Consider the following 57,671-nt stretch of genomic DNA (forward strand, 5'->3'; position numbering starts at 1 on the left):
AATATTATATCTTATTATTTAGGCGATACCGAAATACTCTACCAATATGATAAAAACCAATATTTGGTAAAAGAAAAGCATAAAAATGAAAAAGATGCTTGGGAAGTTCATTACAGCAGAGCTAAAAATGGAAATGTAACAGAAGAACAGATATTTCGTAAGGGAATACTGGATGAGAAAAAAACCTTCATCTATACCTTTGATGAAAAAGGGAATTGGGTAGAAAGAACACAATATAAGAATAGGACACCTGTGGAGGTAACTGAGCGTGTTATTGAGTATTATCAATAATATAGATAACTTATTAGGATTGTTTAGATGAAAGTAACAGAACATATAGCAAGAGCAAAGGGAGAAACGCTCTTTTCATTTGAAATAATTCCTCCTAAAAAAGGGAATAATATAGAGGAACTTTATAAAAATATAGAACCTTTATTGGAATTTAAGCCTCCTTTTATTGATGTAACTACCTCTCGTGAGGAATATTTCTACAAAGAATATCCCAGTGGACTGTTAGAAAAGAAGATAGTCCGAATGCGACCAGGGACAGTAGGGATTTGCTCAGCTATTCAGCACAAATATAATGTAGATACAGTTCCTCATGTACTTTGTGGCGGTTTTACCAAAGAGGAAACAGAAGATCTTTTGGTGGACTGTTTCTACTTAGGGATAGATAATGTGATGGCGCTAAGAGGAGATGCTATGAAAGAAGAAAAATACTTTCGTCCTACTAAAAGTGGACATACTTTTGCTCTTGATTTAGTAAAACAAATAGATAATTTGCGCAGAGGAATCTATTTACATGATACTTTAGAGAATAATGCAGGTATGGATTTCTGTATAGGAGTAGCAGGATATCCTGAAAAACATATAGAGTCCCCTTCTAAAACTTTTGACTTAGAGAAGCTTAAAGAAAAGATAGATAATGGGGCTAATTATATTGTTACCCAAATGTTCTTTGATAATAGAAAATATTTTGAGTTTGTAGAAAAGGCACGGCAGATAGGTATTCAAGTTCCCATTATTCCTGGCATTAAACCTATCACCATTAAAAAGCATCTTAATATAATTCCTCAAGCATTTTTCTTAGATCTTCCAGAGGAATTGGTTAAAGAAATTGAAAAGTGTAAGAATAATAATGAAGTAAAGCAAGTAGGAATAGAATGGGCTATTGAACAAAGTAAGGAATTGAAAAGGGCAGGAGTCCCTTCTCTGCATTACTATTCTATGGGAAAATCGGAGAATGTTATTCAAATTATCTCTAAAGTTTTTTAAAGATATATACTAAAAACCAAATTAAATATTTTGCAAAAATTTAGAATATCATTTGTGTATAAAGAATTAAATCTTTAACTTTGCCCGCGAAAAATAAGAAGAAATATGTCAAGAATTGTAGAAAAATATTTGGAGTATATTGTTGCTATAATTATAGGAATAATTACTAGAAATATATGGATTGCAATAGCAATTTTATGTTTAGGATTATTGCTTCGCTTAACTATTTTTAAAGGTAGGAGTAGTAATCAAGGAAATCTGAATCCTCAAAATATATTAGAAGGAGGATATAATCCTACTGACTTTGAATTAAACCTACTTTCCTTGTGTGCTCTCATTATTAAAGCTAATGGAACTAAACCTACTCAAAAGGAATTGGATTATGTACGTTATAAGTTTGTCTCTCTTTATGGAAAAGAAAAAGCCAATGAGATATTCCGTGCTTTTAATCAGATAAAGCATGCAGAAGTACCTATTACACGCATTTGTCTGTATATTCGCGCTCGTACTAATTATGAAGCTCGTTTATCTATTATTCACTTCTTATTTGATATAGCCAGTCTAGATGGACGTATTAAAGAGAATGAAATGGCATTATTGGAACGTATTAATAAAAATTTGAATATTAGTCAATCGGATTTTGAGAGTGTAAAGGCTATGTTTAGACAAGAAAAAGATGATGATTATACCATACTTGGAATTAATAAGGATGCTTCTGATGCTGAAGTGAAAAAAGCCTATCGCGATATGGTCAAGAGATATCACCCTGACCGTATAGAAACTGATGATGTAGCCATTAGGAAAGGCGCCGAAGAAAAGTTCAAGCGTATACAAGAGGCTTATGAAAGTATTCAACGACAAAGAGGGTTTCAATAACCCTTTTTTTATTTAACTTTAAAATGAAAATTTTATGAATATACATCCACCTAAAGCACCTAAAGAGGAAAAGATATTAGAAATTCATTCGGATAAGCGCATTGATAATTATTATTGGCTTAATAGGCGTGATACTCCTGAAGTATTGGCGTATTTAAATGCTGAGAATGAATATTTCTTTCAGGAGATGAAGCACACAGAAACTTTTCAAAAAAGGCTCTTTGAGGAGATGAAAAGTCGTATCAAAGAGGATGACGAATCTGTTCCTTACAAGTATAATGGCTATTGGTATTATACCCGTTATGAACAAGGAAAAGAATACCCCATCTTTCTGCGTAAAAGAGACTCAGAGAATATGCTAGAGGAAATACTCTTTGATGTTAATAAGATGGCTCAGGGATATGATTTCTATCAACTGGTGGATTATGCTGTAAGTCTTGATAACAAATGGGCATCTTTCTCTGTAGATACACAGGGCAGGCGAATGTATTCTCTTTTTGTTAAGAATTTGGAAACGGGAGAAATTCTTCCTATTGAAATTAAAAATACAGATGGAAATAGTTGTTGGGCAAATGATAATAAAACTATTTTCTATACTAAAATCAATACTCAAACACTTCGCCCATATAAAGTATATCGCCATCAAATAGGACAGGGTACAAAGCAGGATGTATTAGTTTTTCATGAAAAAGATGATACTTTTAATGTAGAAATATACAAATCAAAGTCAGATAAATATCTTATTATTCAGTCTGATAGTACTCTTTCCTCCGAATGTCAAATTTTAGATGCGGATACTCCTTTAGATTCGTTTAGGATATTTCAACCTCGTATACGTGGTTTGGAATATGAGATTGCTCATTATCAAGACTTTTTCTATATTCTCAATAATGCAGATGGAGCTACTAACTTTAAGTTGGATAAAACACCTATAACCAATACTGGAAAGGAGTATTGGGATAACGTTCTTCCACATCGAGAGGATACACTACTGGAAGGGATAGATATCTTTAAGAATTATTTAGTAGTTTCCGAGCGGTATAAAGGATTGAGCCAAATTCGTATTATGAGCTGGGATGGCACTAAGGATGAATATATTCCTTTTGATAATGAAACATACACAGCCGCTACAGGGATTAATATAGATTTTGATACTGAAATTCTTCGATATTCTTATAATTCTATGACGACTCCTTTTTCTATTATTGATTATAATATGCGTACTAAGGAAAGGGAAATCAAGAAAGAGCAGGAAGTTTTAGGAGGAAAATTCGTAAGGGAGAATTATCTTTCACAGCGAATCTGGGCAACTGCAGAGGATGGTACAAGAGTTCCTATTTCTATTGTTTATCATAAAGGAATCAAGCGAGATGGAAGCAATCCCTTACTCCTTTATGGGTATGGATCTTATGGTATTACTATAGAACCTTCTTTCTCTACCACACGGCTTAGCTTATTGGACAGAGGTTTTATCTTTGCTATTGCTCACATTCGTGGGGGAGAATATTTGGGGAGACCTTGGTATGATGACGGAAAGTTATTGCATAAGAAAAATACTTTCGATGATTTTATAGCTTGTGCTAAGTTCTTAATAGAGGAAAAATATACTTCTACAAATCATCTTTATGCTATGGGAGGTTCTGCAGGAGGGCTTCTAATGGGGGTTGTAATGAATAAAGCCTCTGAACTCTTTCATGGAGTAGTAGCCAATGTTCCTTTTGTAGATGTGATAACTACTATGTTAGATGATTCTATTCCGCTTACTACAGGAGAATATGATGAATGGGGGAATCCTAATGATAAACAATATTATGACTACATGAAGTCCTATTCCCCTTATGATAATATCGAGGCAAAGGAATATCCCAATACGTTGGTAACTACAGGATATTATGATTCCCAAGTACAATATTGGGAACCTGCTAAGTGGGTTGCTAAGCTTAGAGAACTCAAAACCGATGATAACCTATTACTCCTCTATACAGATATGACCTCAGGACATAGTGGAGCCTCCGGTCGTTATGAATCTTTGAAAGAAATAGCTCGGGAATATGCCTTCCTCTTGGATTTGGAACATATACACCAATAATTTGTTACATAGAACTTTAAATACTAAAGACCTTGAAAGTAGAACGAGAAAAACAATTGCAAGCTTTTTCACGATTGCTTGATATTATGGATGAACTTCGTGAAAAGTGTCCTTGGGATAGAAAGCAAACCATGCAGACACTTCGTCCTTTGACTATTGAAGAATTATACGAACTTACTGATGCTATTCTCCAAGAAAATCCTAGAGAAATTCAAAAAGAATTGGGGGATATTTTGCTACATATTGTTTTTTATGCTAAAATAGCTAGTGAAACACAGCTTTTTGATTTGGAGGATGTTATTAATTCAATTTGTGAAAAATTAATCGAGCGACATCCACATATCTATGGAAATATATCTGTAGCTAATGAGGAGGAGATTAAGCAGAATTGGGAGAAGATAAAACTCAAAACAGGAAGTAAGGGAGTATTATCGGGAGTTCCTAAGAGTCTTCCTTCTCTTGTAAAAGCCTATCGTATTCAAGAGAAAGTAGCAGGGGTTGGTTTTGACTGGAAGCACAAAGAACAGGTCTGGAAAAAAATTCATGAAGAACTTCAAGAACTTCAGGATGAAGTAACTAAAAAAAATAAAAAGGAAGCTGAAAGAGAAATGGGGGATGTATTCTTTTCTCTGATTAATTATGCTCGTTTTTTGAAGATAAATCCGGAAAATGCCCTTTCTTTGACTAATGAAAAATTCATACAACGATTTGGTTTCCTTGAGAATAGAGCCAAAGAGCAAGGTAGAGAGATAACAGAACTTTCCTCAGAAGAGATGAATGAACTATGGGAAGAATCAAAAACATATTTCCCTTAAACTATTGTTAATGAAAGATAGTATTCTTTATCTATAAATCAGATATACATCTCATTACTTTTTGGGTATAAAAATACATTGTTAAATCTTCTTTTGTGAGGATTGTGTTTAAAGTTTATTTTTATATCTTTGCGCACTCTAAAGGTAAAAACAATTTATTTTCTAACTTATAAAATCCTACCTAGTTATTATTATTAGGTAGCTTTTTTACTATTAGTGGAAATAAAAAGTACATAATAATGAACCAAGAAAATCAAATTTGGTGGCTCAACGAAGAGTCCGAACAAATTCTTAATCGTGGCTATCTCCTTAAAGGGGAAAGTGTAGAAGGAGCCATTGACCGTATTACTTATGCTGCCGCCAAGCGATTATTTAAGCCTGAATTGCAACCTGCTTTTAAGGAGATGATTACCAAGGGGTGGATTAGTTTTTCCTCTCCTATTTGGGCAAATATGGGTACTGAAAGAGGACTTCCTATTTCCTGCTTTAATGTACATATCCCCGATAGCATTGAAGGGATTACTCATAAGCTTGGAGAGGTAATTATGCAAACGAAGATAGGAGGAGGAACTTCTGGTTATTTTGGTGAATTACGACATCGTGGTTCTGCAGTTACTGATAATGGAAAATCCAGCGGGGCTGTAAGTTTTATGAAACTTTTTGACTCTGCTATGGATGTTGTATCTCAAGGAGGAGTTCGGCGAGGTGCCTTTGCTGCCTATTTGGATATTGATCATCCCGATATTGAAGAATTTTTGCAGATTAAGGATACAGGTTATCATATTCAGAATCTGTTCTTTGGAGTATGTGTTCCCGATTATTGGATACAGGAAATGATTGATGGTGATGTCGATAAGCGAAAGCTATGGGCAAGGGTATTGGAATCTCGCCAACAAAAGGGGCTTCCTTATATTTTCTTTACCGATAATGTCAATCGTAAACGTCCACAGGTATATAAGGATAATAATATGTTCATCCACTCCAGTAATTTATGTAGTGAAATCATGTTGCCTTCTAGTGCAGAGGAATCCTTTATCTGCTGTCTTTCTTCTATGAATTTAGAGCTTTTTGATGAATGGAAGGATACCAAAGCCGTGAAATTGGCTATTTTCTTTCTGGATGCCGTACTTTCTGAATTTATTGAAAAAACGAAGGATAACTATTATTTGCAGTCAGCTCGTAATTTTGCAATACGTCACAGGGCAGTAGGGTTAGGAGTATTGGGATATCACTCTTATTTGCAGAAGAATATGATTCCTTTTGAGAGTTTTGAGGCAACTCAATTTAATGCACGTGCATTCATGCATATCCAAAATGAAGCTGAAAAAGCAACACAAGAGTTGGCACACATCTATGGAGAACCTGAATTACTCAAAGGATATGGAAGAAGGAATGCAACTACTATGGCTGTTGCTCCTACTACTTCAAGTTCTGCTATTTTAGGACAGGTATCTCCTGGAATAGAACCTTTCTCAAGTAATTACTATAAGGTGGGACTTTCCAAAGGAAATTTCATGAGAAAGAACAGATATCTCACTCAGCTGTTGGAAGAAAAAGGAATTAATAATGAGGATGTATGGCGCAGTATTCGTCTTTCGGATGGCTCTGTACAACATTTATCGGAACTTACAACTCATGAAAAAAATGTATTTAAGACTTTTAAGGAAATTTCTCCTGTGGAGATAGTAACTCAGGCAGCACAACGACAGCAGTATATTGACCAATCTCAAAGTCTTAATCTCAATATTCCTCCTACTATGCCTGTGAGAGATGTAAATAAAGTAATTTTAGAGGCATGGAAGTTGGGAGTGAAGAGTCTTTATTACCAACGAAGTCAGTCAGTTGCCAAAGAAATGATTATGAATTTTGTTAATTGTAGTAGTTGTGAATCTTAGTAAATAAAGAAATTAAAAAAAAATATACGGATTATTAGTCTTTTTGATTAATAATTCGTATTTTTGCTTTATGGTATGTGGAAGAAACTTTTAAAAGATTTTGAACATTATTTGAAGATAGAGCGAGGGATGTCAGAGAATTCAGTACATTCCTATTTGTTTGATATGGAGAAACTCCGTGAGTTTGTTGCTATTCATCAGATAGAAGAAACACCTGTTAATATCTCAACAGAGACGCTTCGTATGTTCATTTATGAAGTAGGGAAGGAGTTACATGCACGTTCTCAATCCCGGCTTATTTCTGCTTTAAAAAGTTTTTTTAAGTTCTTATTATTGGAAAATTACCGAGAGGATTTTCCCATGGAGACTATTGATACTCCTAAATTTGGAATGAAACTTCCTGATACACTTTCTTTGGAAGAAATAGATGCTATCATTGCAGGGATTGACCTTTCTACAGAGGAAGGACATCGTAATAGAGCTATTATAGAAACACTCTATGGATGTGGATTGCGAGTATCGGAGCTGGTGAATTTGCATTTGTCTGATTTGTTTTTTTCAGAAGGGTTCATACGTGTGTTAGGGAAAGGAAATAAGCAGCGCCTAGTACCCATTAGTGAATATACACAAAAAGAAATTAATAACTATATATTACATCAGCGAAAAAATATTCCTATAGTTAAAGAGTTTTCGGATATTGTTTTCTTAAACCGAAGAGGTAAGCAACTTACACGAGCTATGATCTTTACTATTATAAAGCAAGCCGCCTCTGCCATAGGACTTACTAAAACGATCAGTCCTCACACTTTTCGGCATTCTTTTGCAACTCATCTGTTGGAGAATGGGGCAAACTTAAGGGCTATTCAGCTGATGTTAGGACATGAAAGTATTACCACTACGGAAATATATACACATATTGACCATTCTTATCTTTCACAGGTGATAAATACTTATCACCCAAGAAAATAGAATTTAAGATAGAGAAAATATTTTAATTTATTTTGATATATGATACGAAAATATTTATTATTAGCCATGTTTGCTTCTTCTTTGGTTGCAGTGGCACAAACAGAAACTTCGGGACGTTCCTTATATCATGCCGAAGCTACTAAGTACAACGCTCTTGACCATACCAAATTGCGTGTATCTCTTAATTTTGAAAAGAAAGAGCTCTATGGGGAAGAGTGGCTCACTGCCTCTCCTTATTTCTATCCAACGGATTCCTTAGTGCTGGATGCACAAGCTATGATTATTCATAGTGTTAACCTAAGTGATAAGAAAGGAACCAAAGGGGCTCCTCTTACTTATAAGTATGCTGATGATAAGCTTACTATCCATCTTAATAAGACTTACCAACGTGGAGAAAAATATACTGTTTACATTAAGTATACTGCTCAGCCAGAAAAAGTAGGTAAGCATGGTAGTCTGGCTATTACCGATGCTAAAGGATTATACTTTATTAATTCCAATAAGGAAGATAAGGAAAAACCTATTCAAGTATGGTCTCAAGGAGAAACTAAAGCTAACTCTTGCTGGTTCCCTACCATTGATGAGATTAACCAGAAGTCTACTCAAGAGATGTATATTACAGTTCCAAATCAGTTTATTACTCTTTCTAATGGAATCCTTGCTTCTTCCATCAAAGATGGTAAAGGTATGCGTACAGATTATTGGGTGATGAACAAAAAACATGCTCCTTACTTATTTTTCCTTGGAGCTGGAGAATATGTAGAAGTAAAGGATAAACCCTGGAGGGGAAAAGTACCTATCTCATATTATGTAGAAAAAGAATATGCCAATGTAGCCAAAAGAATCTTTGGAAAAACTTCAGAAATGATAGAATTCTATTCCAAACGATTAAACTATGACTTTCCTTGGCAAAAATATCATCAGATTACAGCTCAAGAGTATGTAAGTGGTGCTATGGAAAATACTACAGCTGTTCTTCATAGTTCTATGGCTCAGCAAGATGCTGAAGCACTCAATGACCAAAATATATGGGAAGCTACAGTAGCTCACGAACTTTTCCATCACTGGTTTGGCGACTTGGTAACTGCAGAGAGCTGGGCTAACCTTACTGTGAATGAATCTTTTGCTAATTATTCTGAATATCTTTGGTTTGAGTATAAGTATGGGAAGGATTATGCAGACTATCATCTATATCGTGATATTACAGGCTACAAAAATAGTGGCTCTTTCGAAAAGGATTTGGTACGCTTTGACTATAAAGGGCGTGAAGATATGTTCGATGCTGTTTCCTATAACAAAGGAGGAAGTATTCTTCACATGCTTCGTAATTACTTAGGTGACAAAGCTTTCTTTGAAGGTATTTCTAGATATCTTAAGGAACACCAATATGGAACAGGGGAAGCACACCAATTACGTCTTGCCTTAGAAGAAGTAAGTGGAAGAGACCTTAACTGGTTCTTTAACCAATGGTACTTTAATCATGGTAATGTAGTAATGACTCCTAAAGTTACTTATGATAATACTAAAAAAGAAGCAGTATTGGAAATTACTCAGGATGAAAAACTTATGTTCCAATTCCCTTTAGAGGTGGATATATATGACGGTGGTAAGTATGTACGCAAACAAGTATGGGTAGATGCTAAAGCCAAGAATGAATTCCGTTTCCCTGTATCTGCTTCTTATAGCCTCATTAATATAGATCCTCGTGGTCTTATCGTTGGAGATGAAGCAGATTACAAAACTCCTGCACAATATCTTTTCCAATACAAAAATGCTAAAGATTTCAAGAGCCGTAATCAAGCCGTTGAGTATGCTGTAAATGCAGGAAATACAGACATTCTCTTATTAGCACTTAAGGATCCTTTCTTCCGTTTGCGTATCTTAGCTATGCAAGGTTTAAGTCAAGATAGAATGAATGAATGGATTCCTATAGTAGAGAACTTAGCTAATAATGATCCTGAGAATTTGGTGAAAGCAGCGGCTATTACACAACTCTCTCGTACAAGAGATACCAAGTTTAGATCATTGTATGAAAAATCTGTAAAAATACCTTCTCGTGCTATAAAAGTAGCAGCTGCCTCTGGATTGGTATCCTTAGATCCCTCTTTGGCAGGACAATATGTGGATATTATTGATTTGAATAAGCTTGATAGGCAACAATTCATGTTCTTTTTACCTTATATCCTAAAGAGTAGAAATGACAAATATCTACCCGTACTTGCCAATAGAGTCATTTATTATCCTTTGTATCCAGAACAGTATCAAGCTCCTTTCAAGGAAGGATTCACTTGGCTTATGAGTACTGATAATATTGAACTTACCAAGAAAGTAACCAAAACTCTTGGAAATGTATTTGGCTGGGTAAGTGAAGATCAAAAGAAACAGCTTCGTAAAGTGGCTGAAGAAGGGTTGAGAATTAAGGAAGATTTACTTAAGAAGAATCCTAATTCAGCTTCTATCAAAGAACAAATAGAACTTTTGAAGAATATCAAATGGTAAGAAATGTAACTTATTAGAAATCTGTTTTTCAGTAATTAACAAAAGCTATCCATGAATTGGATGGCTTTTTTTCTAAAGAAAAATATAATTCTCTCTTATGATAATGGAGTGGGAAATTCAGGGGGTGGAAGTATTGTTTTTGTAAACAATATTGAGCAATCCTTTTATTATTCCTTACCTTTATTTTTCTTGACTTTCCTCTTCAAATGTTGTATCTTTGCGCCCTATAATTAAGGAATGGGAGAAGTGAAGAATAAAAAGTAAATTCTTCATTCTTCATTCATCACTCTAAAATGCAAGGATTTAAACTTACCGAAGAAATTATTGCTCATATTCGTCAGTTGATAGCTTCTGACCAAAAGCAACAACTCAAGGAATACCTTGAGTCCCTTCACTTTGCTGATATAGCAGAGATTACCAGTGAATTAGAGCTGGAAGAAGCTGCTTACTTGGTGAGCCTTCTGAACCGAGAAAAAGCTTCTGAGACATTGACTGAGGTAGATGAGGAAGTGCTGGAGCACATCTTGGATAATCTCTCTAATGAAGAGATTGCCCGTGACCTACAGGAACTGGATACCGATGATGCCGCTTACTTGATTGCGGAACTTCCTGAAGAGAGACAAACACAAATTCTCTCTCATTTGGAGGATAAGGAGCATGCTCAGGACATTGTGGATTTGCTTCGTTATGATGATAATTCTGCAGGTGGACTCATGGCTAAGGAATTAGTTAAGGTCAATGAGAACTGGGACGTGGATACTTGTATGAAGGAAATACGAGAACAAGGGCAACATGTAACACGTGTACACTCTATCTATGTGGTGGATAATGATGAAGTACTCAAGGGTCGTCTCTCTCTAAAGGACTTAATGACCTCCCCCCAAGGAGCACATATCAGGGATATTTACATTCCTAAGGTGGATTTTGTCTTTGTGCATGACACTCCAGAGGAAGTTGCCCATGTAATGCAAAAGTATAATTTGGAGGCTATTCCTGTGGTTGACAAGATGCATCGCCTTGTAGGACGTATTACTATTGATGATATTGTAGATGTCATTAAGGAAGAGGCTGAACATGATTATCAGATGGCTGCGGGGATTACCCAAGATGTAGAGGCAGATGATACTATTTGGAAGCTTACCCGTGCGCGCCTGCCGTGGCTGCTCATCGGAATGATTGGAGGGATAGGAGCGGCTAGTATTATCAATGGATTTCAGGATGGGCTTACTTCCTACCCTGTACTTTTGCTGTTCATTCCCTTAATACAGTCCACAGCAGGGAATGTAGGAGTACAATCTTCTGCTATAGTGGTACAAGGTTTGGCAAATAAAAGTATAGATGGAGCCCTTTTAGGTAGGCTCCTCAAGGAATTCCTCTTAGGGCTTATTAATGGATTGGCTTTAGCATCTTTAGTGCTGATTATGAGCCATTTTATTTTTGGGAGTTCCTATTGGGAATCCGCTACCGTATGTATAGCTTTAGTAACAGTGATTATTAATGCTGCGGTAATAGGTACTTTCATTCCTATATTTTTGGATAAGCAAGGAGTAGATCCAGCAGTGGCTACAGGTCCCTTTATCACCACTAGCAATGATATTTTAGGGATTTTGATCTATTTTATGATTGCTAAAATTATTTTAGGATTTTAAAAAACACTTATTATGCAAATGAAACGAAGTCGTGCGCAAGAGTCCACCGATGCTATTGAGAAACTCTATACTACTATGCGCCACCTGTTCAATCGAGGATTCTATAAGCCTATGGGAGTTTCTGGGGAAAGTCTCAGAGAGTCTCTTTTGCTTCTGCGTCCAGAGATATATGGTACCATTGCTCAAAACCAAACGGAGCTTAATGGATTACTTTATGTACTTGATCGTCTACCTATTGGAATAGAACAATGTAGATTTATTAATATGATTTCTGATGAGGGGTATCGTCAGTCTCATTTTGAACCTATTATTCCTCCTAAACGTCGCAGAAACTGCTATCGTATAGATAATGAGCAGATGAATATAGAGATTACTCGCGGTCGTTCCGATATTTATGATATACTTACCCATCTCACTTTTCTTTTTATAGAATCTCATAAGATAGCCCATAGTGTTTTGGAGGAAGAAAGCAATAAAATCAGTCGTGATTGGGAGAAAATAGAGTCCTTAGCCCAAAAGAAGAAGCTCAGCCAAACCGAGCGAGAATTGGCGCTGATTCATATAGGGAAGGTACTGGGGCGTACCTTTGAAGAAATACTTCCTGCTTATCATCAACTTTCCACAGAGAAAAATCCTGAACGTTTTATACAAGTTATTTATTGGTTGGGCAAAATTGCCTTAGAGGAGATACTCTCTGACAATAAGCGGGTAATTACTTTTTCTCCTATTCTAAGAGAGAGGTTGGGACACCATATTTACGGAGAAATATGGGCGAATACTTTGAAGAAAACACTCAAGGAACATCGCCTTTTAGAACGTCCCTTACATATTATCAGTGCTAATATGCATAGTGTAATGAATGCTCTTTTTGCTAAGAAAGCATTGGTTGTCAAGGAGAAAGAGAATTCTCAGTGGACAACCTATATTTCATTAAGTGAGGAAAAGAATCATGCTCTTAGGGATAAGGTGATGGACTATGCTCTACAACATGGCATGCTTTTTATCAAGGACAAATCGGGCACCAATATAGATGTGCAGATTGTAGATACGGCACTCATTCCTGAAAATGATTTTTTCAAGAAAACTACTACCGAAGAGGCTCCTGTACTTTTGGTGATGGATTATGCTTTTGGAGAACAGGCTTATGAAACTATAGATGAACTTCTCAAACCTTATAAAGTAGAAGGAAAAAGCTATTTCCTTAATGTTATTTCTGTCTCTATTATGGGAAAAGCAGGAATTTTGGAAGGGGAAAAGGGTGATATTATGATTCCTAATGCACATATCTTTGAAGGGACTGCTGATAACTATCCCTTTGAGAACGAGCTTTCTAAATCCGATTTTGAAGGTAATGGACTCAGAGTATTTGAGGGAACAATGGTTACTGTTTTAGGGACTTCTTTGCAAAATAGAGATGTACTTACTTACTTCCACAAATCCACTTGGAATGTGATAGGTCTTGAGATGGAAGGAGCACATTATCAAAAAGCCATACAATCTGCTTCCAAAATTCGTAAAAGCATCCGCAGAGATGTCAAAGTACGCTATGCTTATTATGCTTCTGATAACCCTTTGGAGACAGGTAGTACTTTAGCTTCTGGTAGTTTGGGCTTAATAGGAGTGAAACCCACTTATCTTATTACTCATCATATCTTAAAACAGATAGGTAGGGGATGATATGATGATACATCCCCTAATCTGTCTATAGATAATTATGCCTTTGAACAATGATGTTATCTTTTGGATAAAAAAGAGCCATCATTTATTTATTATGATTGTTTGGCATAGCAATTATAACACAAAGGTGTCGCTACCGTTACTTTCTTCTCCTCTCCACAGCAATGGCAGTAGTTTTCCTCATAAAAGCGATTGCCGGACTTTGCCCATTCTTGGTAACAACTGTTACACAAGGGCATCAATGGGTTAAAGGGTATTTCTGTATTACAACGAATACAGTGTCCTTTCTTTTCCTGTGATGTGGCTTGCGGTGCCTCTTGAGGCGGGGTTGTTTGTAGGTTTTCTGTCGGAGTATCCTCTTGTACTACTTTTTCAGGAGTGGATTCAGGTTCTACGGGTGGTCTGTTATCGGTATGGGTATAGTTTTCGGGTACAAAAGAGGAGTAGCGGATAGGCTTCACCTCTCTGTTAGACAATACATCGTCTACCAAATCCAAATGCACAGTAGAGCCTACATAGTCTTTCGCCAGACCTAAAAACTTCTTGTTGTAGTTAGGGCGTTTGGCAAAGATGGTGTAACCGCTGTCGAGTACACTCATAATGGTGTTTTTGGAAGTCTCGAAGAAGTTGTTTTTGTTCACAAGATCGGTGAGGGCTTTTTCTGCGAGTACGCCAAACTCTACCTTGTTTTCCAGCGAGTAATCCAAAAGGTTCATAGAGGTAATCACCGATTGTTTTTCGTTAGCATAATATTGTCCGTGTAACTGTGGAATATACACCATTGTGATATTCGGGAAGCTCAAGAAGTACTCAATATCTTCACGCTTACAATTTTCTTCACTATTAGAGGTACTTTTGCCAAACCCAATGAGTATATGCAGTTTGGTGTTGTTTAAAAGCTGTTTGAAAACATTGTCTTTGAGGTAATCTCCCAGCTGAATATAAGGCGAAATGATAATAAGCTCCTTTTCCGCCTTAAAAAGGGTATCGTAAATAGTGTCGGATAGTGTTTTTCCTGTTAAAAAGTCCATAGGGTATTGTTATTAAGAGATTTATTTTTTTGTATTAGGAAATGCAAAAGAACTTTTTAGTTCTTCAGATGTAGAATATTTTTCTACTTCTTCTATATATTCATTGTAAATATATATGTTTTTATCAGTTTTATAAATAAAATACTTACAGGAATCACCTTCTTTTAAAATTTGTGTTCCGTCTTTTAATATTATATTAAAAGTAGACTTATCTCTTTTTATTATTTTAGCATCTATTTCTCCTAATTGATAAGATGTATAAGTTAGTCCACTTAATATTAAAATCAAAGTTATATATCTTCTTTCACGAAACTTCCATATATATGATATAAAAATAAAAAAAGTTAATATTGAACTTAACTTCCAAAAAGATAATTCCTTTCTTTCATAAGGGAGATATAATATAAAAAACAAGAAACAAGTTAAAAATACAATCTCTAATAAACCAATCCATTTCTTCTTTTTGATATCTCTAAAGATTTTTATTTTCTTTTTGTCATAAAAGAGAATGAGTGGAATTATCACAATTGAAAACAAATAAATATATATATTTATAGTAAAAAAATGTACAAGAGCCTTTTCATAGAGAACGGTAATAATATCTTGTGTATTAAAATCTAATTCATAAGAAATTCCAAATTGTCCAAGCAAAGATGATATATATAAGATACCTATGAAATATAGTAATATGGTAGAAATAATACTTACAGCTTTCCAATCAACCTGTTGTTCATTTTTATATTCTTCATTTAACCAATGTTTAAGTTTCCTACAATATATTTTTCCATATATTTTGTAGCAATTTCTTTTAATTCGTCCCATACACATAGTATTAGAAATATTTATATACTTTTTCTTAAGGGTATATACCCGTGAGCCCATAGGTATATACCCGTAGGCTCACGCATATATATCGGTGTGATACGGGGTGCTACTTCTTGTATTTTTCGTACTTAACGGTTTTGAGCATCTCGCGGAGGTCGGCACCTGGGCGGAACTGAATTTTGTTGCCCTTGATGAGCGAAGCGGTGAACTTCTCGGCGGTGGGAGCGCCCTCGCTGGTAAGGGTAATTTGGAAGTTACCAAAGTCGCCCAACTTCACGATTTTGCCTTCCGATAGGTGCCTAATGAGCACTTTGGTAAGGTCGTTAAGCACAGCCAACACATCGGTATCCGATACGGTGGTGCTACCCTGTGCAATTTCTTTGGCAAGTGCCTTCAAAGAGACTTCGCCATCGGCTTTGGCACTGGCATAAAACTTGGGAGCTGCTGTTTTATCTAACAGATTCTTACGCTCTACTACATTAAATTTTACTGGCATAAAATATAAAATTAAATGGTTAATTATTTGTTTCCCTTTTGAGTATACTTTTCTTTAATATAATCAGCTACTTTATCTATTTCAGGGAATAAAGTGCTTTGGTTTATTCCTAATTTATCTAATTCTTTTAAGATTAATTCTTTTTTTGAGCTTTCTATTATTAATCTCTCTTTGATCTCTACCTGCTTATCAGACTTAGAAGAAGTATCTGTTCCTAAGTCTTCAAATTCGTTTTCCTCAATCTCTATTTTCCCTCTAATTACCCATTCAGAAGGAATTTTTGCCATTTTTTTTGTGTTTTCATTACAATAAGGAACTTCTTGTTTTTCTATTCCAAATATTAGAAAAGCTCCTTGTTGTCTTACAATACGAGGATTGTCCAGTTTAGGTTTAATTGCAAAAACATTACTTACATCTCTTGGGTCTATTACAGAGATAAAATAAGGTTTGTCTTCTTTTACAAAATTTAGTAATTTTTCAAAATAACGCATATTAATCCAAGAAATCTCTTTATTAATAAAAGAAAGTATTTTATCTTCAAGTTTAGTAATAAATCTCATATTTTTTTGATAAACGGAAAATGATTTTATGTCCTCTTTTTCACTTGAAGAACTCTCTTTCTCTTTAAGAGAATCTTTAATCTCTTTAATAAAATTTGTTATTTTATCATTTATTTCAGTGGAGATTAAAAAATCTATTTCTTTTATTTGACTAACAAACTTATCTATTTTTTCTTCAATAGAGTTTACTCGATTTCCTTCCTCTAAACCAAGTAACTTTTTCAAACTTTTACTATCAAGTAAATCAACCTTTCTTTTTAAAATATTTAAATCATTTTTATATTGCTCGTATTTTTCTAAGTCTCCATTTGTATAAAAAATATTATCACACTTTGCAAGATTAGCTAAAATAGCAATTCTATCACTATCGAAAAAGCGAACGCTTTCATTAGGAATATCAAATACTATAACCTCTCCATCTTTATCTTCATCTCCAACACAAGCAAAATAAAGAGCTACTAAAGGATTGGTTGTTAAATCTAATATTCGTGTAGGAACACCATAATGTTGCATTAGTACTAATGATTCTATGGTATTTTTCCCATTAAAATCATAAGGTACTTTAGCTATAGTCTCTCTATAGATTTTGTCTTCATTTTCTATATAAAGAAGTTTGTTTGTTTTTTTATCTTTTCGATAGATAGAGGGCTCTAAATCATAAGTTTTGTCAGAATGTCCTCTATAAAAGATATTCCTTACAACTTTTTCTTCCTTATTAAAATTAAATATGAAATAGAGGAATCCTCTTACTGTTGAAATTTTGTGTTCTTTTCCTTTATAAGCTTTTATATTCTTTTCTTCTTTCATAGTAGTTTACACTAATAATTTCCAACTTTACCAAAGCAACCGCCCGACCGTGCTACGGTCAATCATTCAGCTTCAACACCGCCATAAACGCACTTTGTGGTATCTCTACGTTACCTACTTGGCGCATACGTTTTTTACCGGCTTTCTGTTTTTCCAATAGCTTACGCTTACGCGAGATATCCCCCCCGTAACATTTAGCAGTAACGTCTTTGCGCAAGGCTTTAATAGTCTCACGAGAGATGATTTTAGCCCCAATAGCCGCCTGTATCGGAATGTCGAACTGCTGTCGTGGTATGAGTTCGCGGAGCTTCTCACACATCTTCTTACCTATATTATAAGCATTATCGGCGTGGATAAGGGCAGAGAGCGCATCTACCGATTGTGAGTTGATAAGGATATCCACTTTCACAAGGTTAGAAGCACGCATCCCAATAGGCGAATAGTCAAACGAAGCATAGCCCTTGCTCACTGTTTTAAGTCGGTCGTAGAAGTCGAATACAATTTCGGCAAGTGGCATATCAAAGTTCAGCTCTACACGCTCAGGGGTGAGGTAGTGCTGGTTAGTTATCTGCCCGCGTTTCTCAATACAGAGCGACATTACCTGACCAATAAAATCCGATTTGGTGATGATGCTCGCCTTGATATACGGCTCTTCCACACGGTCTAATTTCGACGGGTCGGGTAGGTCGGAAGGGTTATTTACGATAATTGCTTTTTCAGGTTCTTTTTTGGTATAGGCGTGGTAACTTACGTTGGGCACGGTGGTAATCACGGTCATACCAAACTCGCGTTCCAAGCGTTCTTGTACAATTTCTAAGTGCAGCATCCCTAAGAATCCACAGCGGAAGCCAAAGCCCAAAGCGGCAGAACTTTCGGGGGTAAACACCAGCGAGGCATCGTTCAGTTGGAGTTTTTCCATTGAGGCGCGTAGCTCTTCGTAATCTTCGGTGTCTACCGGATAAATTCCTGCAAATACCATTGGTTTTACATTCTCAAAACCATCAATAGCTTCTTTACAACCGTCTACTGCCGAGGTAATCGTATCACCCACCTTCACCTCACGCGCATCCTTAATACCGGTGATAAGGTAACCCACATCGCCGGTGCCAATCACTTGTTTAGGCACTTGGTTGAGTTTGAGGGTTCCCACCTCGTCGGCATCATAGATTTTGCCGTTGGACATAAACTTGATTTTCTGCCCTTTGCGTATTTCACCGTTCATCACCCGGAAGTAAGTCTCCACCCCGCGGAAGGAGTTGTATACCGAGTCGAATATCAACGCTTGTAGTGGTGCTTTAGGGTCGCCAGTAGGGGCAGGAATACGCTCGATAATAGCCTCCAAAATCGCCTCAACTCCCAAACCTGTCTTTCCACTCGCTGGGATAATCTCATTGGGTGAGCAGCCTAATAGGTCTACTATATCGTCTTTCACCTCTTCGGGGTTAGCACTCGGCAGGTCTATTTTGTTGAGTACGGGAATGATTTCAAGGTCGTTTTCGAGAGCCAAGTAGAGGTTAGAAATCGTCTGTGCTTGTATGCTTTGGGCAGCATCTACGATGAGGAGCGCCCCCTCGCAAGCAGCGATGGAACGCGATACCTCATAAGAGAAATCTACGTGACCGGGGGTATCGATAAGATTGAGGATATACGTTTCGCCTTTGTACACATATTCCATTTGTATCGCGTGGCTCTTGATAGTGATACCGCGCTCGCGCTCCAAGTCCATATTGTCGAGCAATTGGTCTTGTTTTTCGCGTTCGGTTACGGTTTGGGTAAAGTCGAGCAAACGGTCGGCTAAGGTACTCTTCCCGTGGTCGATATGTGCAATAATGCAGAAATTACGGATATTTTTCATTCGTTAGGGTATATATCGGTGTAAAAACACGTTTAAGGGGCAAAGATACATTATTTTTTTGGATTATGCATATTAGATAATGCCCATTTTTTCCATAAGAAAAGTAGCATTTTTATTCTGGCAAATACCTTCCTTCAGGGTATAATCAAAATGTAATTCTCCTGCTATAATCTGGGATTCAAAACACTTGTTTTGCAGTATATCAGGGTACTTATTGCTAAGAGAACATACCTCTAAGTCATGGGTAGCAATGACACCTATTGCTTTAAGAGCTACCATTTTCTCTATAATCCTAAAGGTTCCCAACTGTTTATCTTCGGAATTAGTACCTCTGAGTAGTTCATCTAAGAGGACAAAACAAGGCGCTTCTTCGAGTTGTTCTATGATGGATCGCAGGCGATTGATTTCAGCAAAAAAGTATGATTTTCCGTCATTTAAGGAATCAGAAAGGCGCATGGATACCAATAATTTCATAGGGTATACAGTAGCTTTCTTAGCGCATACAGGGAGCCCCATCATTGCCAGTAACATATTCACTCCAAGGGCTCTGAGGAAGGTACTTTTCCCGGACATATTGGAACCAGTGAGAATAACAAAACGATGTGAAGTGAAGGAAATGGTATTGCTTACACGCTCTTTGGCAGGTATCAAAGGATGTCCAAGGGATTCAAAAGAGAGTATTTGCTTATCATTGAGTGAGGGAAAAGCAAAGGAGGGATTATTATAGCTGAAGTTGGCAAAGCTATTAAGTACCTCTACCTCAGCAATCACAGAAAACCATGAGGCAATATGTTCAGCATATATTCTTTTCCAAGCAAGGAGCTTTCTGTAGGTGTGCAAATGATAGAAAGTAAAGCAATTCAAGGGGATAGAGACCAATATATTCCCCACATTGTCCAGATCATCCAAAAGGCGAGAAAGTTGGGAAATACTTTGGCTGGCACTTTGCGAGCGAGTAAGTAATTGTGCTCGTAAGCGCTGAAATTGTACAGACCTTAAATGAGTTGCTTTCTCTATCTGAGTGATACTTCTTTTGAAAGCATATAGCAGATGATAGGTGTTTTCAAATCCAAGTTTGCTTTTTTGCATTTTCCCGATGAAGGAAAAAAATATGAATAGGTTTGTTACTGCTAATATTTTAAATATAGTTTTAAAAAACTCATATTCAAACATATATCCTACAATAAGGCTAATGATGAGCAGTAGAGGAGCCCCCCATACGAAGATTTGCAAGAGATGGGAAAAAGGTTTTTCTTTCTTCATAGCCCATTGCTTTATTTGCTGGTAGAAATCCTTAGTATCCTCTATTAGAGTGGTGGTTGCCATAAACTCCTGTCGCCATCTAAGATGTTCTTCTTGAGAGAGTTCTTCAGTTGCGGCTTGCAAGGGAGCGATCTCTGATACTTCAGGATGCAAGAAGTGTTCAGCTAAGGCTTTACGTCCTAAAGAAGTATGAGTTCGATTGATATATTGATACAAAGAATGTGTTCCAAAAATGTCCAAATCATAAGAATAAGGATGTGAATCATCCTGAAATTCCTTTCCATTTGCTGAGAAAAACTGATTTTTCTGTAAAAAATTTATCTCATTTTGGTTAATAGTTATTTTTTGTTGAGCAATTTTACGCAGAAGGTTTGTATTTTTATGGATAGTTACTAAATAGAGAAATAATATGATTAAAAGTAAGGTTATTGTACCGAAAACCCATGAATTTTCTTTGAATATAAAATAAATGGCAGCTAAAGTACTCAGTGCTATTATCAACCGTATTGTTCCTATAATATGGGCTTTCTTAGCGAGTTGTTGCTCTGAGAGAGTGGCTTGTTCTAAAAGCTGTTGGTAAGTAGTAATCATTTTTAATAAATTGAATATCAATTGGTTATTTTATAAAAAGAAAAGCTATCCTTATGAGGGGATAGCTTTTTATTTTTGCAAAGGGAGTACTAAGCAGTTTTCCTTCCTGCACAGCAAGAGCCTTTTTTATCATCCTTTTTGCATTCTGTTTTCTTGTTCTTGTCATAACAAGTATTTTCAGATTTCTTATCTTTGCAGCAGGCTTCTTTTCCTTTACTGTCTTTGTGGCAAGCAACCCCATCCTTTTTGTTTTTGTTACAACAAGCTTGGGTAGTAGCCTTTTCAGGTTGTACTTGTGTGGTACGGTCTTGTGCATTCATAGCTATAGGAGCCATAGCCATAACTAATAGTAAAAACATCTGTTTCATACGTAATTGCATTAATTTGTTATTGGGTGCAAAGATATAAAAAATAACGATATAAAAGTATTTTTTTATTATTTTAACATTTTTATATAGATAAGGTTATATTATATGTAAAAAATAAGTGTCTTTTGAATTAGGTATATATAATTCAAAAAAATAATGTAATTTTGCCTCGTGATTTATCTAAAGTAAAGAATATGAAAAAAATAGTATTTGCAGGGTTATTATTAGTACTTTCAGCTTGTAAGACAAATCCTTTTACAGGAAAGCAAACTTTGAATTTTATGCCTAACAGTTCAATTTTTCCTACTTCATTTAGTCAATATAATCAGTTTCTTTCTTCTAATAAGGTGATTAAAGGAACTCCAGAGGCTCAAATGATAAAACGAGTGGGGGAGCGTATTGCAAAGGCATCCCAGTTATGGTTGGATAGGAATGGTTATAAGAATTATTTAAAGGATTATCGTTGGGAATATAACTTAGTAGATAGTAAGGAACTCAATGCTTGGTGTATGCCAGGTGGAAAAATAGTTTTCTATACAGGGATCCTTCCTATAGCTAAGAATGAACGTGGTGTTGCGGTGATTATGGGGCATGAAGTAGCGCATGCTTTAGCTGACCATGGAGCACAACGTATGAGTGCATCTACACTCCAACAAATAGGAGCACTTGCAGGAAATGTCCTATTGAGTAATAGTAAGTATCTCAATGAGTTCAATACTGCTTATGGTATAGGCACGCAGGTGGGTGTAATGCTCCCCTTTAGTAGGAGTCAGGAAAGTGAAGCTGATGCTATAGGCTTACAAATTATGGCTTTAGCAGGTTATGACCCTGATGAAGGTTACAGGTTATGGGAACGTATGAGTGCAGCCTCTGGGGGAGGAAACTCTAATTCCTTGCTCAGTACCCACCCTTCCAATGCTTCTCGAATTGCACATTTGAAAGAGCTTGCCCCTAAGGTGAAAGCAGAAGCTAAAAAGTATGGAATTACCCGATTTGAATAGAGGATAAAGAAGAGTCTCTGGTTGATGCCAAAGACTCTTTCTTTTTTTATTCTTTAAGCAATTGGCTTTGAATACCTCTTCTTGCGAGCTCTTTCTGTAGCTCCTTTATTTTCTTAGTAATTGCTTCTTCTGTATCGGACAAAACAAAAAGGGTGGAGAGAAATCGGTATTCTGAGGAGGTTTTTCCATTTCGGCTAATGATTTTCATCTTCCCTATTAGCCCATTTTGTCCTCTTTCTCCTATAGAGAACAGTACATTGTGAATATCATAAATGGGATAACGTTTCCCAATGAAGTTGTTGATACGTAAGGTGTTTTCCTCCAGAATAAAAGGATCTGTATTGAAATTAAATTTCTTTAGTAAAAAATAAGTACTCAGCCCAATGACTACAACGATAAGGAGTATCCATAATAGGTCTGAAGAGAACTTGTCAGCAAGTTGGGTTTTTGCCTTAAAAAGTACTTGGTAGTTGGCAGGGACAAATATTCCCTCATTAATCATTTTTTCCACTTTAGAAGAGTAAAAAAAGCCTTCTTTTTCTGTACGGGCGTTAAAAGTCTCTTTATTAGTTATTCTATAAACGCCTTCTTTTATTCCTTGTCTGATGCCATTATAATCCAAAAAATACCATTCGTTTCCTTTCTGCCATATAGGCAAATTGCCTGCTTCCTCCCACTTATGCCAGGTGCCTTTTGCTTGTGTCTGCAACATACAGACTTTGGTAGTGTAGGATTTGAGTCCTGGATTTCTTCTACGTCCCCATTTTTCATCCGATAAAAAGAAGAGTAAGTCCTCTCCATTGGAAAAGTAACCTTCCTCAATTTCTTTGTAATTTTTGAAGACATTTTCTGAGGAAGCCTTTCTGGCTTTCTTATTTTCATTATCATAGAAATACACACCATTCTTATTGGTGAAAAATACGTGTTCACTATAAGTATCACTCAAAGTTAGTAGGTGGTAAGGAGAGGTATCAGGATTGAGATCTTTCCCATCTATGAATATCTTTCCTCCATTGAGAGAGTAGAGAATCTCAAAACTTCCCCATGAGGAGAAGCTACCTGTAACAAGGTCATTCCTATAAGGAATATCGAGTAATTTGGTTTTGTAGAATACTTGTTTCCCGTTCGAAAAGTAATGAGAATCACTGGTGGATGTAATAGAATGTTTGAGTTTATCTTGATAATCTTTTAGAGATACGATAGGGAAAAGAGAATCCTTAGCGCCCTCTATCCTCTCACCTTGGTAATAGAAAGAGGAACCATCGGTAGATATGAAAGGAGAATTCTTTATGGAAAAGAACTTACGTCCATCATCTGCCATTAACTTTATTGGATGATAGTAATAGGTTGGTTTTTTGTTTAAATGAAGTATATATAAGATCTGCCCTATGATACTTGAAATGGCGAAGGATTCTTTACTTTCTGTATTCCAAGCACAATAATAAGTCATTTTTCCATCTGTGAAAAGATCATTTCCAAGAGAGGTAATAGGTGTTCTTAGGTGAGGAATTATTTCGTCTCCACAGAAAACATGTGATTTGTCCCAGCCTATCTGTCTGGCATTATTATTCTGAGAGAACACTTCAAAAGTAAGGGGATCCGCCTCTGGAATCTCAACATGACCACTTCCTGGTATGGCGACATATATTTTCCCTTTATAATTATAAAAATTGGAGACTCCAATGCGATGGTTATCTATATTTCTTTCTAAAGAATAATCCTTATCAGAAATGCTACTGAATAAAAGTAATAAAGAAAGGACAATGATCCCTACTAAGGAAATCATCACTATGCGAGAGAGGAGTATCATGTTCGGTCTTACATCCTTTACCATATTTGAAATATTTTTTGCAAAGATACTATTTTTCTCCTTGTTTTACTATCTTTGTGCCTTATTTTTTCAAGTATGACAAATATTCAATTTATTAAGAGTCAAACACAACTTACTGAGAAGTCCATTGGAAACACTTTGGCATTACTCTCTGAGGGTTGTACAATTCCTTTTATAGCACGTTATCGTAAGGATAGAACAGGAAACTTAGATGAAGTAGCTATTGAGAATATAGCTAAGGCACAAGCCGAGTATGAGAATATAGGTAAGCGTAAGGAGACTATCCTGACAAGTATTGAGGAGCAAGGAAAACTCTCTAAGGAACTTCGCAAGCGTATAGAAGATTCCTTTGTGTTGAGTGAATTGGAGGATCTGTACTTGCCTTATAAGAAAAAACGTAAAACAAAGGCTGATGTAGCCAAGGAGAATGGATTGGAACCTTTAGCTAAACAGCTGATGAGTCAGCGAGTAGTTGATTTAGAACAACTGGCTTCTCATTATCTCTCAGATAAGATAACTACTGAAGAAGAGGCACTACAAGGAGCCTCAGATATTATAGCCGAATGGATTAATGAAAACATGTATGTACGAGGTACCCTACGCAGAATTTTTCATAGGAAAGCCCTTATCTGTACAGAGGTAGCCAAGGGGAAAAAGGATGAAGAAGAGGCACAAAAGTATGCGCAATATTTTGATTGGAGTGAGGTGCTTAGCAAAGCTCCTTCTCATAGAATATTGGCTATGCTCCGTGCTGAAAAAGAAGGATTTATTAAAATGAAAGTGCAGGTGAATCAAGAGGATACACTGCCTTTTATAGAAAAGACTATTATCAAGAGTGATGGAGAAATAGCTGATTTTCTTAAGAGAACTATTAAAGATAGCTATAAGCGACTTTTAGAACCTTCTATCTCCAACGAAACTCTACAGGAAGCCAAAGACAAAGCAGATGCTAAGGCAATTACTGTATTTGCAGAGAATCTCTCTCAACTTCTCTTGGCTTCTCCTTTGGGAGAAAAGCGCATTCTTGCCATTGATCCAGGATTTCGTACAGGATGTAAGGTAGTATGCTTGGATGAGAAAGGTGATTTGCTCCATAATGAGACTATTTACCCTCATGCCCCTCAGTATGAAGTAACCTTAGCAATGAAGAAAATACGTGCTATGGTAGAACAATATGCTATAGAAGCCATTAGTATAGGTAATGGGACTGCTTCAAGAGAAACAGAGGATTTTATTAAAAAGATTGTTTTTCCACATCCAGTGCAAGTTTTTGTGGTAAGTGAGGCAGGAGCTTCAGTGTATTCAGCCTCTAAGATTGCTCGAGAGGAGTTCCCTTCCTATGATGTGACCGTACGTGGGGCTGTTTCTATTGGTCGTCGTTTGTCCGATCCTCTTGCTGAATTGGTAAAGATAGAGCCTAAAAGCATAGGGGTAGGGCAATACCAACATGATGTGAACCCCTCTTTACTCAAAGAAGAGCTGGATGCTACAGTGATTCGTTGTGTGAATAAGGTAGGAGTGAATCTCAATACCGCTAGTAAGTCTCTTCTTAGTTATGTATCAGGCATAGGGGAGAAAATGGCAGAGAATATTGTGGAGTATCGTTTAGCCTATGGAGCTTTTACCAAGCGTGAAGACCTAAAAAAGGTACCTCGCTTAGGGGATAAGGTATACCAACAATCGGTAGCCTTTTTACGAGTACAGCATAGTGATAACCCTTTGGATAATTCTGCCGTACATCCTGAAGCTTATCCTATTATTAAGCAAATGGCAAAAGATCTGGGAATCTCTCTTAAGGAACTTATTGGAAATAAGAAGGCTATTTCCAGCATAGATATTAGTAAATATGAAAGGGAAGAAGTAGGAAAATTGTACCTTAAGGATGTATTAAAGGAATTAGAAAAACCAGGTCTTGACCCCAGACAAACTGCTAAGGTGTTTGAATTTGACTCTCATGTCAAGAATTTTGACGATGTACAAGTAGGCATGGTACTCAATGGGATTGTTAATAATATCACTGCTTTTGGATGCTTTGTGGATATAGGAATTAAAGAAAGTGGTTTGGTACATATTTCACAGCTTAAGGATGGTTATGTATCCAATGTGAATGAAGTGGTAAAACTCCATGAACAGGTGAGGGTAAAAGTAGTAGAAGTGGATACAGTTCGCAGACGTATATCCCTGAGTATGGTACTATAATTTGAATTATAGAATGAATGCTTATTGATAAAATGGGAAAGCTGCTATATTATGGAAGTAAGTTGCTTTGAAAAATGAAATAATGGCTGTTCCCTATTGGGGAAATATAATAATTTTTGTATATTTGTCCCCGAAAAGTGAGAAATCTGTCACTAGATAAAATGATTATTAAAAATACTGTATCATGAATCAGAAACAAACTCCTGAAATTCCTCAAAATTGGGATTTCTTTATGTGTAGAATAGAGAATAAGCCTGCTTCTATACGTACTAATCTAGGCTTGTATAATGTAGCACCTCTTGAGGGGTACACTCATCGCCTGCAATTCTATATAGAGATGAAGCATCCTACTTCTGAGGGGCTTTCCTCCAACGAAGAATATCCTATTCTCTGCGATATTGAGGATGCTATCTGTGAGAGTGCAGAGGGAGAAGGGGCCATAATGGTATCAGCTATAAAGAATGATGGCTTTTTGGAATTATGGTTCTATAGTCATGAAACAGAGATATTAGCAAAGGTATGCCAGGAGGCTTTATCTTCCTTTGAAGGTTATCACTGTGGATATAATCAAGCAGAAGATCCTCAGTGGGATGCTTATTTTGACTTTCTATATCCTGACCCCTATTCCTACCAAGCTATACAAAATAGAAAAGTTATCATGCAGTTAGAGCAAAATGGAGATAAGCTTGAAGTGCCTCGTGAGATAGATCATTTTATCTATTTCAAGACAGCAGAGCAGCAGCAGGGATTTGCCAAAGAAGCCCAAGAAAAAGGTTTTACAGTGCTTCTTAATGATGAGGAAGATGCAAGAACAAGAGCAGCAGAGGGACAAGCTTATCCATATACAGTGCAAGCCACTGGTAAGGATAGCCCAGAGAATATTAATAATATTGTATGGGATATTATGGACCTGGCAGAACCTTTTGAAGGAGATTATGACGGTTGGGGATGTCCCAATGTATTGGAATAATTCTCCTTGATAAAAACATGCATGAGAACGTCTGTAAGTAGATTTTATTTGAGGAGTATCCTAAAAATACTTCTTTTGATGGGAGTATTATTGTTATTGCATAGCTATATCGTTGAGATATATTATGGTAAATTGTTGTTTTTTCATCTGGAGTTATTCTATATTTTTCATACTCTATGTGCCATAGTTGTGTGTGGCTTATTACTTATTCCCTTAAGAGGGAAGGCTTATATAGGTTATCGCTTTGTGACCCTGACGCTCCTGCAGATGATAGCTTGTTTAGCTTTTCTACTTCCTATGTTGCTCTCTCAGCCCAAGGTAGGGGAGTGGGATATACTTTCTTTTATGTTTGTTTTTTTTGTAGCTCTTATTTGGGAAGTCTATTTTGCACTTTCTTTGTTAAAAGAATAAAAGTAAAAAAATTTTCTATAATAAAAAAAGTTTTTGTACCTTTGCAGGCAAATAAAAAATTCGTAAATTTGCGCTTTGTTAAGCAACGGATAGATAATTAAGAAAAAATATTAATTCATTTGTGATAATGAAAAAAATAGATAAAAAGACGTATTTACAGTGGTATGAGGAAATGCTCTTTTGGAGGAAGTTTGAGGACAAATTGGCTTCTGCTTATATCCAACAAAAAGTAAGAGGATTTTTACATTTGTACAATGGACAAGAGGCAATCGTGGCAGGCTGTATGCATGTGATTGACCCTAAAAAAGACAAAATGATTACTGCTTATCGTAATCACGTGCATCCTATTGCTTTAGGAGTAGATCCACGTAGGATTATGGCAGAACTTTTTGGAAAAGATACAGGAACTTCTCATGGTTTAGGAGGTTCTATGCATATCTTTTCAAAGGAACATAACTTCTTTGGAGGTCATGGTATTGTAGGAGGACAAATTGCCTTAGGAGCAGGAATGGCTTTTGCAGAAAAGTATAACGAGACAGGAGGAGTTGTCCTTACTTTTATGGGGGATGGTGCTACCCGTCAAGGAGTACTTCATGAAACTTTTAACATGGCAATGAATTGGAAGCTCCCTGTAGTGTTCATTTGTGAAAATAACCATTATGCCATGGGTACTTCTGTAGAGAGAACAGCTAACCACCCTGAAATATGGAAATTAGGATTGGGGTATGAAATGCCTTGTGAGAAAGTAGATGGAATGAACCCTGTACCTGTGGCAGAAAAAGTATTTGAAGCAGTGGAACGTGCTCGCCGTGGCGATGGACCTACTTTCTTGGATATCCGTACTTATCGTTATCGTGGACATTCTATGTCCGATGCACAGCATTATCGTACTAAAGAAGAAGTGGAAGAATATAAGAAAATAGACCCTATTACTCAAGTACTTGATGTAATCAAAGCTAAAAAATATGCTACTGATGATGAAATAGCAGCTATTGATGAACGGGTAAAGAACTTGGTAGCAGAGTGCGAAAAATTCGCTGAAGAATCTCCATTCCCTGAAAAGAATGTAATGTATGATGTAGTATACAAACAAGAAAATTATCCTTTTTTACCTCATAAATTATAAAAGAAATGGCAGAAATAATAAATATGCCGCGATTAAGCGACACAATGGAAGAAGGAGTCGTTGCTAAATGGCTCAAAAAAGTAGGTGATACTGTAAAAGAAGGTGATATTCTCGCTGAAATAGAAACAGATAAGGCGACTATGGAATTTGAATCCTTCTATTCAGGAACATTGTTGTACATTGGTCTAAAAGAAGGAGAATCTGCTCCAGTGGATACCCTTTTGGCAATCATTGGCGAAAAAGGAGAAGATATATCAGCTCTTATAGGAGGAGGCTCTGCTCCAGCAAAAGAAGCCGCCGCTCCTGCCGCTGCGGAACCAGCAAAAGAAGCCGCTCCTGCAAGTACTCCTGCAGCCATGCCAGCGGGAGTTCAAATAGTTACTATGCCTCGCCTTAGTGATACTATGACTGAAGGTACTGTAGCTTCTTGGATTAAGAAAGTAGGTGATACTGTAAAAGAAGGTGATATTCTTGCTGAAATAGAAACAGATAAGGCAACTATGGAATTTGAGTCCTTCTATTCAGGTACCTTATTGTATATAGGAATAAAAGAAGGAGAATCTGCTCCTGTTGATTCTCTATTGGCTATCATAGGTCCTGCAGGTACCGATGTGAATGCAGTGCTTGCTGCGGCTAAAGGAGGCTCTTCTGCAGCTCCTACTGCCTCTGCTGCCCCTAAGGCTGAAGCTCCTAAAACTGAAGCCCCTGCTGCTACGCCTGCAGCTTCTACAGGAGGACGCGTATTTGCTTCTCCTTTGGCTAAGAAAATTGCTGAAGAAAAAGGTATTAACTTAGCAGAGGTAAAAGGAAGTGGTGAAAATGGACGTATCGTTCGTAAGGATGTAGAAGGATTCACTCCATCTGCTAAAGCAGCTACTCCTACAGCTTCTACAGGAAAATCAGCAGCACCTGCTATATTTACTCCTGTAGGAGAGGAAGTTACTGAAGAAGTGAAAAATTCTCAAATGCGTAAGACTATCGCCAAACGTCTTTCCGAGTCCAAGTTTACTGCACCTCACTATTACCTTACTATAGAAGTAGATATGGATAATGCTATGGAATCACGTGCACAGATTAATAATCTGCCTGATACTAAAGTATCTTTTAATGATATGGTAGTAAAGGCTTGTGCTATGGCTCTTAGAAAACATCCACAAGTAAATACTTCTTGGAAGGGAGATGTAACTTTGTATAATAAACATGTTCATATAGGAGTTGCTGTAGCTATTGAGGATGGCTTAGTAGTGCCTGTGCTTAAGTTTGCTGACAATCTTAGCCTATCTCAAATAGGAGTAATGGTAAAGGACTTAGCTGGAAAAGCACGTAATAAAAAGTTAACTCCTGCTGAAATGGAAGGAAGTACCTTTACCGTTTCTAACTTAGGAATGTTTGGGGTGGAACAATTCACTTCTATCATTAATCAGCCTAACTCAGCTATACTTTCTGTAGGAGCTATTATAGAGAAACCTGTAGTAAAAGCAGGACAAATAGTGATAGGTCATACTATGAGCCTTTGCTTAGCATGTGACCACCGTACTATAGATGGTGCTACAGGAGCTCAATTCCTACAAACCTTGAAAGCATATATTGAGAACCCTGTTACAATGTTAGCATAATCTGAATAATTTTGCATAATTTATTGGGAAGAGGCATTTGTATAAGTGCCTCTTTTTTATTGCTCAGAGCAAAAAATAAATTTGCTTAAGATAAAAAAAAGTTGTAATATTGTACTTTTTATTGAGGAATAAAATATGTATGCTATTTGTCATTTGAGTATTGTTCCTCTGCGAGAGGAATCCTCTCATAAGAGTGAGCAAATATCACAATTGTTATATGGTGAGTTGTGTTTTATTATAAAACAAGAAGGAGGGTGGTACTATATACGTACAGATTATGATAATTATGAAGGTTGGGTGGATTCCAAGCAACTGACTCCCATAAGTGATGCTATGTATGAGGAAAGTAAAAAGATACTTCCTCGTTATGCTTCGGATATGGTGGATTATGTACAGATTAGTGACAAACAATATGATTTGTTGCCTATATGTATAGGTGCAACCGTAAGTAATGCTCCCCTTTTGGGACATTTGTTTGAAGGAGAGGTACAGCATAAGGTACTTAGAAAGAATATAATAGAGATTGCCTCCAAATACCTTAATACTCCCTATATCTGGGGAGGAAAATCTCCTTTTGGTATTGATAGTTCTGGATTTGTCCAGATGGTTTATAAGCTTATTGGAATAAAAATCCCAAGAGATGTTTCGGAACAATGTGAGGTTATTGAGAAAAATATTGATTCTTTAGAAGATACTGAGATAGGCGATTTACTTTTTTTTAATAATTCTGCAGGAAGAATAGCTCATGTCGGTATTATCATTCAGCGGGGCTTTATCATTCATGCCTATGGAAGCGTACGGATTGACCGTATAGAATCAGAGGGAATCTGTGATATAGAAACAGGTAAAATTACTCATAAATTGCGATTTATACGCCGCATTTTGGATGATGATGAGAAGAAATATTGCTAAAATAGATATAAAATGACATTAAGGCTCCTTGTAATAGGAAAAACAGAGATATCATTTCTAGAGAAACTTATAGAAGAATATCAGAAAAGAATAAAATTCTATATAAAATTTGAAATAGAAATCATTCCTGCGCTTAAAAATATGAAAAATATATCCCAAGAAGAACAAAAAAACAGAGAGGGAATCCTATTATTGCAAAAGATAGCTAATAATGAGCATTTGATTCTTTTAGATGAGCGAGGAAAGGAATACACTTCTGTGGAATTTTCTTATTTTTTACAAAAAATTATGAATACAGGGACTAAGCAATGTACGTTCGCTATAGGAGGAGCTTATGGATTTTCTCCAGCGGTATATGCCAGGGCTAATGGTACTTGTGCACTGTCTAAAATGACATTTTCCCACCAAATGGTGCGTTTGTTTTTTGTAGAACAACTCTACCGAGCCTTTACCATTCTTAATAATGAACCTTATCATCATATATAAATGTATAGCAAAGAGGAAGCTGCTAAACTGAGACAGGATTTTTGGACTTCATTCGGAAAATCATTTCCCCGTAAGTGGGTTTTATATAAAACAGGAGTTAAACCTGTTCAATTCAGATTCTATTTTGATACTAAAAAAGCAATGGTATGTATAGATATAGAAGGGAATGAGGAAGAAAGAGATAAATATTTCAATAAAATGCTTTCAGTTAGATCTATATTGAATGATTTTTTACCAGATAGTTCTTTTGAAAAACACTATTTATTAGAAAATGGAAAAAAAATCTCACGTATTTGGTTAGAAAAACAGAGTGTATCTATACATGATAAAAAAACTTGGCAAGCTACTATGGAATTTTTTAATGAAAACATGCAAAGAATAGAACTTTTTTGGCAAGAATATAAAGATTTCTTTAAAGAGGAGGTTTGATTTTTAAATGAAATATGTATCATATTTTAAGAAAAACAATTTCTTCAAGTCAAGAAAAATAATTACTTTTGCACAAATTTATAGTAGATGTTACTTATAGGAATAACAGGGGGAACAGGTTGTGGAAAAACAACAGTAGTGAACCAGATTATCAGAGAATTACCTAAAGGGCAGGTAAGTGTAATCTCACAAGATTCTTATTATAAAGATTTGTCCCATTTGACTTATGAGGAGAGAACAAAGGTAAACTTCGATCATCCTAAATCATTGGACTTTGACTTACTCAAGCAACATCTCTCTCAGCTAAAGGAAGGAAAAACAATTCTGCAGCCCACTTATTCTTTTATAGAACATAATCGTATGCCGCAAACAGTAGCTATAGCTCCTTGTAAGGTGATTATTGTAGAAGGAATCTTGATACTTTCTCATCCGGATTTGAGAGATTTATTTGATATAAAAATATTTGTTCATGCGGATTCCGATGAGCGGCTTATTCGCCGTATCAAAAGAGATACTACCGAGAGAGGAAGGGATATTCAAGAAGTATTGGATAGGTATCAAACCACTCTAAAGCCTATGCACCAGGAGTTCATAGAACCTACCAAAGAATATGCTGATATCATCATTCCTAATAACCGACATAATAAAGTAGCTATTGATATTGTGAAGACAATCGTCCATAACAGAATACAATAAAATGATAGATTTTCAATTTTATATTAGAAAATATGCCTATACCATTGGCTTTGTTGCTTTTGGAATATGGATGTTATTTTTTGATTCTAATTCTTGGATCTCTCATAGAAAGTTGAATAAAGAAATTGAAGGATTGAAGCGGCAAAAAGAATTTCTTCAAAAGGAGATTGCTAAGGACAGGAAAGCTATTAAGGAAATCAATACCTATGAAGGAAGGGAGAAGTTTGGGCGAGAAAATTATTATTTTAAAAGAGATAATGAAGATATCTTTATCATTGAATATGATACAATAAAATAGAATTATTATAGTTAAAAATACGAATATATGTACGAAAATGAAGGAGAAAACAGCGAAATTTTCTCAAAAGCTCTAAGAGCGGGTAGGCGAACTTATTTCTTTGATATACGTGGTACCAAAGCGGGGGATTATTATCTAACAATAACAGAGAGTAAAAAGTTCACACATGATGATGGGTCTTCTCATTACCAAAAACATAAAATTTACCTTTATAAGGAGGATTTTAATGCCTTTAAAGAAATTTTAGAGGAGATGACCTCTTATGTGTTTGATGAAAAAGGAGAGGAAGTTATCTCTGAGAAACATCAGAAAGATTTCAAAAAACCTCTTTATACCAATGATAAAGAGAACTCATCCTATACCATTGATGATTTTGAAGATATCAAGTAAATAAATCACCTGATTTTAAGGGAGGAACTGCTTTTTTCAGTGAAAAAAGCAGTTCCTGTTTATTTGGAACATAGCCGTTTAATGCAATGAAAAAGGGAAAAAGATAGGAAGAACCAATATCATAACAATTCCCATAAGTATCTGTAGAGGAAGCCCTACTTTTATATAATCCATAAAAGTATAACGTCCTGCAGACATAACCAAAGCATTAGGAGGGGTGGAAAAGGGGGAGGCAAAGCACATACTTGCCCCTACTGAAACGGCAATAAGGAAAGGCAGAGGGCTTATTCCCATGCTGGTCGCAGTACTCATAGCAATAGGAGCTACCAAAATAGCTGTTGCTGTATTACTTATGAACATGGTAAGTAGGGAAGTGGTGAAATAGATGCTTGCCAAGAGGATATATGGGCTGTACCCACCTAATTTGCCTACTAACATCTGGGAAACCCATTGGGAGGCTCCCGTCTTCTCCAAAGCTAAAGCCATAGGAAGCATGGCTGCAATAAGAACAACACTTTCCCAATTGATAGTTTTATAAGCCGCCTCTACATTGGGAAGAGCTCCTGAAAATACCATAAGGAGAGAAGCTACCAGTACCGCTGTTACAGGTTGAACAGGGATAAAATCAAACATCATACTCATTACCATAAGAAGCATGATAATAGCAGCGATAGGCGCCTTATGCGTAAGACTTACCTTAGAGGCTTCTCGTAGAGGTTGTCCTAATACAATTAAGTGCCGCTGTTGGTCATTCAGCCGAGCTATATCTCTCCAGGAACCTTGTACCAATAGAATATCACCTGAATGGATACGCTGATCTTTAAGATTTTTTAGAATATAAGTCTCTTTACGCTGTATTCCTAAGATGTTTAAGGAAAAACTATCCCTAAATTTTGACTTCTTAATAGGCAAGTTTACCAATCGAGAAGTAGAAGTTACTAATACCTCAGCAATACCATGTTTTTGGGAATTCATAAGTTCCTCTTGAGAGGTGAATTTATCCTCTATAAGCCTCAAAGATTTTTCCCATACCATAGCCTCTATCTTTCGTATATCTCCTTGTACAAATAGAATATCTCCTTCATTAAGAACTGTATTAGCATGAGCCAATTCACGATCAGGATTCTTAAAAATGGAAGAATTAATGCTTGGTTTTCTCAATATTTCAGTTACATTCACTTCATATTTGTCTGAAATATTACTCTCAAGGAGTGTCTTTCCTATAAAAGGGGCATTTTTCCCAATCATAACCAAGTGAACATCTTTGGATAGGTGATATTCTTCCATGAGATCCTTAAGGGATTTACTGTTTTGTTTATTCTCCTGTAGAGAATCTTTCTTGTTGAGCAAGCGCTGGCTCACTGGAATAAGATAGAGCAATCCTACCCCAATGGCTACCAGTCCTACCGGAGTAAATGAGAAAAAGGTAAGAGAAGGATAGCCGTGCTTTATAAGTTCTTCATTAATAATAAGGTTAGGAGGTGTCCCAATGAGGGTCATCATTCCTCCTAAGCTACTGGCAAAAGCTAAAGGCATCAGAAGGCGAGAAGAATTAATATTGGCACTCATAGCCATACTTACCACTATAGGTAACATTAAAGCTACAGTACCTGTGTTACTTACAAAAGCACCAATAAAAGAAGTGGCAAGGATTACTAATATGAACAAACGTAATTCACTATTACCTGCCAATTTTAGAAGGCGATTACTAATCATTTTAGCCAGTCCTGTTTGGAAAATGGCGCCCCCTACAACAAATAACCCTATCATCATGATAACTACAGAATTGGAAAAACCTGAGAGGGCTTCTTCTGGAGTGAGTATCCCAAAGAGTACCAAGAGCAGGAGGGAGGAGAGTGCTACCAAATCCGAACGAATTTTCCCCATCATAAAGAATATAGAAGAAAAAACTAAAATAATTAAGGTAATGTACATGTTACTGACAATTTACTTCTGAATAAATAATATATTTATAATTAAAAGGCAAATATATGAAAATATTTTAATATAATAATAAATATCAATAAATAATATGATAATTATTTTCTACAAAAAAAATTTTATGAATTTATTTGTTTTTTGGCATAGAAATTGTTATTATACTTGTACAAATAAATGTATTATAAAAATGAAAAAAATTTTATTAGCAAGTTTTGCTTTAGCTTTGGCTTCTTGCGGACAGAAATCCTCTTATGAAGGAACTTATGAAGGAACCCTTCCTTGTGCAGATTGTAGTGGCATCAATGTTACCTTAACTATTAATAAAGATTCCTATACTTCTCAAGAGGTAATGGAGGATCTTAATACTAAGGATAAGGGAAATGTTGCTTATGATACACAAAGTAAAGTACTTACCCTTACAAGCACTGAAGAAAAAGATAAAGAACAACGCTATAAAGTAAAAGAAGATGGCTCTATTGCTCTTTTGGATGCTGATGGCAAAGAAGTAGAAGGAGAGTTGGCTTCTTATTATATCTTGAAGAAAAAATAATTGTATTATTAGTAGTAAGTAATTTGAAAGAGGCTGTCCAAGCATTTGGATAGCCTCTCTCTTGATTTATGGACAAGTAACAACATTTACTAAAGTTCCAAAGCTTTTTTAAGATCATTATCCATTAAGAGTTCCACAGGATTTTCAAGAGCTTTTTTCACCTCTACTAGGAAGCCTACAGATTCCCGTCCATCAATGATTCGGTGGTCATAGGAAAGGGCAATGTACATCACAGGAGCTATCACAATTTGCCCACTGCGTACAATAGCACGCTCTACTACATTGTGCATTCCCAGAATAGCGGATTGTGGAGGATTAATAATAGGAGTGGAGAGCATACTTCCAAAAACCCCTCCGTTGGTAATGGTGAATGTACCTCCGGTCATCTCGTCCACTGTAATTTGTCCGTCACGTGCACGTGTAGCCAAACGTTTTACTTCTGCTTCTACACCACGGAAAGAAAGATTCTCAGCATTGCGAATGACAGGCACCATTAGTCCCTTAGGTCCGGAAACTGCAATGGAAATATCACAGTATTCATAGGTAATTTTTTCCTTATCATCAATCATGGAATTGACATCGGGGAACATCTTAAGGGCACGCACTACTGCTAAAGTGAAAAAGGACATGAAGCCTAAACTTACATTATGGTGTTCCTTGAAGATATCCTTATATTCATTACGTATTTCATAAATGGCTGACATATCCACTTCGTTGAAAGTGGTAAGCATGGCAGTTTCATTTTTTACAGAAACTAATCGTTCGGCTACTTTACGGCGAAGCATGGAGAGTTTAGAGCGTTTTTCACTTCTCTTTTCATTGGTAGGAGTTCCCATGCTATGGCGTGCGGGTTGTGCATTAAGAGCGTCTTCTTTAGTGATACGTCCTCCTTTACCTGTGCCTTTCACTTCACTGGTTGGGATTTGTTTTTCTGCTAAAATCTTTTTAGCAGCAGGAGAAGCCTCTCCTGTGGCATAGCTTGTAGGTACTGGATTTTCTACTTTAGGAGTAGTCGCTACAAGGGCAGCAGTAGTCGCTATTGCAGGGGTAGAGGTAGGAGCTTCTTTTACAGCAGCAGCGGTCTCAGTAGGAGCCTGTGCGTCAGTATCAATAAGGCATACCACTTCTCCTACGGCTACGGAATCCCCTTCTTGTGCCTTAAGGGTGATGATACCACTAGCTTCAGCAGGTAGTTCAAGAGTTGCTTTATCAGAATCTACTTCCGCAATGGCTTGGTCTTTCTTTACATAATCGCCATCTTTGACAAGCCAAGTAGCGATTTCTACTTCAGTGATTGATTCCCCTGGAGAAGGGACTTTCATTTCTAAAATCATAAATTTTTCTTTTAGTTCTAAGTAAATTTTTTGATTAGATACTTCTTCTTTGATTGAAGAAAAAAATTTGCACAAAGATACTAAAAAATATAGAATTTACAATAAAAAAAATGTTTTTTTTCTATTTTACCTAACTGGCTTGTGTAAGGTAACTTCCCTCATATATATTCCTTTTACAGATTATATTTCTCACCCTCTCACCTGTTCATATTTGCTTGTGTGACTTCATTTTTCACTTTTCACTTTTCACTTAATCTAGGTATACCGCCTGCCCGTGTTCATTCATTCCGAAGGTTCTGTATCTGGGGTATTGTGCTTGTTCTTCGGCTTTTTTCTGCTTCTCTACTGCCTCCTCCTGTTTCCTTTTCCGGATCCAATTCTTAAAATGGCTACAGTAGTCCCGAATATCTTTCTCATATTCTCCCTGTGATTCCAAGTGTTCGTGGAACTGACACAAGAGCTTAGAGAGCTGTTGCTTATCATTGATATTTAGTATCTTGAACATTACTTGTGTAAGCCTTTCATTGCTAAGGTATTCCTCCTTAAGTGCTTCTATGGGTTTAATCTCCCAGTATGTATTCCTTTTTTTAGGAATATAAGGGACAATCTGGTCTATAGAGATACTTTCCATAGAATTATGGGCAGGCTCCGCTATGTTTTCCTCTTTTTTAGTTTCTTTTCCCTTGGAAGGACGGGCTTTTTTACTACGAGCCTCCTCTTCAGCTTCTTCTAAGGAGAGTTCTTGGGCTACTACTTTGTTGTAAAGCTCAGGATGCCACCGCTTAAGGTTTCCCATACGTCCCTTTTTTCTGTTATTCACGGCGCTTTGGTGCCACTGTTTGGCTTCTCGGTTGAACTGAGCCTTGAAGGAGGCAAAGGCAATGCGAGTTACAAAGTCATCCACAGGGAAGGGAGGAATCTCTTGCGGTTGAGGGTCAAGATGATTGTTTAGGTGTTGCTGATAGGCTCTGATGGTTTTGAAGAGTTTACCGGCTTGTTCGTCGGTGAGCTCGTCCAGTACTTCGAGCATGTCATTGTAGAGGATGAAGAATTTTTTCATAATAATGAAGGGATTTGTTTACTGAAATCATGAAGCTGAAGGGCGATGTGCTTCCTTCAATAACACCGCAAATATACAACATTTTTGTAGCTATGTCAAGGAAAAACTGACAGAGAAGTGTCCACCCCTTAATAAGTGAAAAACGAAAAGTGAAAAACGAAAAATTCTTCACTTTTAACTATTCACTTTTAACTGTTCACTATTCATTATTCACCCACATACCCAGCTGTGGGCACTCGCTGGCTATACTTTTCACTTTCAAAGGAGGGTAAAGAATCCTTTTTCTTGAAAAATGGAGAAGTCGCTGGTGATGATGAATGATTTCGTTGTTTGTTTTTCGTTCCTTATTTTATTTCTTCTTCTTCTTTATTTTTTTGTATTTGTATTTTTCTTCTTTTTTGTCTTTGTTTTAAGCGATAACGGGGATAGTAAGTATCGCACACGGCGAGTGTGGGGATATACTTGTTACTTATTTTTGTTTTTCTCTACCAATTCTAATTGGGAAAGAGCAGTGAGGGTGGTAAAAATGCCATAGTTAATAAGCGCCTTATCTTTCTCTATTTTATCAATAACTCCTACCGATTTGCTATCCTTTATTCGTACTCTGTCACCTACTTTTAAGGATTGTATCTGTGCTATTTTTTCCTGTTTCTGGGAGTGTTCACGAGCTTTCTTCTCTATTTTCTTCTGCTGACGAACAGCTTCTATTTCCTTATGCAATTGTTCCTGAGCCAATTTTTTTTGAGCTTCTTCAGCTTCTTTTTCCTTTTTGCTTTTGGTTTTTCGCTTGCTGTTTTCCGTCTCCACTATCTTGAGAAATTCGGAGATAAGCGGGCGGCGCTTCTTATCCTCAAAGTAGCGTTCGGCGATCTCATTGATTTTACTACCCAGATAGATAAACTTCTGATTTTGGTCGTAGAGTTCCTGATAGGAAGAGAGTTTGCTTTGTATCTTGTTATTAAGCGTCTCCAAGCGCTTGGCCTCCTCCCGTGTTTTCTCTTCTTCTTCTTTAAGAGAAGAGGTCGTTTTCTCCATTTCTGAACGCTCCTTTTGTAGTTTAGCAATGGTGGCATCAAAACGGACTTTGCCTTTTTCTATACGCTTTTTAGCACGATTGATGAGGCTATAGGGAATACCATTTTTCTGGGCTACCTCAAAGGTAAAAGAACTTCCAGCCTCGCCTATGATGAGTTTGTAAATAGGCTCCAGTGTCTTATTATTAAAAAGCATATTGGCATTGGTAGCAAAAGGAAGTTCATTAGCCAATATCTTAAGGTTAGCATAGTGAGTGGTGATTACCCCAAAGGCTTTCCGATGGTAGAACTCCTCCAAAAAGATTTCTGCCAGAGCTCCCCCCAGTTCAGGATCACTTCCCGTTCCAAACTCATCAATGAGGAAAAGGGTTGTCTCATTACACTTCCTAAGAAAGTAGTTCATATTCTTGAGGCGATAACTATAGGTGCTCAGGTGATTCTCAATAGATTGATTATCTCCAATATCGGTAAGGATATGAGTGAAAATAGGTAATTTACTTTTTCTATGAACGGGTAGTAACAAGCCCGTTTGTAGCATCAGTTGTAGTAGCCCAATAGTCTTTAGGGTAATGCTCTTTCCTCCAGCATTAGGTCCTGAAATGACAATAATGCGTTGCTGGTCATCCAACCGAATGGTTTGTGGGAAGGTTTGTTTTCCTTTTTTTGCATTGCTTAGCATGAGTAAAGGATGATAAGCCTCTCTAAGTTCTAACACACGTTCATTTGTCAATTCAGGCAAAAGGGAATGTGTTTCTTTAGCGAAGTAGGCTTTGGCAGCAATTACATCTATCGTAATTAAGTAGTCTTGTTTTTGGGTAAGAAGGTCAGCAAAAGGGCGTAGGATATTGGTAAGTTGCAATAGGATACGCCTTATTTCTTCTCTTTCCTCATGAAACAGGTGAGAAAGTTCTCGGGAATATTGCTCAGTAATGTGTGGTTCTATGTAAATAATGCTGCCCGTTTTTGAACTTCCGAGCACTGTACCCCGCACTTTGCGTTTGTAAGTGGCTTTTACAGCGAGTACACGCCTGTTCTCCACCACGGTTTCCCGAATATCGTCCAAATAATCTAAGGTATTATACTCAGACAGAGCATGGGAGAAACTCTGGTTGATTTTCCCTTTGAGGGTAGCTATCTCAGTGCGCACTTGGTAAAGCTTTTCGGAAGCATCGGACTTGATTTCACCAAACTTGTCCAGAATGTTATCGATTGCCTTGATTATTTCTTCAGTATAAGGAATTGATTCAGATAAGGAAGCAATTGTAGGATAGTAGTCATAAAATTTCTTAAAGAAAATTAAATGAGCATTAACTGTTTGGCTCAAAGCACGTATCTTAACAAATGAATGCGGTTCCAATAGGCTATTTTCTATGGTAAGAAAGCGTATCTCATGATCTATTTCTTCAAAGTTATGAGAAGGGATATAGTTCTGTGTTTCCAAGGAGGTCAAGTACTCGTTGGTCTGGAGTAGGAGTGTAGTGATCGCCTCCCTATTAATCAATGGCTTTAGTGCAAGCACCTTTTCTTTCCCTTTAGGAGTATGGGTGTGCGCAGCCACTAAAGATAAAAGGGTAATAAATTCCAAATCCTCCAAGGTCTTTGTATTCATAAGAGTATGTTTCTTTTTAAAGTTTCAATGATTTGTACCTTAATTATAATTTTTAGTCATAATTTCCATGACTAAAAAGGAATCCCTACTTTTCTCCCTTTGTAGACACCTTTTTCTATCTGCCAACAGACCATATAAGCACCTGCTCCATCACCATTATTTGCCACTATATAGAGTGTATCGCTGTCTTTGTCATAATGGGCAGAATGAAAGTCTGTATAAGAATTAGGTGCATACAAATCACTATAAGCACTTTTAGGAATAGAAATTTGTTTTCCATGGATATTTACCTCAATACTCTTATATTCTTCCTTGGGCATATTACCATCTGTTCCCCAAAAAGGTTTTCCATCTATTTTTTCTATTACATCATGGTATTCTTTATGATACTTGAATGAATGTTTTCTCTTGTCAAACTTTCCAGAGGTAAGGGTTACCTGAATTCCTTTTCCTTCAAAGACAAGAGCATTTCCTTTGTCAATACCTTTGGCTATTTTTGGTATTTTTTCTACCCATTTGACTCTATCATTATAGATGTATCCGTCGTTATCAGCATAGATCCAATTGCCCTCCTGAGCCTTATCATATTCAAAAACAAAAATAAGGGTATTGTTGTCAAGTTTTTTAACCACTTTGCTGTGGACACTTTTTTCTTTTCGTACATTTACATAACCATCTTTGTCATTTATTATAGCAAATCCACCTTCTATTTGAGCAAAAACAGTATCATTTATGAGTAAAAGTAAAACAACAAAGAATTTCATTTCTCTTTAAATTTGATAGTTATTAAAAAATAATGTGGAATTTTAAAATGTAATCCAAATTCTTCAGGGATTATTTTTGATTGAACTACTTCACAGTAAGATTTTGTCCCGTCTGCATTCATTCTTGGTGTAATAATAGCCAAAATAGGTATTTCTCTATCTAAATTACCGGAAATAAACCATTCTTTTTTTGATCCAAAAAAATCTTTTAACACATACCAATCAGCGTTGTCTTTCAATTCATTATATACCTTAGCACTGCTAAAGTGCATTCCCTTTACAACAGATTTTAGTTTTCCTTCAGTGATTTTAAAAAAGAACTTTAGGGATAATTTTTTTGAATTATTCCTGAGAAATTCCATCTCAGAGGAATCAAAAAGGAGCTTTGTATTGGTTTTTTCCCCATGGGTAAACTCTTGTATGCTAATTTCATAATGTTTTCCTTCAAGAGAGGCTCCTTTAAAAATTAACTGTTCTGAATAGATATTTTCAAAATCCATTAATTCTTGAGTTTCTTTATCCTTACTTCCATAAGCATAAGTTACTCTTATATTTTGTGATAATGCAATATTTGATATAAAAGCAATCAAACAAAAAACTAATATCTGTACTTGTTTATAATATAAATTCATTATACGTCCCTAATTAATAATAAGTTTGTATATATTTTCAAGCCTAATCCTTCAATTAGTTTCTTATATTTTTATCTAAATTACATTGTAAGATGTTCCTTCCTTGCCGTCCTTGAGCTGGATACCAATCGTTAAGAGTTCATTACGAATTTTATCGGAAAGTGTCCAATCTTTGTTAGCGCGAGCTTCTTCTCGCATATTGATAAGCAACTGGAGTACCCCATCAAGCTTGTCATTATAATTATTGGTTTGTTCTTCACTTTGTAAACCCAATACATCAAAAACAAAAGCATTCATAAGGGTTTGCAGTTCTTTAAGTTCAGCAGCAGAGATCTTTTCCTCATCATTTTTCACTTGAAAAATCCATTTGACCGCTTCAAAAAGGTGCGCTATAAGCATAGGCGAATTGAAATCATCTAAAAGAGCATCATAACATTTATCTTTCCAATTCTCTATCATAGTAGTAAGTGCTGTAGGAGTATTACTGGTAGGGGCAAGTTCATTAATGGTTTTCATAGCCTCCATCAGGCGAGCAAATCCCCTCTCAGCGGCAAGCATTGCCTCATTGGAGATGTCCAATACGCTGCGGTAGTGCGCTTGCATAAAGCAAAAGCGAACCACTGCAGGTGCAAAGGGTTTCTCAAAGAAAGTATTATTGCCAGAGACCAGCTGCATAGGCAGAATGTAATTGCCTGTGGATTTGCTCATACGCTGTCCGTTCATCGTGAGCATATTAGCATGCATCCAGTAGCGTACAGGACTTTCTCCATGTCCTGCCTTTCCTTGCGCAATCTCACATTCGTGGTGAGGGAACTTAAGATCCATCCCTCCTCCATGTATATCAAATTGATTACCCAAATATTTGGTACTCATTACCGTACATTCCAAGTGCCAACCAGGAAAACCATCTCCCCAAGGAGAAGCCCAACGCATAATATGAGCAGGAGAGGCTTTCTTCCATAGGGCAAAATCCTGAGGATTACGCTTTTCACCCTGTCCGTCTAAGTCACGGGTATTGGCGAAGAGTTCTTCAATATTTCTGCGAGAAAGTTCGCCGTAATTGAGCCCACGTCTGTTGTACTCAAGTACATCAAAATATACTGAGCCGTTGCTTTCGTAGGCGAAACCATCCTTAAGGAGCTTTTCAGTGAGTTGTATCTGTTCCAAAATATGTCCTGTCGCCGTAGGTTCAATAGTAGGTGGAAGAAGATTGAAGATCTCTAATACTTTGTGAAAATCAACCGTATATTTTTGAACAATCTCCATAGGTTCGAGTTTCTCGAGGCGAGATTGTTTTACAAAACGATCGTTATTTACATCACCATCATCCGTAAGATGTCCTGCATCGGTAATATTACGAACATAGCGCACCTTATACCCTAAGAACTTGAGAGCACGATACACAAAATCAAATGACATAAAAGTACGTACATTGCCCAAGTGGACATTGCTATACACGGTGGGACCACAAACGTACATTCCTACATGATTAGCGTGCAAAGGCACAAAAACTTCTTTTTCTCCTGTGAGGGAATTAAATATTTTTAGTTGATGATTCATAATTACATTTTTTATTCTTCCGTTGTGAGTCCTAATTCGCGTGCTGCTATTTCACGCATTTCTACCTTACGTATTTTTCCTGAGATAGTCATAGGGAACTCGCTGACAAATTTCCAATATTTAGGTATCTTATAATGGGCAATTCTATCCTTACAGAAGGCACGTATCTCCTCTTCGGTGATGGTAACACCTTCTTTAGGCTTAATCCATGCCATAATTTCTTCGCCATACTTTTCACTGGGGACTCCTATTACTTGGGCATCCATTACCCCTTTGTAGGTATAAAGAAAATCTTCTATTTCCTTAGGGGAAATATTTTCTCCTCCGCGAATGATAAGGTCTTTGATACGTCCTGAGATGTGTAAGTAGCCTTCTTCATCCATCATAGCAAGGTCTCCTGTATGCATCCATCGCTGTTCATCTAATACTTGCTTGGTAGCATCAGGACTATTCCAATACTTAAGCATTACTGAATAACCTCGTGTACAGAGTTCTCCACTTTCACCACGCTTTAGAATAGCTTTTGTTTGAGGGTCTATAATCTTTATCTCCAAATGGTCCTGTATGGTACCTACTGAATAGATTTGTTTTTCAAAGGGTACCCCTATCTTTGTTTGGGTGGAAACAGGGGAGGTCTCTGTCATTCCATAGCAGATGGTAATCTCATGCATGTTCATCTGTTCCTTCACCTTTTTCATAATTTCAGGCGGACATAAAGAACCTGCCATAACCCCTGTGCGAAGTGAAGAGAGGTCGTAAACCTTTTGTTCCATCTCATGCAATTCCGCAATAAACATCGTAGGCACCCCATAGAGGGAAGTACAGCGCTCTCGCTCCACTACTTCTAAAGTTTTAATAGGGTTGAAGCTATCATTAGGAATGACCATAGTAGCTCCATGTACGGTACAAGCTAAGTTCCCAATAACCATACCAAAACAATGGTAGAAAGGCACAGGAATGCACACCCTATCAAGGTGGGTATAGTTCATTCTTATTCCTATAAAATAAGCATTGTTCAGAATGTTATGATGAGAAAGGGTAACTCCTCTAGGGTTTCCTGTAGTCCCCGAAGTGTATTGGATATTCACCGGATCATCAAATTGTACCTTTTCCTCTCGCCTCAATAGCGTATCATTAGAGATACGCTCACCTTCCTTTAGGAAGCGATCCCAACTCTCATCCCAAAAAATCACTTTTCGGATAGTATCGGTGAATTCACGAGCATCATCCATCATTTTCTTATAGTTGCTGCTCTTAAATTGAAGTGCAGAAAACATAACAGATAATCCTGATTGATTAATCACATATATTAATTCACTGGTACGATAAGCAGGGTTAATATTCACTAAGATAACTCCTATCTTTGCAGTAGCATATTGCAACAGAGTCCATTGGTAACAATTGGGAGACCATACTCCCACACGGTCGCCTCGCTTTACTCCTAATGCAATGAGCCCTTTAGCTACCTGTGACACCTGTTCATAAAACTCCTCGTATGTGGCACGGTAATTCTGATGAGCACATATAAGAGCCTCTTGTGTAGGATATTTTTCAACAGTTTTTCTTAAGTTCTCATCTATGGTTTCTCCAAGCAAAGGAATGGCTGAAGCTCCATGAGTATAAGCATAAGCAGTGTTCATATTTCTCTTTTTTAACCAGTGGCAAAAATATAAAAAATAAATGAGAAAAATAGATAAGATGGGTATTTTTTCTTATAAAAACACCTTATACAAAGTTTGGCATTATTTTTGATAGTCAAAAGAAAATTAAAAGAAAGTTCAATGAAACAAATTTTTTCAGTACTTTTAGTACTTATGATTAGTGTAGTCTCCGCACAGGAGATTAAGTGGATGAGTATGAATGAAGCACTATCTGCTCAAAAGAAAAACCCCAAAAAAATATTTGTTGATGTATACACTGCGTGGTGTGGTCCTTGTAAAATGTTATCAGAAAAAACATTCAAAAACAAAGACCTTGTAAAATATATTAATGATAAGTTCTATGCTGTAAAATTCAATGCAGAGGGAAATGAGGATATTTCTTACAAAGGAGTTACCTATAAGAATAATAACTATGATCCAGCAAAAGCCAATACCCGTAATGGAATGCATGATTTTGCAGGAGCATTAGGGGTGAGTGCATATCCTACTATGCTTGTTTTTGATGAAAAAAGTGCCCCTATATTCCCTATTACTGGTTATTTGACTGCTACACAGTTAGAACCCATAATTAAGTTCTTGGGAGAAAATACATATCTTACAGTAACTACTCAAGAGGCTTATGATAAATATATGAAAAATTTTAAAGGGACTTTTAAAAATTAATTTCATATTTATTACATTTTTAATTTTCATCATCTCAAAATATCTTTGAGATGATTTTTTTATGTTTTGTAAAAAATTTTTCCACTAAAATTTGGTAGGTTATAGGAAAAAATGTACTTTTGGCGAAAATTTGAATTATGATACAACAAGCCTCTTTTATGGATTTTTTTGAAGGTCTATTTATTATTCTATTTATATTTGCCATTGGATTTTGGATCACAATACTTTTAGCTCCTCTTGTTTTACGCTTCTTTATAAAAAGACGGATGGATGCCATGGAAAAACAACTTTTCCAAGAACAGTCCAAGCAAGAGAATAATGCACAGCAGTATTATAATTCTTCTACTAAAGGAGGAAAACAACCTAAAGAAAAGAAAATAGTAGGAGAATATATTGATTTTGAAGAAATTGAATAGATTTATGAAAGAAAAACTTCAACATATACTCCCTCATTTAGTATGTATACTCCTCTTTGTAGGAATTGCTTTGGCTTTCTTTTATCCTATTCTGCAGGGAAAAGAAATACAGCAGAGTGATATCGTGCAGTATATAGGAATGTCTAAAGAACGAAATGATTTCAGGCAGGTACGTGAAAGCTATTGGACAAATAGTGCTTTCGGAGGAATGCCTACTTACCAATTAGGGGCAGAATATCCTTATAATTACATAAAAAAACTGGATAGAGTTATACGATTTTTGCCTCGCCCAGCGGATTATTTATTTCTATATTTTATTAGTTTTTATATATTTTTATTAGCTCTAAAAGTTAATTATAGATATGCCTTTTTAGGAGCACTTGCTTTTGGTTTCTCTACTTACCTTATCATCATTCTTACCGTAGGACACAATGCCAAAGCGCATGCTATTGGGTATTTTGGTTTTGTATTGGCAGGAATTCTTCTATCTTTTCAGCGGAAATACCTATGGGGATTTCTGCTCACCACCTTAGCTCTGGCATTGGAAATCAATGCTAATCACTTTCAGATGACTTATTATTTACTCTTATTGGTTATAATCTTAGGAGGGGTTAGGCTTTACCAAGCTATTAAAAATAAGGAGCTAAAACCCTATATCAAATCAGTAGCTGTATTATGTGGTGCTGCCTTATTGGCAATACTCATGAATGCAACCTTATTATTAACTACTAAGGAATATGAAGCTTTTAGTACTCGAGGCAAATCAGACTTAACCCTTACTGCACAAGGACAGCCTAAAACTAATACTACTGGACTTTCCAAGGATTATATTACTGAATATAGCTATGGTATCTATGAGAGTCTGGATCTTATTGTTCCCAGACTGTTAGGAGGCTCCAATCATGAAAATTTAGGAGAAAAATCAGCTGTATATAATTACTTAATAGCCAATAATTATCCTCCTAATCAAGTATTGCAGTTCACTCAGCATCTACCAACTTATTGGGGAGAGCAACCCATTGTGGCTGCTCCTGCTTATATAGGAATTGTTGTCTTTTTTCTTTTCATATTAGCCTTATTTATTGTAAAGCGTAAGGCTAAATGGTGGCTCTTGGCTGGAATTGTTATCTCTTTATTACTATCTTGGGGCAAAAATTTCGGACTGTTAACAAATTTCATGATTGATTATTTCCCTTTATATAACAAGTTCCGTGCAGTATCTTCAGTGCAAACTATCTTGGAATTCTGTATGCCTGCATTGGCTATTTTAGGGCTTTATCAGTACCTAACTTATGACAAAAGAGAAGAGGCAAAGAAGTATCTGTATTATACCACAGCTATTGTAGGAGGATTGTTACTGCTCTTATGGCTGGCAAAGGGAAGTCTTTCTTTTCAAGGAACTGGAGACACTTATTATTCACAAGCTTACGGAGATGATCTCATGCGGCTTATCCGTCAAGATAGAGAATCTATGTATACAACTGATATTCTTAGAAGTTTTATCTATACGATAATCATTTTCGGAATACTGTATGCCTTTTCCATAGAAAAACTCAATGAAAAAGTAGCTTTTGTTTTTATTACTATTTTGTTAGTTAGCGATATAGCAGGTGTTACTAAGCGTTATCTATCTGAGGACTCTTATTCTTTTCCTTCTGAAACAGAAAATTACTTCATTCTTTCCAAAGAAGAGAAAAAAATATTAGAAGATAAAGAGTATTTTCGTGTATTTTCTCTTGATGAAGCATTGAATGGGGCGAGAACCTCTTATTCTTTCCATTCAGTGGGAGGATATCATGCTGCAAAACCTCGTAGAATACAAGAATTATTTGATTACCAGTTTTATAATAACAAAAATCCTCAGGTTCTTAATCTTTTAAATGTAAAATATATATTACAAACAGATAAGGAAGGAAGAACTATAGTAATAAAAAATCCTGATGCACTGGGAAATGCTTGGTTCGTACAGCGCCTCTCTGTAGTTGAGAATGCAGACAAACTTATGCAATCCTTGGACACACTCTCTCCTAAAAAGAATGCCATAACTTCAGATAAGTCCTTAAAAGACAAGTTCTACCAAGTAGATAGTTTGGCTTCTGTTAAGTTAAAGGAATACGAACCTGATAGAATGGTTTACACTTCTCATAATTCCCAAAATGGTTTAGCTGTTTTCTCAGAAATTTACTATCCTCATGGTTGGAAAGCTGTGATAGATGGTCAAAAAGAAACTCCTATTTACCAAGTGGATTATACCCTTAGAGCTATTGAGATTCCAGCAGGAGAACATACTATTGAATTTGTTTTTTCTCCCAAATTGGTTAAAATAGGCGGATGGATTATGTTCTTTGCTTCTATTCTCTTTGTTTTAATCACTATAGGTGCCATTTTTGTTTCTAAAAAGATAAAATAACATGAGAAACATAAAAATAATATTTATATTACTTTTATTTTGTTCTTGTAATACTCCTCTTTTCACCCCAGAAGAGGACTTTCTGACTCCTTTTGAACTAACAAATGGTAATGGAACAACTTCTTATGAAGAAACCATTGCTTTTTACAAGAAATTAGCTACTAATTATGGATCTATTTCTATGAAAACAATGGGAGAAACAGATAGTGGTATCCCTTTATATTTGGTTATTTTCAACAGTGATAGTACCTTTGACCTCAATCGGATAAGGAAGAATAAAATGATTGTGCTCATCGCCAATGGTGTAAATGCAGATGAAAGTGAAGGTATAGATGCCACCATGCAACTTATGAGAAATTTGGCACAAAAACAGGTGGAAATCCCTGAAAATACCGTAGTAGTTACTATTCCTATTATGAATTATCTGGGATTAATGGAAAAAGAATCTCTCTTTAAGAACCATATCAATACTTTTATAAATAATGATTTATCTAATGATTTTATAGAAAATAAGAGCCTTAATACACGCTCTTTTGTAGATATTTTTCATCAATTGAATCCTCACATTTTCATAGATACACGTTCCCTGCAGGGAAAGGATATCCCTAATGCGATTTTCTATCAGACCATTTTCCCTGAAAAATTAGGAAAAATAAAGTATTATTTGAAAGATAATTTCCTTTCTCAATTATCAGATTCTCTGAGAATAGCAAACAAAAATCCTATAGATAGCCTTTCTCAATCAAGAGAACTATTACCTTATCCTACAGAAAGACAATCCGGTATAAGTTCTTCCATAGGATATGTATCTCTCTGGAATACCATAGGATTATATATAGCTACTAAAAAAGAGAGTCCCTACAAAAATAGAGTAGAGGAAATGTACAACGCTTTGAAATGTATTGTTCTACTTACTAACTCTCATAAAGAACTTATACAGAACTTACAACAGTTAGATAATAAAGAAATATTGCAACAAAGAGAATATATACTCTCCTACGTTTCACAACCTATACAAGATTCCTTGAATATTCATCCTCTTGATAAGAGAAACTATATTCCTCAAGAAACTATATCTATACCTAAAACCTATATAATCCCTCAACTTTTCACTAAAGTTATAGATAATTTCAAACGCAATAGCATAGAAATGGATAGATTCGAGAAGGATTCCTTGATAAGTGTAAATTCTTACATCTTAAAAATCTCTAAAGATAGTCTCTCCTTGCTCAATTATAAAGATATCCAACACAAATTAACACTAAAGAAACAAAAAATAGCCGTAAGAAAAGGAGATATTATTATTAACACAGAACAAAAAGGAAGGAAATATCTTATAGAAACCTTAGAACCTCACGCTGATAATAACTTTATGAAAGAAAATATGCTTTTTCTTCTATCTTCTCCAAAGGATAGTATTTGGGTATACCCTGTGTTCAGTATAGAAGATAACATTGATTAGAAATGTTATATATTTAATAATATTTTTAGGATATAAATCTGTTTTTCACTGCAGATTTTCCCTATTTTTTCCTTTTAAAATTAAGTATTATTCTACTAAATAGACAAATTCGTATTTGATGAGACTTTTATTTTATATTATTATATCTTTATTTTTGTTCTCTTGTACCTCCACACCACAGAAACCAGTGGCTAAAAAACCTAACCCTCATTTGAAAAATGAAAATTTGCAAGGGAGTATAAAAACACAATCCTTTATCAATTACATTTTCATAGAGGATTCTCTTACAAGAGAAACAAAACAGATACTGGATTATCAGATCTCATTGACCTATGATGAACAAGGATATGAAATAGAAAATCTCTACCAAAATGATAGCTTACAAGAATATATTATTGCCTATTATGACAAAAACCACAGAAAAATTTCTGAGAACTATATACATAAATTTTTGAAAAACAATATAGTTAAGAGAACTCTCACTAACTATGTTTATGATACTTTAGGGTATGAAACTACACGAATGAAGTATGACTTCTCAGATTCATTAAATGTAATCCATAAGTTTGATACAGAATATGATAAAAACGGAAATATAGCAAATATTACAGAATATGTATATAACGAAGGATCATGGCAGCTTTCCGATAGAATAGTGTACAAATACAATTCAAAAGGATATGAAATAGAAAAGGAATCTTACTATTATTACATGGCATTATGGCTTTTGAAGAATAAGGAAGTCTCCAAATATAAACAAGATTCCTTACTAATAGAAAAGCTCTTCTATAATTATAAAAAGAGTAATATCCCTGATCGTATTCTTTATTCATATAATGATTTACAAAAGGATATTACTTACATCAATACTAAAGATAGTATTACCTCAATGGAATCTTATTTGTATAACAAACAAGGAGACATTACTAACTATACCGAGTATACTCCTCAAGGATTGGAAAAACAGCGTATATTCTACTTATATACTCCTTATGGTGAAGATTTAGAGGACATTGTCTACAAAGATAATTCAGAGCAAGAAAGAACTATTTATCGATATGATGCAAAAGGAAATTTAACTAAGAAAATTACCTACCAAGGAAATAAAGTAAAATATCTTACAGAAGTAAAATATACTTATTACCAAGCTACGCCTAATTCAAAATAGCAAATTTTAAAACATAATACAATATAAATGACAGAAAAAATCCTATATTTGCATGGATTGGATAGTTGCCTACATGAAGATAGGAGGGAGGTGTTACAGAAATATGGTCAAGTTATTGCTCCCGTTTTTGACTATAAAAATGAACCTCAACTATTTTCACAATTATGTAATGATTACAAGGATGTTATGGCTATTATAGGATCAAGTGCAGGCGGACTTATTGGATACTATTTAGCTCAAAAATTACATAAACCCTGCGCACTCTTTAACCCCGCTCTATCATTTCGCTCGCAATTACCCTTTAGTCCCTTTTGGGATAAAGCCTACAAACAATATATGCTACTGATTATAGGAATACAAGATGATGTCATTCCCTATGAGAAAAGTCTTTCTATTGCTGCAGAGGAAAAAACACCCGAACAAACAATAGATATACACTTAATTCAGAATATGGGACATCTATATCCTATTGAATTTTTTTCAAGAGAATTAAATTTTTTCTTCCATAGAATAAAAACTAATATTTGATTAAAACTTGTAGAGTTTCATGAGATTTCTCTGAAAATCGTCGAAGGTACATGTGGAACAAGGTGGAAGGATCTGTATGATGGAAAGACAGATAAGAGCCCCTTTCTTCTTATGTTCTATTTTACATAATATAAATTATAGGGAAATTTTATATCTACAGAGAAATAGGCTAACTCATAAGAATTAACCTATTCTTCCTCATTCAGTTCTTTTATAAAAAGACTGTCTATTTTTTAAAGACTTCTTTTACTTTTTCACCAATCTTAGCTGGTGAATCTACCACATGAATACCACATTCACGCATGATACGTTTTTTAGCTTCAGCAGTATCTTCACTACCACCTACAATAGCCCCTGCATGCCCCATAGTACGTCCTTTGGGAGCTGTTTCCCCTGCAATAAAGCCAACTACGGGTTTCCTATTACCAGTTTCCTTAATCCAACGAGCGGCTTCTACCTCTAACTGTCCACCAATTTCACCTATCATCACTATAATCTCAGTCTCTGGATCATTCATGAAGAGTTCTATAGCTTCTTTTGTAGTCGTTCCTATAATAGGATCTCCTCCAATTCCTATAGCGGTAGAGATTCCTAATCCTTGTCTGACTACCTGATCTGCGGCTTCATAAGTCAAAGTTCCTGATTTGGAAACAATTCCTACTTCCCCTTTCTTAAATACAAATCCAGGCATAATACCTACTTTTGCTTCTTCAGGAGTAATGACTCCAGGACAGTTAGGTCCTATAAGGCGACAATCTTTATCCTTAATATAAGCGGCTACTTTAACCATATCAGCTACAGGAATTCCTTCAGTAATGGTAATAATCACCTTAATTCCTGCTTCAGCGGCTTCCATAATAGCGTCAGCAGCAAATGCAGGTGGGACAAATATGATAGAGGTGTCTGCTCCTACTTTTGTTACCGCATCCTTTACTGAATTGAAAACAGGCTTTCCTAAGTGTGTTTGTCCTCCTTTGTTCGGAGTTACTCCCCCCACTACATTGGTTCCATATTGAATCATTTGTTCCGCATGGAAAGTTCCTTCACTCCCTGTAAAGCCTTGCACAAGGATTTTTGAATTTTTATTTACTAATACACTCATTGGTTTGAATTTTTTAGAGGACAAAATTACTGATTTATTTTTAATTTTCAAAAGAAAAAGTAAAAATTCTATTCTATGAGAATTAAGATTTTTTTGCTTCTTTCTTAAGAAATATGTATCTTTGCCGTGTATTATAAAATACTTCAAAATTATTGAAATCATCGTCATATAAATAACATTCTATTAATTATTTATCTTTAAAATACTAATTATTAACAAACGTGTTTCCAGAAATTCCCTTAGCTCAACAGATACTCCTTGCTTGTGAAGAGAAAAACATTCACCATATTGTGCTCTCACCAGGTTCACGTAATGCTCCACTAACTATTGGCTTTGCGAGTGACTCCTTTTTCACCACTTATAGTATTGTAGATGAAAGAAGTGCGGGCTTCTTTGCTCTCGGTTTGGCTCAGCAACTGAAAGAACCTGTAATAGTTGTGTGTACCTCTGGTTCCGCCTTATTAAACTATTACCCAGCAGTGAGTGAAGCCTACTATAGTAATATACCTTTAGTGGTTATTAGTGCCGACCGACCTGCTTCAAAAATAGATATAGGTGATGGGCAAACCATACATCAGCAACACGTACTTGCCTTGCACACTGCCTATAATGCAAATCTCTCAGAGGGAAAAGATGATCTTTCTTATAATGAATACTTACTTAATGAAGCTCTTAATACTGCCTTTATTAAGTCCTTACCTATACATATCAATGCTCCTTTTGAGGAACCTTTATACAAAACAATTCCTTCCCCTTCGGTAACTTTTCATAACGAAGCCATAAGAGAACAGAAAATCCCTTTGAGTTCAGAGTATATTGCTCAATTTATAAAAGATTGGATTTTTCCGAAAAAAATGGTACTCATAGGAGTACTCTCTCCCAATGCTATAGCACAATCATGGATAGATTTTCTTAAAAATGATCCCTCTTTATTAGTACTTACTGAGCATACTGCTAATCTTGTAGAATCATCCTTTATAGGTATGATAGATACTTTTCTTACAACTATAGAGAAAAGAAATCTCCAAGAACTCCTGCAGCCTGATATTCTTATTTCTATTGGAGGAATGGTAGTTTCTAAAAAAATAAAAGAATTCCTGCGAAAATACCCTCCTAAAGCTCATTATTACATAGATGAGCATATCGGATATGATACTTTTTTTGTTCTCACTCATCATTTCAGGACAAATATCAATACTTTTCTTGAGATAGTAGCTCATGATCTCCCCTCTATCACTTCTTCATATAAGAAAATTTGGCTTTCTTTCTATAAGGAAACTCTTGAAAAGAGAACTCAATACTTAGAGAATATTCCTTTTTCGGATATGGATGCTTACCGAACTATATTTGAACGTATTCCTACCCCTTATCATATTCAGATTAGTAACAGTGCTCCTATTCGTTATGCACAACTTTTCAATGCTGAAGCTGGTTGGCAGGTGTACTGTAACCGAGGTACGAGCGGGATAGATGGAAGTACTTCTACAGCTATAGGAGCTAGTGTGGTGAACAACTTACCCACCCTACTTATTACAGGAGATTTAAGTTTCTTCTATAATAGTAATGCTTTATGGTGTAACTATATCCCTAAGAATTTTAAAATCATTATAATAAATAATGCTGGTGGAGGTATTTTTAGGATTTTACCCACTGATAAAAATACCCCTTTCTTTGAGACTTTTCAGGAAACTACTCACTCACTTACTGCAAAGCATCTCTGCACCATGTACGGATTCACTTATTTTCGTGCAAAGAACAAAGAGGAAGTAGTCTCTGCTTTAGAGAAACTCTTTTCTGAAGAAACTAAAACCCCTACCCTATTGGAAATATTAACCCCAAGAGAGCTTAATGACTCTATATTAAAAGATTATTTTAACGCCTTATCATGATACATTATTTAAAAGCCGATGCTACACTCGCACAAACAGAGGGAAAGATCATCATCACTCATATATGCAATGACATAGGAGCTTGGGGAAAAGGATTTGTCTTAGCCCTTTCCAGACGGTGGAAAACTCCTGAAAAACAGTACAAAGATTGGTATAAGCAGAGAGAAGGATTTCATCTTGGGGCTGTTCAATTTGTACAAGTTACTGAAAATATATGGGTTGCCAATATCATTGGGCAGCATAAAATATATGAAGAAAAGGGATTACCTCCTATCCGTTACAATGCTGTTAAGGAGGCTCTACAAAAAGTTGCCGCCTTTGCTATAGAAAAGCAAGCCAGTATACAGATGCCTCGTATGGGGTGTGGTTTAGCGGGTGGATCTTGGGAAAATATTGAGCCCATTATTGAACAAACACTCCTACAGAATGACATAGAAGTGTTTGTATGCGATATTTGAAAAATTTTTAAGTTTTGAATCTTGTTAAGGTTCAAGATAAATCATTATTTTTTACTTCCAAAAGCAAATTCTTGAGAGCAGAGAGATCATCAAGCGTAACAAGTTGTTGCTTGTATTCCTTAAAGTGGGGGATGCCTTTGAAATAATTGGCATAATGCCTACGTGTCTCCAAGATACCTAAGCGTTCTCCTTTCCATTCTACTGCCCAAAGCAAATGTTGAAGAGCTACATCAGCACGCTGTGAAAGTGTTGGAGGGGCTACTTTTTCCCCTGTAGCAAGGTATTGCTTTATCTCATGGAATATCCAAGGATAACCAATAGCAGCCCTACCTATCATAATGCCATCTACTCCATATTTATCTTTATATACTAAGGCTTTTTCTGGAGAATCAATATCACCATTTCCAAAGATAGGAATATGTATACGAGGATTATTCTTTACCTTAGCAATATATGACCAGTCAGAATGTCCTTTGTACATCTGTACACGGGTACGAGCATGGATAGAGAGCGCTTGTATACCTACGTCCTGCAACCGTTCAGCTACTTCTTCTATATTGATGGAATCAGTATCCCAACCCAGTCGTGTTTTGACCGTTACAGGTAGGTTTGTACTTCTCACTACCGCTTTAGCAAGGCGTACCATAAGGTCAATATCCTTCAACACAGCAGCTCCCGCTCCCTTGGCAACCACTTTCTTTACGGGACAACCAAAATTAATATCTACCACATCAGGAGAAACAGTCTCCACAATCCGAGCGGAAAGGGACATAGCCTCCTCATCCCCCCCGAATATCTGTATCCCTACAGGACGTTCATCCTCAAAAATATCTAATTTTTTTCGGCTCTTTATAGCATCACGAATAAGCCCTTCAGAGGAAATGAACTCACTATAGAGCATATCGGCGCCATGGAGCTTACATAATCGGCGAAAAGGAGGATCGCTAACATCCTCCATCGGAGCCAGAAGTAAAGGAAAATCTCCTAAAGGAACTGAGCCTATTTTTACCATTCTTCTTTATAATTCTATATCAAACATTTGAGCCAAATATTGTGCTACTCCATCTTCCTCATGATGTTCTGTAACAGCTTTGGCAACAGCCTTAACTTGGTCACGAGCATTGCCTACAGCGACTCCTAAACCTACTGCTTCGAGCATTTCCTTATCATTATAGTTATCACCAAAAGCAATAGCATCGGAAAGTGAAATATTTTTTTGATGGGATAAAAAAGCCTTAATTCCGGTAAGTTTGGAAACATTTTTTAAGGTAACCTCTATACAAGTGCTTTTTGCTTTATAGAGTTGAAGTTGTTCGCCCATCTGGCTCTGCAAAGCCTGCCACATTACCTCTACCAAGGGGGCTTCTCCCATAAGCATAAGCTTATGAGCTCCTTTATTTTGAGGTCTCCAAAGAGAAAGTACCCTTTCATTGGTCTCTACCAAAGGAGTCGTACAAGTGTTACGCTCTTCGTATACTGCCCAAATATCTCTTTGAGGGACGTACCATTTGTCAAAATTATAGAA

50 protein-coding genes (2 of these 50 cut by a window edge) are annotated in these 57,671 nt (G+C 36.1%); 31 read left to right on the plus strand and 19 right to left on the minus strand.

Annotated elements, in window-relative coordinates; translation table 11 throughout:
* The 10 genes from VJJ03_RS04935 to VJJ03_RS04980 all read left to right on the plus strand — a co-directional run.
* On the plus strand, positions 1 to 291 hold the final stretch of the coding sequence (locus tag VJJ03_RS04935; protein ID WP_323974198.1) for a sugar-binding protein. The gene continues 1,197 nt to the left of window position 1, outside the view; 291 of the gene's 1,488 nt are visible here — the last part of the coding sequence; the start codon falls outside the window, past its left edge; the stop codon is at positions 289 to 291.
* Between the two features lie 27 nt (positions 292 to 318).
* Positions 319 to 1,275, plus strand: coding sequence for a methylenetetrahydrofolate reductase [NAD(P)H] (metF, locus tag VJJ03_RS04940; protein WP_009745690.1), 957 nt, complete (start codon positions 319 to 321; stop codon positions 1,273 to 1,275).
* 105 nt (positions 1,276 to 1,380) lie between these two features.
* Entirely contained in the window at positions 1,381 to 2,151 is a 771-nt protein-coding gene (locus VJJ03_RS04945; RefSeq protein ID WP_009745691.1) for a TerB family tellurite resistance protein, read from the plus strand.
* A gap of 34 nt (positions 2,152 to 2,185) precedes the next feature.
* The gene (locus VJJ03_RS04950) at positions 2,186 to 4,240 is read left to right on the plus strand and encodes a S9 family peptidase (RefSeq protein ID WP_009745692.1); all 2,055 of its coding nucleotides are present in this window, start codon (positions 2,186 to 2,188) and stop codon (positions 4,238 to 4,240) included.
* Between the two features lie 32 nt (positions 4,241 to 4,272).
* On the plus strand, positions 4,273 to 5,055 hold the full coding sequence (gene mazG / locus VJJ03_RS04955) for a nucleoside triphosphate pyrophosphohydrolase (RefSeq protein ID WP_323974200.1): 783 nt from the start codon (positions 4,273 to 4,275) through the stop codon (positions 5,053 to 5,055).
* A 233-nt stretch (positions 5,056 to 5,288) separates the two neighbouring features.
* Positions 5,289 to 6,950, plus strand: coding sequence for a ribonucleoside-diphosphate reductase subunit alpha (locus VJJ03_RS04960; protein ID WP_323974283.1), 1,662 nt, complete (start codon positions 5,289 to 5,291; stop codon positions 6,948 to 6,950).
* A 75-nt stretch (positions 6,951 to 7,025) separates the two neighbouring features.
* Positions 7,026 to 7,919, plus strand: a complete 894-nt coding sequence (gene xerD, locus VJJ03_RS04965) for a site-specific tyrosine recombinase XerD (protein ID WP_323974202.1) — start codon at positions 7,026 to 7,028, stop codon at positions 7,917 to 7,919.
* 39 nt (positions 7,920 to 7,958) lie between these two features.
* Positions 7,959 to 10,418 carry a M1 family metallopeptidase gene (locus VJJ03_RS04970; protein WP_323974204.1) on the plus strand — a complete coding sequence of 820 codons (2,460 nt, stop codon included), beginning with the start codon at positions 7,959 to 7,961 and terminating at the stop codon, positions 10,416 to 10,418.
* A gap of 293 nt (positions 10,419 to 10,711) precedes the next feature.
* Positions 10,712 to 12,067, plus strand: coding sequence for a magnesium transporter (gene mgtE, locus VJJ03_RS04975; RefSeq protein WP_323974205.1), 1,356 nt, complete (start codon positions 10,712 to 10,714; stop codon positions 12,065 to 12,067).
* Between the two features lie 12 nt (positions 12,068 to 12,079).
* Positions 12,080 to 13,744, plus strand: a complete 1,665-nt coding sequence (locus VJJ03_RS04980) for a DUF6909 family protein (protein ID WP_009745698.1) — start codon at positions 12,080 to 12,082, stop codon at positions 13,742 to 13,744.
* 92 nt (positions 13,745 to 13,836) lie between these two features.
* Here VJJ03_RS04980 and VJJ03_RS04985 read toward each other — a convergent pair whose 3' ends face one another.
* The 7 genes from VJJ03_RS04985 to VJJ03_RS05015 form a co-directional block, all read right to left on the minus strand.
* On the minus strand, positions 13,837 to 14,775 hold the full coding sequence (locus tag VJJ03_RS04985) for a hypothetical protein (RefSeq protein WP_323974208.1): 939 nt from the start codon (positions 14,773 to 14,775) through the stop codon (positions 13,837 to 13,839).
* 21 nt (positions 14,776 to 14,796) lie between these two features.
* The gene (locus tag VJJ03_RS04990) at positions 14,797 to 15,597 is read right to left on the minus strand and encodes a hypothetical protein (protein ID WP_323974210.1); all 801 of its coding nucleotides are present in this window, start codon (positions 15,595 to 15,597) and stop codon (positions 14,797 to 14,799) included.
* A gap of 109 nt (positions 15,598 to 15,706) precedes the next feature.
* Positions 15,707 to 16,096: an HU family DNA-binding protein gene (locus VJJ03_RS04995; RefSeq protein ID WP_009419543.1), complete on the minus strand. Its 390-nt coding sequence runs from the start codon at positions 16,094 to 16,096 to the stop codon at positions 15,707 to 15,709.
* 23 nt (positions 16,097 to 16,119) lie between these two features.
* On the minus strand, positions 16,120 to 17,463 hold the full coding sequence (locus tag VJJ03_RS05000) for an FRG domain-containing protein (protein ID WP_009745701.1): 1,344 nt from the start codon (positions 17,461 to 17,463) through the stop codon (positions 16,120 to 16,122).
* Between the two features lie 58 nt (positions 17,464 to 17,521).
* Positions 17,522 to 19,318 (minus strand): translation elongation factor 4, encoded by a 1,797-nt coding sequence (gene lepA / locus VJJ03_RS05005; RefSeq protein WP_323974212.1) that lies wholly within the window; start codon positions 19,316 to 19,318, stop codon positions 17,522 to 17,524.
* A 72-nt stretch (positions 19,319 to 19,390) separates the two neighbouring features.
* Entirely contained in the window at positions 19,391 to 21,172 is a 1,782-nt protein-coding gene (locus VJJ03_RS05010) for a MutS-related protein (RefSeq protein WP_323974214.1), read from the minus strand.
* 89 nt (positions 21,173 to 21,261) lie between these two features.
* Positions 21,262 to 21,540 carry a chaperonin gene (locus VJJ03_RS05015; RefSeq protein WP_117601762.1) on the minus strand — a complete coding sequence of 93 codons (279 nt, stop codon included), beginning with the start codon at positions 21,538 to 21,540 and terminating at the stop codon, positions 21,262 to 21,264.
* A gap of 194 nt (positions 21,541 to 21,734) precedes the next feature.
* On the opposite strand from VJJ03_RS05015, the gene VJJ03_RS05020 reads away from it, so the two are divergent.
* Positions 21,735 to 22,541 (plus strand): M48 family metallopeptidase, encoded by an 807-nt coding sequence (locus VJJ03_RS05020; RefSeq protein ID WP_040358049.1) that lies wholly within the window; start codon positions 21,735 to 21,737, stop codon positions 22,539 to 22,541.
* Between the two features lie 46 nt (positions 22,542 to 22,587).
* On the opposite strand, the gene VJJ03_RS05025 is transcribed toward VJJ03_RS05020, so the two are convergent.
* Positions 22,588 to 24,375, minus strand: coding sequence for a DKNYY domain-containing protein (locus tag VJJ03_RS05025; protein WP_323974215.1), 1,788 nt, complete (start codon positions 24,373 to 24,375; stop codon positions 22,588 to 22,590).
* A gap of 72 nt (positions 24,376 to 24,447) precedes the next feature.
* Between VJJ03_RS05025 and VJJ03_RS05030 the strand changes: the two genes are divergently transcribed.
* From VJJ03_RS05030 to VJJ03_RS05080, 11 genes are all read left to right on the plus strand, one after another.
* On the plus strand, positions 24,448 to 26,571 hold the full coding sequence (locus VJJ03_RS05030) for a Tex family protein (RefSeq protein ID WP_323974217.1): 2,124 nt from the start codon (positions 24,448 to 24,450) through the stop codon (positions 26,569 to 26,571).
* A gap of 184 nt (positions 26,572 to 26,755) precedes the next feature.
* Positions 26,756 to 27,541 (plus strand): DUF695 domain-containing protein, encoded by a 786-nt coding sequence (locus VJJ03_RS05035; RefSeq protein ID WP_009745709.1) that lies wholly within the window; start codon positions 26,756 to 26,758, stop codon positions 27,539 to 27,541.
* Positions 27,542 to 27,619: 78 nt separating this feature from the next.
* Positions 27,620 to 27,952 carry a hypothetical protein gene (locus VJJ03_RS05040; RefSeq protein WP_009745710.1) on the plus strand — a complete coding sequence of 111 codons (333 nt, stop codon included), beginning with the start codon at positions 27,620 to 27,622 and terminating at the stop codon, positions 27,950 to 27,952.
* Between the two features lie 127 nt (positions 27,953 to 28,079).
* Complete coding sequence (pdhA, locus tag VJJ03_RS05045) at positions 28,080 to 29,078, plus strand: pyruvate dehydrogenase (acetyl-transferring) E1 component subunit alpha (protein WP_040358050.1); 999 nt, start codon at positions 28,080 to 28,082, stop codon at positions 29,076 to 29,078.
* Positions 29,079 to 29,083: 5 nt separating this feature from the next.
* Positions 29,084 to 30,694 carry a 2-oxo acid dehydrogenase subunit E2 gene (locus VJJ03_RS05050; RefSeq protein WP_323974219.1) on the plus strand — a complete coding sequence of 537 codons (1,611 nt, stop codon included), beginning with the start codon at positions 29,084 to 29,086 and terminating at the stop codon, positions 30,692 to 30,694.
* 135 nt (positions 30,695 to 30,829) lie between these two features.
* Entirely contained in the window at positions 30,830 to 31,606 is a 777-nt protein-coding gene (locus VJJ03_RS05055) for a C40 family peptidase (protein ID WP_009745714.1), read from the plus strand.
* A gap of 12 nt (positions 31,607 to 31,618) precedes the next feature.
* The gene (rlmH, locus tag VJJ03_RS05060) at positions 31,619 to 32,092 is read left to right on the plus strand and encodes a 23S rRNA (pseudouridine(1915)-N(3))-methyltransferase RlmH (protein WP_009745715.1); all 474 of its coding nucleotides are present in this window, start codon (positions 31,619 to 31,621) and stop codon (positions 32,090 to 32,092) included.
* Entirely contained in the window at positions 32,093 to 32,521 is a 429-nt protein-coding gene (locus VJJ03_RS05065; RefSeq protein WP_323974221.1) for a DUF4268 domain-containing protein, read from the plus strand.
* Between the two features lie 87 nt (positions 32,522 to 32,608).
* Positions 32,609 to 33,217 (plus strand): uridine kinase, encoded by a 609-nt coding sequence (gene udk / locus VJJ03_RS05070; protein ID WP_009745717.1) that lies wholly within the window; start codon positions 32,609 to 32,611, stop codon positions 33,215 to 33,217.
* A 1-nt stretch (position 33,218) separates the two neighbouring features.
* On the plus strand, positions 33,219 to 33,515 hold the full coding sequence (locus tag VJJ03_RS05075) for an FtsB family cell division protein (RefSeq protein ID WP_009745718.1): 297 nt from the start codon (positions 33,219 to 33,221) through the stop codon (positions 33,513 to 33,515).
* A 27-nt stretch (positions 33,516 to 33,542) separates the two neighbouring features.
* Positions 33,543 to 33,905: a PUR family DNA/RNA-binding protein gene (locus VJJ03_RS05080; RefSeq protein WP_009745719.1), complete on the plus strand. Its 363-nt coding sequence runs from the start codon at positions 33,543 to 33,545 to the stop codon at positions 33,903 to 33,905.
* Between the two features lie 78 nt (positions 33,906 to 33,983).
* On the opposite strand, the gene VJJ03_RS05085 is transcribed toward VJJ03_RS05080, so the two are convergent.
* Positions 33,984 to 35,840: an SLC13 family permease gene (locus tag VJJ03_RS05085; protein WP_323974223.1), complete on the minus strand. Its 1,857-nt coding sequence runs from the start codon at positions 35,838 to 35,840 to the stop codon at positions 33,984 to 33,986.
* 193 nt (positions 35,841 to 36,033) lie between these two features.
* Between VJJ03_RS05085 and VJJ03_RS05090 the strand changes: the two genes are divergently transcribed.
* Positions 36,034 to 36,396, plus strand: a complete 363-nt coding sequence (locus tag VJJ03_RS05090) for a copper resistance protein NlpE (protein ID WP_040358051.1) — start codon at positions 36,034 to 36,036, stop codon at positions 36,394 to 36,396.
* Positions 36,397 to 36,485: 89 nt separating this feature from the next.
* On the opposite strand, the gene odhB is transcribed toward VJJ03_RS05090, so the two are convergent.
* From odhB to VJJ03_RS05125, 7 genes are all read right to left on the minus strand, one after another.
* Positions 36,486 to 37,727, minus strand: a complete 1,242-nt coding sequence (gene odhB, locus VJJ03_RS05095; protein ID WP_323974285.1) for a 2-oxoglutarate dehydrogenase complex dihydrolipoyllysine-residue succinyltransferase — start codon at positions 37,725 to 37,727, stop codon at positions 36,486 to 36,488.
* 253 nt (positions 37,728 to 37,980) lie between these two features.
* Complete coding sequence (locus VJJ03_RS05100) at positions 37,981 to 38,790, minus strand: DUF6291 domain-containing protein (RefSeq protein WP_323973768.1); 810 nt, start codon at positions 38,788 to 38,790, stop codon at positions 37,981 to 37,983.
* Positions 38,791 to 39,255: 465 nt separating this feature from the next.
* Positions 39,256 to 41,433 (minus strand): endonuclease MutS2, encoded by a 2,178-nt coding sequence (locus tag VJJ03_RS05105; RefSeq protein ID WP_323974225.1) that lies wholly within the window; start codon positions 41,431 to 41,433, stop codon positions 39,256 to 39,258.
* A 71-nt stretch (positions 41,434 to 41,504) separates the two neighbouring features.
* The gene (locus VJJ03_RS05110) at positions 41,505 to 42,197 is read right to left on the minus strand and encodes a hypothetical protein (protein WP_009745789.1); all 693 of its coding nucleotides are present in this window, start codon (positions 42,195 to 42,197) and stop codon (positions 41,505 to 41,507) included.
* Entirely contained in the window at positions 42,194 to 42,829 is a 636-nt protein-coding gene (locus tag VJJ03_RS05115; RefSeq protein ID WP_009745788.1) for a hypothetical protein, read from the minus strand. Before VJJ03_RS05115 ends, VJJ03_RS05110 begins: the two co-directional genes overlap by 4 nt.
* A 75-nt stretch (positions 42,830 to 42,904) precedes the next feature.
* A complete protein-coding gene (gene cysS / locus VJJ03_RS05120; protein WP_323974227.1) occupies positions 42,905 to 44,389 on the minus strand; it encodes a cysteine--tRNA ligase in 1,485 nt (494 codons plus the stop codon).
* Positions 44,390 to 44,400: 11 nt separating this feature from the next.
* Entirely contained in the window at positions 44,401 to 46,029 is a 1,629-nt protein-coding gene (locus tag VJJ03_RS05125; RefSeq protein WP_009745786.1) for an AMP-binding protein, read from the minus strand.
* Positions 46,030 to 46,170: 141 nt separating this feature from the next.
* Here VJJ03_RS05125 and VJJ03_RS05130 point away from each other — a divergent pair, with 141 nt between their 5' ends.
* The 6 genes from VJJ03_RS05130 (at position 46,171) to VJJ03_RS05155 (ending at position 52,697) form a co-directional block, all read left to right on the plus strand.
* Positions 46,171 to 46,713, plus strand: a complete 543-nt coding sequence (locus tag VJJ03_RS05130; protein WP_009745785.1) for a thioredoxin family protein — start codon at positions 46,171 to 46,173, stop codon at positions 46,711 to 46,713.
* 137 nt (positions 46,714 to 46,850) lie between these two features.
* Positions 46,851 to 47,129, plus strand: a complete 279-nt coding sequence (locus VJJ03_RS05135) for a DUF4834 family protein (protein WP_009745784.1) — start codon at positions 46,851 to 46,853, stop codon at positions 47,127 to 47,129.
* Between the two features lie 4 nt (positions 47,130 to 47,133).
* Complete coding sequence (locus tag VJJ03_RS05140; protein WP_323974230.1) at positions 47,134 to 49,539, plus strand: hypothetical protein; 2,406 nt, start codon at positions 47,134 to 47,136, stop codon at positions 49,537 to 49,539.
* A gap of 1 nt (position 49,540) precedes the next feature.
* Positions 49,541 to 51,001: a peptidase M14 gene (locus VJJ03_RS05145; protein ID WP_323974232.1), complete on the plus strand. Its 1,461-nt coding sequence runs from the start codon at positions 49,541 to 49,543 to the stop codon at positions 50,999 to 51,001.
* 118 nt (positions 51,002 to 51,119) lie between these two features.
* Positions 51,120 to 52,169 carry a sugar-binding protein gene (locus VJJ03_RS05150; protein ID WP_323974234.1) on the plus strand — a complete coding sequence of 350 codons (1,050 nt, stop codon included), beginning with the start codon at positions 51,120 to 51,122 and terminating at the stop codon, positions 52,167 to 52,169.
* A gap of 27 nt (positions 52,170 to 52,196) precedes the next feature.
* Positions 52,197 to 52,697: a YqiA/YcfP family alpha/beta fold hydrolase gene (locus tag VJJ03_RS05155; protein WP_009745780.1), complete on the plus strand. Its 501-nt coding sequence runs from the start codon at positions 52,197 to 52,199 to the stop codon at positions 52,695 to 52,697.
* Between the two features lie 226 nt (positions 52,698 to 52,923).
* Here the strand turns inward: VJJ03_RS05155 and sucD are convergent, their stop codons facing one another.
* The gene (sucD, locus tag VJJ03_RS05160) at positions 52,924 to 53,799 is read right to left on the minus strand and encodes a succinate--CoA ligase subunit alpha (protein ID WP_323974236.1); all 876 of its coding nucleotides are present in this window, start codon (positions 53,797 to 53,799) and stop codon (positions 52,924 to 52,926) included.
* Positions 53,800 to 54,020: 221 nt separating this feature from the next.
* On the opposite strand from sucD, the gene menD reads away from it, so the two are divergent.
* Together menD and VJJ03_RS05170 are read left to right on the plus strand one after the other, a co-directional pair.
* Complete coding sequence (menD, locus tag VJJ03_RS05165) at positions 54,021 to 55,688, plus strand: 2-succinyl-5-enolpyruvyl-6-hydroxy-3-cyclohexene-1-carboxylic-acid synthase (protein WP_323974238.1); 1,668 nt, start codon at positions 54,021 to 54,023, stop codon at positions 55,686 to 55,688.
* The gene (locus VJJ03_RS05170) at positions 55,685 to 56,146 is read left to right on the plus strand and encodes a macro domain-containing protein (protein ID WP_009745777.1); all 462 of its coding nucleotides are present in this window, start codon (positions 55,685 to 55,687) and stop codon (positions 56,144 to 56,146) included. Before menD ends, VJJ03_RS05170 begins: the two co-directional genes overlap by 4 nt.
* Before the next feature lie 31 nt (positions 56,147 to 56,177).
* On the opposite strand, the gene dusB is transcribed toward VJJ03_RS05170, so the two are convergent.
* Both dusB and VJJ03_RS05180 read right to left on the minus strand, forming a co-directional pair.
* Entirely contained in the window at positions 56,178 to 57,158 is a 981-nt protein-coding gene (gene dusB / locus VJJ03_RS05175; RefSeq protein ID WP_323974241.1) for a tRNA dihydrouridine synthase DusB, read from the minus strand.
* 6 nt (positions 57,159 to 57,164) lie between these two features.
* On the minus strand, positions 57,165 to 57,671 hold the 3' portion of the coding sequence (locus VJJ03_RS05180; RefSeq protein WP_323974243.1) for an HAD family hydrolase. 321 nt of this gene lie beyond the right edge of the window; 507 of the gene's 828 nt are visible here — the last part of the coding sequence; its start codon lies off the right edge, out of view; the stop codon is at positions 57,165 to 57,167.

It is taken from the genome of Capnocytophaga sp. G2 (assembly GCF_035282625.1).
Lineage (GTDB): Bacteria > Bacteroidota > Bacteroidia > Flavobacteriales > Flavobacteriaceae > Capnocytophaga.

Bases quoted from the DNA above. Each gene is read 5' to 3' on its own strand.
- metF (WP_009745690.1), top strand. From the start codon at position 319: ATGAAAGTAACAGAACATATAGCAAGAGCAAAGGGAGAAACGCTCTTT.
- VJJ03_RS04945 (WP_009745691.1), top strand. From the start codon at position 1,381: ATGTCAAGAATTGTAGAAAAATATTTGGAGTATATTGTTGCTATAATT.
- VJJ03_RS04950 (WP_009745692.1), top strand. From the start codon at position 2,186: ATGAATATACATCCACCTAAAGCACCTAAAGAGGAAAAGATATTAGAA.
- xerD (WP_323974202.1), top strand. From the start codon at position 7,026: ATGTGGAAGAAACTTTTAAAAGATTTTGAACATTATTTGAAGATAGAG.
- VJJ03_RS04970 (WP_323974204.1), top strand. From the start codon at position 7,959: ATGATACGAAAATATTTATTATTAGCCATGTTTGCTTCTTCTTTGGTT.
- mgtE (WP_323974205.1), top strand. From the start codon at position 10,712: ATGCAAGGATTTAAACTTACCGAAGAAATTATTGCTCATATTCGTCAG.
- VJJ03_RS04980 (WP_009745698.1), top strand. From the start codon at position 12,080: ATGCAAATGAAACGAAGTCGTGCGCAAGAGTCCACCGATGCTATTGAG.
- VJJ03_RS04985 (WP_323974208.1), bottom strand. From the start codon at position 14,775: ATGGACTTTTTAACAGGAAAAACACTATCCGACACTATTTACGATACC.
- VJJ03_RS04990 (WP_323974210.1), bottom strand. From the start codon at position 15,597: ATGGGACGAATTAAAAGAAATTGCTACAAAATATATGGAAAAATATAT.
- VJJ03_RS04995 (WP_009419543.1), bottom strand. From the start codon at position 16,096: ATGCCAGTAAAATTTAATGTAGTAGAGCGTAAGAATCTGTTAGATAAA.
- VJJ03_RS05000 (WP_009745701.1), bottom strand. From the start codon at position 17,463: ATGAAAGAAGAAAAGAATATAAAAGCTTATAAAGGAAAAGAACACAAA.
- lepA (WP_323974212.1), bottom strand. From the start codon at position 19,318: ATGAAAAATATCCGTAATTTCTGCATTATTGCACATATCGACCACGGG.
- VJJ03_RS05010 (WP_323974214.1), bottom strand. From the start codon at position 21,172: ATGATTACTACTTACCAACAGCTTTTAGAACAAGCCACTCTCTCAGAG.
- VJJ03_RS05015 (WP_117601762.1), bottom strand. From the start codon at position 21,540: ATGAAACAGATGTTTTTACTATTAGTTATGGCTATGGCTCCTATAGCT.
- VJJ03_RS05020 (WP_040358049.1), top strand. From the start codon at position 21,735: ATGAAAAAAATAGTATTTGCAGGGTTATTATTAGTACTTTCAGCTTGT.
- VJJ03_RS05025 (WP_323974215.1), bottom strand. From the start codon at position 24,375: ATGGTAAAGGATGTAAGACCGAACATGATACTCCTCTCTCGCATAGTG.
- VJJ03_RS05030 (WP_323974217.1), top strand. From the start codon at position 24,448: ATGACAAATATTCAATTTATTAAGAGTCAAACACAACTTACTGAGAAG.
- VJJ03_RS05035 (WP_009745709.1), top strand. From the start codon at position 26,756: ATGAATCAGAAACAAACTCCTGAAATTCCTCAAAATTGGGATTTCTTT.
- VJJ03_RS05040 (WP_009745710.1), top strand. From the start codon at position 27,620: ATGGGAGTATTATTGTTATTGCATAGCTATATCGTTGAGATATATTAT.
- pdhA (WP_040358050.1), top strand. From the start codon at position 28,080: ATGAAAAAAATAGATAAAAAGACGTATTTACAGTGGTATGAGGAAATG.
- VJJ03_RS05050 (WP_323974219.1), top strand. From the start codon at position 29,084: ATGGCAGAAATAATAAATATGCCGCGATTAAGCGACACAATGGAAGAA.
- VJJ03_RS05055 (WP_009745714.1), top strand. From the start codon at position 30,830: ATGTATGCTATTTGTCATTTGAGTATTGTTCCTCTGCGAGAGGAATCC.
- rlmH (WP_009745715.1), top strand. From the start codon at position 31,619: ATGACATTAAGGCTCCTTGTAATAGGAAAAACAGAGATATCATTTCTA.
- VJJ03_RS05065 (WP_323974221.1), top strand. From the start codon at position 32,093: ATGTATAGCAAAGAGGAAGCTGCTAAACTGAGACAGGATTTTTGGACT.
- udk (WP_009745717.1), top strand. From the start codon at position 32,609: ATGTTACTTATAGGAATAACAGGGGGAACAGGTTGTGGAAAAACAACA.
- VJJ03_RS05075 (WP_009745718.1), top strand. From the start codon at position 33,219: ATGATAGATTTTCAATTTTATATTAGAAAATATGCCTATACCATTGGC.
- VJJ03_RS05080 (WP_009745719.1), top strand. From the start codon at position 33,543: ATGTACGAAAATGAAGGAGAAAACAGCGAAATTTTCTCAAAAGCTCTA.
- VJJ03_RS05085 (WP_323974223.1), bottom strand. From the start codon at position 35,840: ATGTACATTACCTTAATTATTTTAGTTTTTTCTTCTATATTCTTTATG.
- VJJ03_RS05090 (WP_040358051.1), top strand. From the start codon at position 36,034: ATGAAAAAAATTTTATTAGCAAGTTTTGCTTTAGCTTTGGCTTCTTGC.
- VJJ03_RS05100 (WP_323973768.1), bottom strand. From the start codon at position 38,790: ATGAAAAAATTCTTCATCCTCTACAATGACATGCTCGAAGTACTGGAC.
- VJJ03_RS05105 (WP_323974225.1), bottom strand. From the start codon at position 41,433: ATGAATACAAAGACCTTGGAGGATTTGGAATTTATTACCCTTTTATCT.
- VJJ03_RS05110 (WP_009745789.1), bottom strand. From the start codon at position 42,197: ATGAAATTCTTTGTTGTTTTACTTTTACTCATAAATGATACTGTTTTT.
- VJJ03_RS05115 (WP_009745788.1), bottom strand. From the start codon at position 42,829: ATGAATTTATATTATAAACAAGTACAGATATTAGTTTTTTGTTTGATT.
- cysS (WP_323974227.1), bottom strand. From the start codon at position 44,389: ATGAATCATCAACTAAAAATATTTAATTCCCTCACAGGAGAAAAAGAA.
- VJJ03_RS05125 (WP_009745786.1), bottom strand. From the start codon at position 46,029: ATGAACACTGCTTATGCTTATACTCATGGAGCTTCAGCCATTCCTTTG.
- VJJ03_RS05130 (WP_009745785.1), top strand. From the start codon at position 46,171: ATGAAACAAATTTTTTCAGTACTTTTAGTACTTATGATTAGTGTAGTC.
- VJJ03_RS05135 (WP_009745784.1), top strand. From the start codon at position 46,851: ATGATACAACAAGCCTCTTTTATGGATTTTTTTGAAGGTCTATTTATT.
- VJJ03_RS05140 (WP_323974230.1), top strand. From the start codon at position 47,134: ATGAAAGAAAAACTTCAACATATACTCCCTCATTTAGTATGTATACTC.
- VJJ03_RS05145 (WP_323974232.1), top strand. From the start codon at position 49,541: ATGAGAAACATAAAAATAATATTTATATTACTTTTATTTTGTTCTTGT.
- VJJ03_RS05150 (WP_323974234.1), top strand. From the start codon at position 51,120: ATGAGACTTTTATTTTATATTATTATATCTTTATTTTTGTTCTCTTGT.
- VJJ03_RS05155 (WP_009745780.1), top strand. From the start codon at position 52,197: ATGACAGAAAAAATCCTATATTTGCATGGATTGGATAGTTGCCTACAT.
- sucD (WP_323974236.1), bottom strand. From the start codon at position 53,799: ATGAGTGTATTAGTAAATAAAAATTCAAAAATCCTTGTGCAAGGCTTT.
- VJJ03_RS05170 (WP_009745777.1), top strand. From the start codon at position 55,685: ATGATACATTATTTAAAAGCCGATGCTACACTCGCACAAACAGAGGGA.
- dusB (WP_323974241.1), bottom strand. From the start codon at position 57,158: ATGGTAAAAATAGGCTCAGTTCCTTTAGGAGATTTTCCTTTACTTCTG.